The organism is Halorubrum sp. AD140 (assembly GCF_034497445.1).
Taxonomy (GTDB): domain Archaea; phylum Halobacteriota; class Halobacteria; order Halobacteriales; family Haloferacaceae; genus Halorubrum.
This window is the reverse complement of the sequence record NZ_JAXRUU010000028.1, coordinates 1-41,142: the sequence shown is the minus strand read 5'-3', so window position 1 is coordinate 41,142 and position 41,142 is coordinate 1. Positions and strand designations below refer to the sequence as shown.

Here is a 41,142-nt window from a genome sequence, read left to right as displayed (position 1 = left end):
GGATGACACCGAACTACCACGGCTCACATCAGATTCCCGCTTACGCCGGAGCGCAGGGATGGAATCCTCATATCGGTGGGCCGGACGAGCCGACCCTGCGAAACCGGGCCGAGTTGAACGGCCCGAATTCGCGGTGTGTTCTTCGCGTCTCATCCGAACGGACTTGTACACTTAAGCACGTCGGAACGCTTCGACCGGCCGCGGTGCGGCCGGCCGGCGTCCCCCGCGTCGGGGGACCTTCGCATTAGTCACGAATCCCGGGTCGTACTTAACCTCGTCGAACCATCGCCACCGCGTCATGCGATTTCATTGTGATCGACCCTCACGATCCTGTCGGTCGCGAGTGAGAGACGGATAGCCGTGAGGGGGGAGTTCTCGCAGCGCGAGTCCAACCGGTTCCGGAGGAGTTATCGAGACGTTGTCATCGGTTCTCGCGCCCGAGGTACGTGACCGCCTTCGGACGCGATCGATGTGGAAGGGGCTGAGCGGCGCCTGCTCCGTGGCGACGTGCGGCCGGCGTTTCACCCGCACTACGGCGGCGTTTCACCCGCCTCTGCGGAGCACACTACGTCACTGCAGAGAATACCAGCGTGACCACGCAGCGCGAGCGATCGTTTATACCACAGGCGTTTATAAGGGAGGGGGACACATATAAAAGCGAACGATGACGAATCCAGCTGATTCGATCGAGATCCAGAACGTAGTTGCATCGACCGGGATCGGCCAAGAGCTCGATTTGGAAGCGCTGGCAGAGGACCTGCCGGGCGCCGACTTCAACCCGGACAACTTTCCGGGGCTCGTGTACCGGACTCAGGAGCCGAAGGCGGCCGCACTCATCTTCCGGTCGGGAAAGATCGTCTGCACGGGCGCGAAGAGCATCGACGACGTTCACGAGGCCCTCGGGATCATCTTCGAGAAGCTTCGAGGGCTTCAAATTCCGGTCGAGGACGACCCCGAGATAACGGTCCAGAACATCGTCTCGAGCGCGGACCTGGGGCACAACCTCAACCTCAACGCGCTCGCGATCGGCCTCGGCTTAGAAGACGTGGAGTACGAGCCGGAGCAGTTCCCCGGACTCGTCTACCGGATGGACGAGCCGGAGGTCGTGATCCTGCTGTTCGGCAGCGGAAAGATCGTCATCACGGGCGGAAAGCGTACCGACGACGCCGAGGAGGCGGTGGAAGAGATCGTCGAGCGGATCGAAGGCCTCGGACTGCTCGGCTAGTTCGTCCGATCGGATCAGTTCCGTCGTAGCCGTCTGTGCGATCGATTCGGCACGCCGGTCGCAGTCGGTGTCTCGACGCTCGGACCGGTTTCAGTGCGAACGAGGCGACTAGGTGTGAACTGCGCGGGAACCGTCTGATAAGGCGAAAAGAAGTCGGATGAGACTGCCGTCGTCGATTCTGTCGTCCGCTTATCCGGCGCGGTCTTCGGTGAGCACCTCCTTGACCACGGTCGGGTCCTCCAGCAGTTGGTGTTTCGTGTAGCTTCCCTCCGCGCTCCCGCCGCTGTGTTTCGACTGTTCGATAATGTCGAGGAACGCGTGCTCTTTGAGGAGGTCTCGGACGCGACGGAGCGAGAGACTGTCCGACCCCTCCTGCCGACAGATGTTCTCGTAGATCTCGTACACCCTACTCGTTCGGAACCCGTCCTGACGTCCGCTCGAGAGCGAAAGCAGCGCGAGCGCCTGAAGGACGTACCGGGAGTGCGGCGTCGACCCGCGGATGAGCTCGCGGAACCGGTCCGTCTCGGCGCGTTCGCGCGCCTGCGTGACGAATTCTTCGCGCACCGTCGATTCGTCGTTTCCCTGGGCGATCTCGCCGGCGTACCTGAGAATGTCGATCGCCTTTCGCGCGTCCCCGTGCTCCCGTGCCGCGAGTGCAGCAGCGCGCGGGATCGTAGACGGGTCGAGAACGTCGTCGTGGAAGGCGTCCGCCCGCGCCTGCATAATCTCTCTGAGCTGGTTCGCGTCGTACGGTGGGAACACGAACTCGCGTTCACAGAGGCTCGACTTGACTCGCTCGTCCATCCGGTCTTTGTACTGGATCTTGTTGCTGATCCCGACGACGCCGAGCTTGCAGTCGGTGATCTTGCCGGCCTCGCCGGCGCGCGAGAGCTGCATCAAGATCGCGTCGTCGTCGAGCTTGTCGATCTCGTCGAGGATGATCAGGACGACGTCGTAGCGCTGGTCGAGGATTCGCCAGAGGCGCTTGTAGTACGTCGACGTCGAGAGTCCCTTGTCGGGAACGTTGATGCCGGTCGTGTCGGGGTCGTTCACGGCGTCGGCGATCGTCTGGACGGCCTGCGTCTCTGTCGTGTCCTGCGCGCAGTCGACGTACGCGAACGTCGCGTTGACGCCCTCTTCGCCGGCCGTCGAGACGAGCCGCTTGGAGACGTACTTCGCACAGAGCGACTTACCGGTTCCCGTCTTCCCGTAGATGAGCACGTTGCTCGGGCTCTGACCGAAGATCGCGGGATTGACCGCCGTCGCCAGGTCGGCGATCTCGTCGTCGCGACCGACGATCCGTCCCTCTCCGGGGAGGTGACTGATCTCGAGGAGTTCCTTATTCGCGAATATCGGGTCCTCCCGGGTGAAGAGGTCGTCCGCTGCGTTCATGGGATCGACACCGGGTTTCCGGTGAAATGCGTTCCGTTTCGAACGTGTCGTGAGAGGAAAGAATTGAGACACACACCGGGTTTCCGGTGAAATGGGGTTGATGGGGTGGTGGTTGGGGCAGGACAGGATGTGGTGGCTCAAGTAAGGATGTGGTGGCTCAAGTGAATTCACCGGAAACGAGGTGTCTTCCGTTCGAAGCAGGATTGTTTCCCGTCCGAAACAGGCTCTTCGAAACAGGTGCTTCCCCGTTCGGGGCTCGCTCGTCCTCTGTTCAGGACCGCCACCGCGACTCCGAGGTGAGAATGTGAACGCAGCCACGACAGTTGCGCGAGGAGTGGTAGCCACGTCTTGAGAGTTTCCGCTGAAACCTCTCAGCTACGAGAGAGAACTCTCAGCTAATTAGAGTCGATGGACTGTACTCAAAATTAGTTTATAATTCTTTATGAATGGAATCACGCGGTCGAGAATCGGATCACGCGGTGGTAACGCGAGACGACACGATATATCTACGGTCAACACGCCGAATCGGCGGCCACCAAACACACCTAAACCCCACAACCCCATTTCACCGGAAACCCGGTGTGTCACTACGATACGCCAATCGTTCCCGTTTCGAATCACAGACACGCCAGCGAAGGGGTCACCCCTTCGATGATCTACCGGAAGGCGACCGATCTTCCGAGAACTCAACTCCGAGAACACAGGATGTCCCCCGCGACGACGGTCGCCTACTCCTGAGCGTCGACGACGGCGACGCTCGCGAGGTTGACGATGTCTTTCACCTCGTCACCGCGCTGGAGGACGTGAACCGGCTGGTCCATCCCGACCAGCATCGGACCGATGGCCTCGGCCCCCCCGAGTCGCTGGAGCAGCTTGTATCCGATGTTCCCCGCCTCCAGATTGGGGAAGACGAGCACGTTCGCGGCCTCGTCCAGCTCCGAGAACTCGTAGGTTCCGTTGAGAATGTCGTCGACGACCGCAGTGTCCGCCTGCATCTCGCCGTCGACGGGGAAGTCGACCTCCTCGTCGTCGTGTAGAATCTCGACCGCTTCGCGGGGCTTCCGCGTTCCCTCGTTGTCGACGCTCCCGAAGTTGGAATACGAGAGCATCGCCGCGCGCGGCTCGACGTTGAACCGTCGAGCGAGATCCGCGGTGTGCCGCGTGACCTCGGCCAGCGTCTCCGCGTCCGGGTCCTGATTCACCGTGGTGTCGGCACAGAAGATGACCCGATTTTTGAACGTGAGCATGTACACGCCGGCGATGGTGTCGGTGTCGGCCGCCGAACCGATCACCTGTAGCGGCGGCCGCAGCGCCGACGGATAGTGGTGGGTCAACCCGGTGAGCATCGCGTCGACGTCGCCGGATTTCACCATAACGCTCCCGAGGTAGTTCGTGTCGCGCCGGACTAGCTCGTTCGCCTCGCGGCGGGTGATCCCCTTCCGCTTCCGGAGCTCGTGAAGCCGGTCTCCGTACACCGACACGTCGCGGGTCCCCGGATCGACGACCTCAGGCTGAAACGACAGCCCGAGCCTGTCGGCCGTTCGGGCGATCGCGTCGGCGTCGCCGAGCAGCACGGGCTCTGCGATGTCCTGCTCCGAGAGCTGGTAGGCCGCGCGGATCATCTTCTCGTCGGTTCCCTCCGCCAACGCGATGCGTTTCGGATCGCTTTTGGCCTTGTTCAGGACGACGCGCATCATCTCCCTGGATTTCCCCAGTCGCGCTTCGAGCCGCTCTCGATACCGATCGAGGTCGATCTCGGTTCGAGCGGAGCCGGACTCCATCGCGGCCTTCGCGACCGCGGGAGCGACGTCGAAGAGGACGCGGGGGTCGAGCGGCTTCGGAATCACGTAGTCGGGACCGAACTGAAGCGGTTCGTCGCTGTACGCCTTCACCACCGCGTCCGGGACGTCCTTGCGCGCCAGCTCCGCCAGCGCCTCGGCCGCGGCCCGCTTCATCTCCTCGTTGATCTCCGTCGCGCGTACGTCGAGCGCGCCGCGGAACAGGAAGGGGAACCCCAGCACGTTGTTCACCTGATTCGGGTAGTCGGACCGACCCGTCGCCATGATCACCGTGTCGTCGCGGGCCTCCTTGGCGTTCTCGTAGGTGATCTCCGGGTCCGGGTTCGCCATCGCGAAGATGATCGGATCGTCGTTCATCGACCGCACCATCTCCTGTGAGACGATCCCGCCGGCGGAGAGTCCGACGAACACGTCTGCGCCCGCGATCGCGTCCGCGAGGCCGCCGTCGACTCCCTCGCTGGCGAACTGGCTTTTGTACTCGTTGACGTCGTCGTTCGCGACGCGCTCCTCCGTGATGATTCCGGAGGAGTCACACATGGTGATGTTCTCCTTGCGCGCGCCGAGCGAGACGTAGAAGCGAGCGGTCGCGATCGCTGACGCCCCGGCACCCGAGAAGACGATCTCGATCTCGGAGAGGTCTTTCCCCGATATCTCGACCGCGTTCATCAGCGCCGCACCGGAAATGATCGCGGTGCCGTGCTGGTCGTCGTGGAACACGGGGACGTCCATCTCCTTCCGAAGACGAGTCTCTATCTCGAAGCACTCGGGAGCTTTGATGTCCTCGAGGTTGATCCCGCCGAACGTCGGCTCCATCGCGGCCACCGCCTCACAGAACGGGTCGATCGCGTCGATGTCGAGTTCGATGTCGAAGACGTCGATGTCGGCGAACCGCTTGAACAGCACCCCTTTCCCCTCCATGACGGGTTTGGACGCCAACCCACCGATGTTCCCGAGTCCGAGCACCGCCGACCCGTTCGAGACGACACCCACCAGGTTCCCCTTCGCCGTGTACTCGAAAACGGACTCCGGATTCGCGGCGATGTCGCGACAGGGCGCCGCGACGCCGGGCGAGTACGCCAACGAGAGGTCGCGCTGCGTGTTCGTCGGCTTCGTCGTCTCGATGGCGATCTTCCCCGGCGGATCCTGTCGATGATACTCCCGCGCGTCGTCGTCCAGTCCCATGTAGCTCACCACTCGCGAACGGTGCAAAAAGGTATGTGAATTCGTCGAACAGGTCGTTCGACGTTCGTCGTTTCACGAGACCGGTAGCGTACGACGACGGCCCGAACACAACCACGGACGACGATCCGGACACAACCACGGACGATGATCCGGACACAACCACGGACGACGGCCCGCCGAGCAGTGGATAGTCACCGCTCTGCGGCTCCGCCGCCGGCAGACGCCGCATCCTCGACCGAGATCGCGCCTGCGACCGAGTCGAGGTCGGGATGCAACAGCGTGAGCTCCGGGTCGATCCCGCCGAGCGTCGAGACCTCGTACGAGATCCGGTACGACCGCGTGAGGATCCACACCGGTAACGCGAACACGAGGAGGGTCAACACGCTCAGCGTCGCTACGACTGCGATCGCCACGAGACCGGCAGTCGTTCCGGCGAGCGCGCCGATCCCACCCAGCGCGGCCGCCACGAGGAGGAGCAGCGCCCCGGCGACCGCGACGACGAGGGACAACACGAGCACGGCGGCGACCCCCTCGACGACAAACAGACCGAGCGACACGAAAGCGTGAACGAGAAGGTAGACGATCACCTCGGTCCACGCCGCGCGAAGCGTCATCGAAAGCCGTCGCCAGCCGCCGAGGACGCCCGTCTCCTCGACGATCATCGTCGGCACGACGAACTCGTAGGTGAGCCTGAGCGCCAGGACCGCTACGGCGACGAACGCCGCTCCGGCGAGGCCCAGGAAAGCGACCGATCCGGTCGACAGCGACCCCAGTGCGACGACGAGCGGTTCGACAGGGACCACCCCGATCGGTCCCTGGTCGATCAGTTCTGGGTCTGTCGGCATTCCGTCGATCGAGACATCCCCGGCGAGAGCGACGAGCACCGCAACCACGGGCGGAGCCGTCGCCGCCGCACCGAGCGTCGCCGAGACCGCGAGCAGTCCGACCGACTGGCGAAGCCGCGACAGGAACGGCCGCCACAGCCACACGTCGTTCGTGCGGAGAGCGTCGTAGAAGACCAACCGAAACGACAGGGAAACCAGCGAGAGCGCGACCGCCGCGAGGACGACCAGAACACCTCCGTCGAACGCCCCGACGAGGTCGCCAGCGACGCCTCCCGGAGCCGCGTCGCCAGCGACGCCTCCCGGAGCCGAGCCGACATCGCCGGCGGCACCGTCCAGACCGATCCCCTGCAGGCGAGCGAACTCCGTCTCGATGACCGCCGACAGGGATACGGTCGCGCTCGCGCCGCTGCCGCCCATCACGAGCACGAGGAAGGCGAGCTTCGTCCAGCGAACGGGCCTGAACGGAAACAGGAACCGGCGCGTGGCCTCGACCGCATCGTCCACGGCGTCGACGGCGTCCCAACTCATGTCCGTCGGTTCTCAGGGGTCGCGTATATATTATGTTGCGATCCCGCTACACGTTCCGTTCCGGGCGCGCTCGACCGCCGACCCGGCTCGTCTCACACCGACCGCAGCCCTTTACGCCCGACGGTGTGAGACTCCAGTATGAAAGTTCGCGGCGAACGGGAGTGTCAGGAGTGCGGCTCGCGGTGGTCGTACTACGAGACGGGAAGCGTCGCGTGTCCGGACTGCGGAAGCCTCCAAAGCGTCGGCGTCGACGATCGAACCGCCCACACCGACGCCCAAACCTCGCTCGACCTGAGCTCTCACCGCGGCGGTTTCGGAGAGGCACGTGGGACGCTCCCCGCGGATGGCGTGGACGACCTCAAGTCGGACCTCCGGGAGTACGCGCGCAGGCGCGGATTCATCCGCGGCGGCGAGCTGCTCCCACTGGACGCGACGTACCTCGCGGCCCGCGAGCTGCTGGAGGCGGTCGACTGCTACGACCGGCTCCGAGACCCCACGGACGCGGAGCGCGAGTACCTCCTCGACCTGCTGGCCGGCGCCGACGATGGCGACCGGCCGGCGACCGAGCGCGTCCCCGACCGCCTCCGTGAAGCGCGCGGGATGGCGGCTGTCCGCGCGGTCGACGAGTACCGGAGCGACCTCCTCGCGTTCCTCGACGAACTCGCGGACTGGACGGATCAGGGACCCGGCGTCGACGCTCCCGACACCGACGCTGTCGACGCTCCCAACGCCGACGCGCCGACCGTTTCCGTCGACGGCGACCGCAACGCGGTCGGCTCCCGAATCGCGCCCGCCAGAGGGGTCCTCGAGCGTCTCCGCGACCGGACGAAGCGCGTCGAGGCACTCGGCGGCGACGTCGCAGCCGCCGACGCCGACGCGCTCGTCGACGCCGCGAACGCGCTGAGTGAGTACGTCAAGACGGGCGATCCGACGGCTCTCGACCGGGCGCGATCGAAGCTTCCGGACGATCCCGCCTGACGGCTTCCGACCCTCGCAGAGTGCGCTCGACCGCGCCGGATTCACCTCCGCGCCAAAATCACCCGTGATACTCACCGGGTCACGTTCAAATCCCGCCTCGCGGATCGCGATCCATGCCTCGGTTCGACGTCCACGACCACCGTCACGCGCTGAAACAGCTCAGGGACGCGGGAACGACGAGCCTCTGGGAGAACCGGAAGGAGATCCCGTGTCCGGTGTGTGACGCCCCGTTCACCCGACTGTTCACCACGCGCGAGCCGAGAACCACCTTCCCCGAAAACGATGGCGCCAGGTTCTGTCTCCTCCGCGACGAGGGGGCGATACACCTCTTTAGACACTAGTCGTCCGCGACCGGTTCCACGTCGGGCTCCGGATCGTCGATGTATCGCTCGGTCCACGTTCCCCGAGCGAACCACGCGACGCCGATCAGCGCGCCGAGGACGTTCCCGAGCGCCATCCCGACCCAGACCCCCGTTTCCCCCCAGCCGGCGACGAAGACCAGATACCCCACGCTGGCGACGCGGCCGACCCAGAGGGTGAGAATCGAGATCACCATCGCCGTCTTCGTGTTGCCGGCGCCCCGGAACGCCCCGAGAATTACCTGTGAGACGCCGATGAAGGCGAACTCGACGGAGCGAATCCGCACGTACTCGACCGCGTACGAGACGGTGGCGGCCGCGTCGGGCACGTCGCCGAGGAAGGCCCCGACGATCGGCTCCGTGAACGTCACGGCGACGACGGCGACGAGGAACATCACACCGGCGCCGGTCGTGGCGGCGATCTTGACCGACCGACCGGCCCGGTCCGCCCGGTTCGCGCCGAGGTTCTGTCCGACCATCGTGTCGATCGCGCGCCCGAGCCCCATCGCGGGAAGGAACACGAGCGAGATGAGCCGGTTTCCGAGGCCGTACGCCGCGACGATCGGCGGGGAGAACGTGACGACCATCGCCGTGAGCGTGATCATCGCGAGCGCGCTCGTCGTCTGCTCGACGCTGGAGGGGAGCCCCAGCCGGAAGATGTCCTCGATGAACCCGAAGTCAGGTCTGAGGTTCGCGAGGGTGACCGCCGGACCGAGACCCGTCCCGAACAGCACCCAGAGCCCGATCGCCGTGGCGACCCCCCGCGAGAAGATCGTCGCCATCGCGGCCCCCTCGATCCCGTACCCGGCGAACCCGGTGGCGGCGAACAGCGAGGCCTCCAGCGCGATCGGGTCGAGCGCGCCCACCACCGGGACCCCGACGAGCCACTCGAAAAGCGGGTTGTCGGCGAAGCCGAAGATGAGGAACGGGTCGAGGAGAACGTTCAGGAGGACGGAGACGACCATCACGGCCATCGGCGTCCGCGTGTCGCCGTAGCCGCGCATCAGCGCCGAGAAGACGAAGAACCCGAACATCAGCGGAATGCCGGCGAAGATGACCTCCATGTAGTCGGCCGCGAGCGGGATCACCGACGCCGCCGTGTCCGGGTCGCTCGGGCGGGACGCGTGTAGAAGTACCCGCCGACCCCGATGAACACCGAGAGCACCGCGACGCTGACGATCGTATGGCCCGCGACCATCCCCGCCGACCGGTCGCCGTCGGCGCCGGTGTACTGCGCGACGAGGATGGCTCCCGCGGTGGTGAACCCTCCGGCGACGGCGATGAGTAGGAAGATCAGCGGGAACGCGAGGCTGATAGCCCCGACCGCCTCCGCCGACAGCCGCCCGAGGTACAGCGTGTCGACGACGTTGTACGTCACCTGTAACAGCTGGATGACGACGATGGGCCACGCCAACTGGAAGAGGGGCCGGACCAAACTCCCCTCCGTGATGGATTCCCGGGAGATGCGCTCCGCATCACCGTCCGCTCCGCGCTCCGCGTCAGCTTCACCATCCGCTCCGCGCTCCGCGTCAGCTTCACCATCCGCTCCGCGCTCCGCGTCAGCTTCACCGTCCGCGCTCACTTCGCGGTTCGCGTCGTCGCTGACACCGCCGTCGACGTCGTCGTGAGAACCGGTTCCGTCGACCTCTGGCGGTGACTCCGACCGGTCCTCGGAGGGCTCATCACTCACTAATTTATAAGTGACGTGCTCGCTCAATCAGGGTTCCGGTTCCGGCCGTCGACGTGGTCGGCGTCGAGACGACCGTCACGAATGTCGCTGGCGGCGTCGGTGGTAGACGCTTCGTCGCCGGACGCCTCGTCGCCCGATGCCTCGCCGCCAGACGCCTCGTCGCCCGATGCCTCGCCGCCAGACGCCTCGGTACCGGACGCCTCCTCGCCAGACGCCTCGGTACCGGACGCCTCCTCGCCAGACGCCTCGGTATCGGACGTTCCCTCCGGTGAAGACTCGTCGTCCCGTCGTCCTCCCCCGCCGGGTTTGTCGCCGGCCCGTTCACCCGCCGGTCGCCCGTCTTCCGGTCCGCCGATCCGCGCGATCCCGGAGGTGTCGTCGAAGACGAGGTGCCGGTGGGGGTACGCCATCTCGACGTCGGCGTCCGCGAGCCGCTCGCGGACCCGCGTGTTCACGTCCGATTGGACCTTCGCAAGCTTGTACGGCTTCTTCACCCAGTACCGGAGCCGCAACAACACCCCGTCGTCGCCGAACTCGTGGAGCCGACAGTCCGGGCTAGCGGTGTACCGCGCGACCCCGATGCGGATGTCGGGGCCGCCGTCGATGACCGCGTCGCAGTCCCGGGCCGCGCGCTCGATGAGCCGACGAGCCTCCGAGATGTCGCTCTCGTAGGTGACGAGCACCTCGATCGTTCGCCGAGTGCGTTCGTCCTCCGCCGAGAAGTTGGTCACGTCGCGCTCGCGCATGGTCCCGTTGGGGACGACGAGGAAGGTGTTGTCGAGAGTGAATATCTTCGTGTACCGGATCGTGATGTCGTCGACGAACCCCGTGGTCCCGTTCTCCAGCTCGATCATGTCACCGATCTCGAACGGCTGATCCGCGAGGATGAACACCCCGTTGATGAAGTTCCCCACGAGCGGCGCGAGGATGATACCTATCACCGCGGAGAACACGGCGGTCCCCACGAGCAGGTCAGTGAACCGGAACCCGCCCGCCCGGAGCCCGATCAGCAGCGCGAAGAAGATCGTCCCGACTCGAACGCCGCGAACGATCGTCTGCGCGACGCTCTGGCGGGAAACGCGCCGAGCCACGGGCCGGCCGATGAGCCGTACGAGGAACTTCGAGACGACCGCTCCGACCGCGACCGACAGCAGGAGGAGCACGAGCCCCGACCCCGGGAGTTCCGACAGCCGCGAGAGCGCGCTCGTCACCGGAGCCAAGATCTGTCCCGAGATCGGCTCCACACCCTCCGACCGTGTCATAGCGAACCCGCCGTCGCCCACCCGAAAAAGCGTTTCTCCCTGACACGCAAACCCGCCGTCCCCCGACACGGGAGGTCGTGACAACGGTACAGTTGCTGTCCGCCCCTGTGGCGTCCCCTCACGACCGATCGTGTCGGCTCGTCTGCGGGATCCGAAAGTGAGGGGCAGCTACATGGAGTCGGATACCGAGCTTCATCGACGGTTCGGATGTCGCCTCTCGCTCTCGAAACCCCACCTCGATACAACCGCCATCGCGGTTGAGGCGGTCGAAACTGAGCATAGACCACTCGATCGTTTGACCGCTTCATTCTTCGACCTTATCTCAACTTCTCCGAAATCGCATTACGGGGGGCGCACCCACTTTCCGTACTTTACTACGGGTGAGTCCCGAATCGGTTGTTACGACCCACCGAGGTAGAACCAGTAATGAGACTGAAACCACTACAAAAAGAAACTCGCGTGTTCCTCTCAATGCACGAATTACAGACATATCTGGACTCGTGTCCTCGGAGAGTTCGCATCGCCGCGAGGATCGAAGCGAGGGCGTCACCGCGGATCGGTATCGTCGTTCAACTGAAGCGGAAGGACTTCTACGTCCCCGATCATCCCGACGTGAACATCGCGTTCGTGAGACTCCGCGGGACCAAGGACACGCGCAAAGAGGAGAGTGCCCACGGCGGTCAGTTCCGCATCTTCTGGGTTCCGTGGTCGCTGTACGAAGACAGCAACAGTACTGCGATGACAACGGTATCGGCCCCGACGACGAGATCATTGACATCGGCGAGAAACGGTTGGGAGACCTGATCAAGGAGGCCGCACGGAACACGGCGGTAAAGACCGGGAACGAGGATTACGAGCACGTTCGCTCGCACGACTTCCGAGCATTCTACGCGACTCACATGGTCCGCCGACTCGGGGTGGATAAGGAACTCGTGATGGGCGGCTGGGGGAGTCACGAAGCCATCGAACCGTACTTAGCGACGTCGCTTCCACGCGACCTGCAAAACGAACTCGCGCGGACCGGCGTGCTCGAACGGGACGTTCCGACTCCTTCGCGTCGAGACGACCTCGGGAAAATCCTCGACCGGCTTTCGAACATCAAGGCGGCCCTCGAACTGGACGCGGTCGTCGACGACGTCGGTTCGCTCTCGCTCAGCGACATCAACGAACTCAAAGACCTGGCGGACACGGCCGCCGCTGACGACACGAACGACGAGCCGGACGCGACGTCGCTCCGACGGTTCATGTCGGTGTTCGTCCCCGTTCCGGCGGGTCTTCTCGCCGCCGGGCGAGCGGTGTCACGAGCCTGGCGGCGCGGCCGCGTCGAACACCGAGCGATGGACCGATCGGGTACCGCCCCGTCGCCGGCGGCGGCCGCGGCCACCTACGTCGCGGCGCTCCTCCCGATGTTCCTCGCCGCCATGCTCCTCACCGAATCGATCGCATCGCTCGCGGTCGTCGGCCTCGCAGTCGGCGGAGTGCTCGGCGGGATCGGATTCGATTTCGACGCCCCCGACTCACGCCCTCATTGACATCCTCCCCGCGCTGAAGCGCGAGGCTTTCTCCTTGATTCTACGGAAGACCGCCGCTCAGCGTTCCGGTGGAAACACGAGCTCACTCGTCGCGCAAAATCACCCGCTTGCAAGTTACCGAGGGTGCACTTCAGCACCTAGCAACGCGTCGAACGCCGTGGATTGGCTGCAGTTGGGGGTCACTCATCGACCCTAACCGAAACGCAGAGAGGGCCGAAAAAGACACGCCGGCTGAGAGCAGTCGGTAGCGACTCTCAGTACGACCATATTGCCGAGGGCCGTACTCACGGCTGAATATCCTGATGTAAACTATATTGCCGTAACAAATTTAAGTGTTCGGACAATATAGTTTACAAAGATGCTCTCGGGCACGGCTCTCGAAATACTTGATGTCCTGTGTTCCCAGCGGGACGCGACTGCAAAGGAGCTCGCAGCAGAAACCGAGCACAGCCGGAAGCAGATCTACCGCGTCGTTGACGACTTACTCGAAGCAAACTTGGTAGACGAGGCTCGGCAGCATCATAATCAACGCGTCGTGCGTGCAACTGATGACGCCGTAGTCGAAGCGTATCGGCATCTCACATCGAAACTCAGCCACGTAGACTGGTCAGAACTCCTCTCACCAGCAACGATTCGTGTCTGCTGGTACCTAAATAAACCCCGCCGTATCACGGCAATCGCTGACCGGCTCGGAATCACGCGACAAGCCGTTCACAAGGCTTTGGGACCACTCAAGAACCGAGCGATGTTAGCTCCATCCGGGCCAGAATACGCCCTCTCCGACGATCTTCAGCCGTTACGTGACTTCGCTCAGGAGGTCGTCACACACGAACACCGAACCCGGGTTCGAACACTCGCTCCAAGTGCCACGATAGAGTGGTGCGACCCAACCCGCGCACTCGTCCGGGTGCAAACCGCAGACGACACTGACGCACTCAAGCGCGCTCCAGAGTGGGACATGACCGGGTTAGCAGCATTCCACACGTATGACCTGCAATTCTTCCTTGCAAGGGAGCCGGCATTCTGGTACGCGCCAGATGACCAACTCACTCCTGCAGATATCGTCTGTCACACACTCGTTCTTGAGGCGGGGTCACGGCGAGTGAGTTACGCGATGCTTCTCATCGAACAGGAACAGATCAGCGAAGCCGAGTTGATCGAGACCGCAATGTGGTACGGCATCGAGGAGGAAATTGAACGAATGTACCGGTTCATCAAAGGGGACTTCGACGCCACAGACGACGGGGAACCAAGTATTCCGAACAGTCGGGAATACTCCGCGTTGAAAGACCAGTACGGGGTCGCCTGACATGACCGTATTTACTGGCGGCGAAGCGATCACGGAGTTTCTCGCTGAGTTTGACGGATGGCTCTCAGAACCAGTTGCCGTGTACCTGTTGGTGGGTCTGCGATGACGGTTCACGGACTCAAAGACCAGACCGAAGACATTGACCTCGCGCTCGCCGTCACTACCGAATTCGAGCACGTTCATCAGACGCTTCAACAGCACGGCTTCGAGGTGATTGACGAACCAACCGAATCATTCGCCGGAGTCGGGAAAACAATCGAACTACGTCACCCGGATCGAGGCCTCCGGGTTGACTTGTTCGAACGGCAAGTCGTCGGAAAGGTGTGGATCACGACACGAATGCGTGAATGAGCAGATGAATTCTGAACCGGTGAGCACGTGACCGCGTACGTACTTGCTGACGAAGACATGTTCTTGCTGAAAGCGGTGTCCGGTGGTGACTTGGGAAGTGGAAGACGGCGAGATATCGAGGACATGCGAATGTACGCGCAACGCGGCCCGACGTACGAAGCAATCATCGAAGAGATAGAAGAACAACGCCCGTTCAACACGAGTTCGACTGAGGCACGCCACATCCGCGACCGATCCCACCCGTTGTTCGCTATCGAAACCGCAGTCCAGTCGCTCTCTGGTCTCCCGACATCGTTCACAACGCGTATCAGTTCGCTCGCAACCGAATTTGAGACTGAGTACTTCGTACTGGGAGCGATTGACGATGGCCTACACGATGACGCGTCTATTCGAGAGTCTGTGCTCTCGAATGTGCGGGCGCTTTCAGATGATGATCAGCAAGCTGTCTCAGAGGCAATTAACCGGCTCATTGAGAAACAAATCCTTGAACGAGGCAGTGACAGTGACTCTCCCAGTCTGAAACTCGCGGAGTAGGGTGGCAGTCACTCGCCGCGTTTCGTTCCAGTACGGAGGTTCTCCCGGTACTCTGCCCAGGCCTGGTACATCTCTGCTCGTTCTTTTTCAGTCATCGTGTCGTGTTCATCTGGATCGTAGAACGGGAGTTCGTCCTTCTCGGGTATTTCCATGACCTGCCCGAGCGGGTAGAGCTGCTCGTAGTAGTGCTCCAGCACCCAGTCTTCGCCGTGCTCGTCGACAGCTTGCTCGATGTACGGGGCGGCCTCCGGGTACTCGTAGGCGAATGTCTCAGTCATCGATAGTCGTGTACTGCTGGGTTTGTCCGCGTCTGTACATCGAAGAGTCGGAGATCAGGCGTCCGCGAATTCTGTGAGCGACCGGTTCGTACTGTCAGTGTTCCACTTCCCGATCTGAATGAGGTCAAACGAGTTCAGAGGATCGTCAAGCTCGTCGGCGAACTGGGTCTGAACCGTAGCGGGAAGATTGTCGACGGGGATTGCGGTGAGTGCGTGCTGGGTGAGGAAGTAACTGGTTGCGAGGTTCGTCGGGGCGACGACGATGACATTCGATCCATCGACATCGCCAAGCGCGAGCTGGGCGTCTCGATACTGGAGCACGGTTGCATCCAGTTCCTCGACCGGGAAGAGACAGCTAGCATCCCCGTATTCGATACTCGCCCCCACCGACTCAAAATGCTCTTTGAGCATAATTAAATACAAATATATGCTCAGAAAGCATTAATTTTGTGGTGGATGAGAGTTCGGTCCGCTACCCTACAAATCATGCTCCGCGGGTTGACTATCCGCCTAATGGTCAGACGAGAATCCTTGTGGGTGCGTCACTTCTCACGGATCATCAAACAGTCGGCGCGCGTACCGGTAGATCGGCGCGTCCAGCCAGTCTCGCCCAGCGGCAATCGTTTCGAACGCGGTTTCCGCGTCCTCAGAACTGAGCGCGTCACGCTTGACGAGCGCTCGGTGCACGATCGGTGACACTGCTACCTCCGCACCGACCAGTCCCTGTAGTTCGGGCAGCGCTCGATAATCGTCCGTCACAAGGAACGCGGCGTCAACATCGCGGGCTACGGCGACGCAACTCGCTTCTCCGGCATCGACACGACTCGTTACGAATGACGCGCCGTCAGCCTCCTGCACCGTCAGTGCGTCTGTCTGTCGGAGTACTGTGGTCGCCGTTGTGCCGTGCCGATCATTGTACTCAGCTGTCTCTTCGAGCTCCTCGATGACTGTGGGCGTCGTGACGATGTCGAACGCTGCCAGCGTCTGATCGATCACGTCACCAACAGCGAGTGAAATGAGCGCGCTCATATCGACGACGACAGTCACAGCTCTGCGAGATCGTCAGCGAGTTCCTCGCCCCGATCCAGCACGTGCTTTGACGCACGCACTGACTCGGCATCCTGCCGACCAATGACGTCCGCGAGTTTCTCAAACTCGATCTGATCGTCGAGATACAGTTCCACGACCGCCTCCCGGAAGCTTTCATCGGACTCCTTCTCTTCGAGATACTGCCGTAGCGCCTCGATCAGGATCTCGGTCCGGTTCTTGTGCGTCACTTCCGCAGCGACGTCCGCTTGAGCGATCAGTTCCTCCGGGAGCCGGAAGTTCACTCGCTTCGTGCTCATCGCTGTACATACGTTGTGCGTACAATCGTATAGATTTGTCGCTGCCCCGCCCCCGTAACATGCCACCAGTGACCCCTCGCTGACCGACCACGGGACGACCCGCGTCACGACCCCACTTTCAGCCGGCCCGCGTGGATGGCTCACCCCATCGAGTATCACGCGACGTCAGCGGGTACGACCGATCACGCGACGCCATCGAAAACGCCGACACCGAACTGCAAATCGCCCTTGACCTCGAACAATTCTTCGAACTCCGAGACGCACTCACCGACGCGTACGACCGCGGCGTCCACATCAAACTCGCACTTTCTCCGGGCGACAACGCCGACATCGACCCCGCCGATCTACCCGTCGACTTCAACGGACTCGCCACGGAAGTCCGGTACCGACGACTCCCGACACCGTTCATCGTCATCGCCGACCGCATGCACATCCGGTACGCCCCTGAACGCTCACTCCACCCCGCACACGAATACGGCGTCATGGTCAACGACTACTCACTCTCACGCGTGTTCGACCTGTTCTTCCAACTCGGACTCTGGGAAACCTGGGACACAATCCACGACGACCGCACCGAATCACTCCCCGCCGCGTACACGAACATTCGAGAATACATCGACCGACTCGCCGCCCTCACCGACGACGGTCATGACGTTGCCCTCCGCGTCATCGGCGTAGACCGAGCGTCCGGCGTCGAACGAGAACTCGTCGCACACGTCACCGACCTAGACTACGTCGATTCGCACAACGGACTCACCCCACTCGAACGCTTCATCGAACAAGCCACAATCACACTCGATGTCGACGGCGACACACTCACCATCGGCGGCTGGGGCGCTCTCGTCGAAGACATCGAAGGCAAACGATTCATCATCGAATCCACCGCGTAACACACCACCACCCACTCCAGCACGGTGAGATTGCACAGAGGCCGCTCCGTCACTACGCAATCAGTTTGACTGTATTGCGATCGAGGGGGGTGTCCGGCGTTCAAGTACACAGAGCGTAACATCAAACCGTGACTGACGATGCGTCTGCTCCCGAGAACTCCGGTGTCCCGACCGTCTCGTGTACTCGGTGTGACCGCGAGTGGGAGCTTGACCACGAACTTGACGATTTACACGCCGGGAACCGCGCGGTCGAACAATTCGCGCTCGATCACGAACGGCACACCGGCCACTACCCGGACGACGTAACCCCGTGGATCGTTCACTGCCAGCACTGTCCGGACGGAGAGCAATTCCTTTCAGAACGCCCGGCCCGGCGCTGGGCAACCACCCACGCACGCCACACACGCCATACCGTACACCTCGACGGGACAGACGAAACAGACGATCTCGTTTCGCCCGAGGCCAACGAGTCGCAGCCGTAGACACCAACGTCCGTATCGCTGGTGTGTCAGCCGCTTGCTCCGCAGACCGGGACTCACACCGCGCGCAAGAGTGTCAAATGCGCGGCGAGAGAGTGTCTCCGGTTATCCCGGGCCGAGCGCGGCGATGTCGGCTCCGACCGCGGCCCGAGCGTCGGCCGGATTCGGTTCGTGATCGGCGAGATGCGTCCACTCGCACGCCGACAGCGCGGACAGGTGCTCCAGGATCGCCGGACGATACGGAGCCGCAGCAGCGACACCGTCACCGTCCCGCCAGATGTCATCGATCACCGTCGTCGAATCGATACGGATCTCAACCGCACTCGGGTCACACCGCGAAACGAGCGCCTCCAAGCCGAGGTGAAGCGCGGCGTACTCCGCAGTGTTGTTCTCCGCTCTCGAACCGACCGGCCGCCCTAACTCCGCAAATGGCTCACCGTCAACTTGGGCGACAGCGCCCGCGCCAGCCGGCCCGGGATTCCCACACGAACTCCCATCAACATAGAGTACAACGTTGCTCCCGTCTGGATCACGACATCGTTTTCCCGCGGACGGCGGATCCCCCGCGAGTATCTTATCGACTGCCGTTCGAATCTCATCGTCAGTCGTCTCCGGAACAAATAACCCGCCGAATCCGGTGACGGCCGCATCGATGGCGTCGATCGCAGCCCGTATCTCGTAGTCGTAGACTGTGAACACCGCCTCGACCCGATTGGCAAGCGGCGACAGTGTCGCCGTCGGTAAGCGATCCATCTTACCTGTCGATCCACCTCCACTGATCTTGCCAGTCCATCCTTACACTCTCATTGGGCAGAACGGGCAAAAACACGCGGGTCCCGACCGTCCAATACCGGTGTTTGGAATACAATTACACCAACCCGATATGTGATTATGGCTCTGTTGAAATCCTTAAGAACTGATAGGATCGGCGTGCGAGATACAGAGGATCCATCTTGCAAGCTATTGAATACATGATTCTACAGGGAGCGATATAGTCAGCGAAAGGTGGTCGGGTAACTCAGCAACGAAGGTAGGTAAAAGTAACTAACGTTGGAATTCAACAGACGTTGTCACCACTTACTCGGCGGCGTACAAATAGATCGCACAGACAACGAGGACCGCCTCTGCGGCCTTTGTGATAACTGCAAACGGGTTGATGCTCCCTTGCATGTAGAACGCTTCGACACCCCACCCCTGCACCGGGAAGAGTGCTATAATTGTTACAAGCGAATACAGTGCTGCCACGAAAAACAGTTCTTTTTTCCAGTATTTACTCAGATATAACACTGTACCAGCAAGAAAACCAAGTCCGTTAAGCACAAATAGAATGCCCAGCACCTGACTGAACTGAATCGCGTTCGTCGAAGCGACGAGGTGTAAAATCCCAGTTATGAGTGCCATCACGATTGCGATGTAACCGACAGGGTTGTCGGGTCTATTGAACCTCGACTGCGTACCAGTTGTGGATGTTGTACCCATATTTGCATTCTTCTACCGGCGACTCGAAAGAGATAGTGGTACGACTGTCGAACGGAACAAAATCGCTAAGTCGTGCCTGAACCAGTTGATTCCTGTCGATTTATACGGATGGGGCGAGCCTGTGAAGGTAATTTCGGCTCGTCATACATTCTCTCAGAGCACAATCCTAACATCTGCCTGCTGTACACGCGCTGTGAGTTCAGCACTCACTGAACGAACTGCCGGACTACTGTTAGAAACGACGTGACCGACTCAGAGGATGGAGTCAGCAGAGCAACTACGTTATTTTCTCCAAAGTAGGTCCTGATTCATCCAAGAGAATGCCCCCTGCGAATCGATTACTGAGTTTTAACCAGAAATGGCTGATCTCCGTCTGTAAATCGATGATAAATAGCGACCCACGGTATACGGTGATAGGTGAGAATAATCAGACGGCCACTCCCTTCTTTGTGGCCGTTGTTTCGTATCTACTGTGTATTCGTCATCCCGCCGTCAACGACAAGCGATTCACCGTTCACGTAGTCTGAGAGATCACTTGCGAGATACAGCGCTGCATCCGCGACATCTTCAGGCTGGCCCGCACGCCGCGACGGGATTGCCTGTAAGAACTCTTCTTCAGCATCTGTACCCATAATCGGGTAGTCATCAGTCGTCATCGTCGTCTCGATCAGCCCCGGATGGATAGCGTTCACTCGAACGCCATCGGGCCCCAGCTTCGCCGCCATCGAGTACGTAAGTAGTCGCACGGCGCCTTTCGTCCCACAGTATGTGATGAACTCGCCCGAGCCCTCGAGTCCAGCCACCGACGAGAGGTTGATGATCCGCCCGCCTCCGGCTTCGATCATTCGCTTTGCGGCCGCCTGTGCGCCGAAATAGACACCTTTGACGTTGATGTCCATCATCCGATCGAACGCATCTTCGTCGACTTCTAGGAACTCCTCGCCGTGGAAGATTCCCGCGTTGTTCACCATCACGGTGATACCACCGAACTCCTCGGCGGCCTCAACCGCCGCCTCGAGATCATCGACGTTCGTGACGTCACACTCGACGAACGTCGCCCTCGCCTCCGTTTCGGCCTCGATTAGTTCGTGCGTTGAGTCCCCGCCCTCGCGAGGCGACTCCTGAATATCCGCGATAACGATGTCGGCCCCTTCCGAAGCGAACCGACGGGCAATTGCGCGTCCATTTCCGCTGGAGCCACCGGTAACAACCGCCACGTTGTCTTTGAGTAATGTGGACATTGCACGCAATCTAGGTCGGGAGAAGAAATAACTGTATCTCAACTGTGTCCTGTTGAATCCGCATAACGCCGCGGCCTAAAACTGTACTCATGATTGAGAAATACGAGGACTATGTTGATCGATCCAACATAGATCGAATCAAGAGATACTTCTGTGCGAGATACGCGCGCTGTATTCAGCACAGCTCCAAAAACATATCACCTGCTGAGGATTTCAACGGAGCCGCATAGGTGGATTTGCGTATTCAGTGGTCCTGATCGGTGAGGTCTTAATTGGAGCGGGGTTCACGCTTTCAGCGCTTGTTGTCGCGGCATTGGTGTACTACGACAATGCTGAACGTCACACACTCACTCGCGCTACGATTGTTGTCACGGTTGTCTATGGGGTTTTTACTGGTCAGCTGCCGGTGGCTGTCATCGCCGCCTGTGTTGTCTACCTCTCTGCGTGGCTCACCGGACCTGACAGCCCGGTCAACTCGCCTGACACAGAGATATTCCCGGTTACACAAACGACTACCGATGAGTCGGGAGACACTGATTGATAGCCTTGGTCTCTTGTATTGACCAGTCCGGTGATGTTCTGTATTGACCGCGACTACGTCGAAATATATCACTTACTGAGGGTTAACAGAACCGTTGGTTTTGGCCTGAGCGTGTGCAATGGACATGATCGCCGTGCTGAACTCATTCTCTGTATCTCGTACGCATCTGCTAGTAGAAAATCCGTATTTTACGAGCCTTCTACTGAACACAGAACGCGAATACAGCAGGGCAGTTTTATTCAGTTACAATTGCAACAAACTAAAATCGTAGCCCCTCCATAGTATACCATTTCTTCCAATTTTTCTCCACAGATGCTACAACTCTCCCCTCGTTGACCAACAAAAGTGCTGTCGGTCGTTTTAGACCCACACTCACAATTTACCCCGACGATATCTTGCATATCGGGAACATTAGAATGCATCACGCATAAGAATCAGTCAGACGCTAGGATCCTCGTATTAAACCTCTTTTCTGTATCCATCAACCAATCTCTGAGATTTCAACAGAGCCAGATCAGACTGTATTCATTGCTGGTGGTATCCAAAGTTCATACTAACCATACCAGTACTATACTGTGAGAGAGAACTGGCACAATGTGGATTCACACATTTCCATGTTTCCGAGCCAGCATTCTGCTGAGCGTTAAAATCCCTGAGTCGGGGTGTACAATGTTCTGGAATCGGAGGTAGTCGTGAATTCGGAGAGAGCTTCCTCTGCTATCGCAGTAATATCGACATCGCTTGTGGTCACATCGTACGTGTTCTTGACGAAGGTTTCGAACTCACGCCCGATTGATTTCGCTGTGTCGAGGAAAGTGAGTGGATTGATGTCCTTGACCTTCTGGATAAACTCGACAGTCTGCATCACCATGGAGCTGAGATACGTGGCGAACGCTTCAGGATCCCGTAGCGCTGCCGGGGCGATACCGCGGATTGCGTAATAGACTTCGCTCAACAGCAGTTTGTACAGGCCGTTGTGTACGGTCCTGAGTCGTAGAGCACCAGGTTATTGAATGCCCGTGTTCCTCTCCAAGCGGTCTTGAAATTCAATGGGGTCGTGAAGAGCATCCCTTCTGCGATGAAAATCGACAGTGATCGATAAAAATCGAAGAACCGTGGCGTCTCAATAGCAGAAATTGAACCAGCTTCTTCGTGGGCGGTATCGAGTGCAGTGGCGGAGAGCAGAAGACTGTGACCCGCAAGAGCAAATGAGCCCATGGAGGTGAATGTCGAAGCGATGCGCGTTGAGTGTGGTGCTGGACTCTGGGTGGGTTTGGTGTGCTGTGCGATAGGCTGAAGATATTCTCCTTCGAATACGAGTGTATGCCGAAGGTCAGCGTCGAGATTCCCCAAGAACTGCTTGATGATCTTGATGAGCACGTTGGTGACAAGGGAAAGTTCGTCAATCGAAGCGACGCGATTCGCGCATCGATTCGGAAGACACTGGATACGCTCGACGAGATTGATGAGCGGCATGGACGAGTCGACCTGAAGGAGACTGATTGAATTTTAATCAACAAGCGGTGAGACCAGTTCTACTGTTGGTTAACTTGTCAGCCGCGATAGCCGATTGCTATCTCGCCAGCACTGCCCGACATTGGTCACTGTCAATCCAATATTGAAGAATCAGCAATGGACTCTAACTTGTTGGTGAAAAATCAGTAGCGTTCTCGAATTGGTCATTCTTTTCGAGCGGATCTCGTGGTGACGGCAGTCAGTCGTTGCTGCGCGCCGGTTCGTCGACGGTCATCGTGAATCCCGTCTCGCGGAGCCGTTCGACGAGCGGGAGTCCGATCCCCGACGCCGGCGTCACTACGCCTCCGTCGAGTGGCGAGTCGACGTCGTCGCGGAGGAGACACACCGCCGCCTCGCCGATCATGCGCGCTGTGGCACCGTACCCGGGCCCCAGCCCGGCGCTGACCTCCGCTTCGACAGTGAACGATCCGTCGCCCGCGATCCCGCGCCCGAGGAGCCGGACGGTGAACGAGCCCCGCTCGGTCTCCGAGCGGGTCGGCCCCTCACCCGGCTTCGGGAAGACGTACCGACGGAGGAACGACCGCGCCGGCCCCACAGACATCGCGGTTTTGAACAGGCCGAGACCGCCGGCGATCGCTCCCGCGCCGACGGCTCCGGTGAGTCCGTGGCCGGTCGGGACGACCTCTGTACACCGGAACTCGCGTCCCCAGGGGTACCCGAGGAGCGCGTTGCTCCGCCGGACCACGCGCTCGTTCACTGGGGCCATCGGTGACGGGGCGGTCCACGCCGAGCGCAGCGTGTCCCGCCGCGGGTACCGCTGTTCGCCCGGGTCGGTCCCGCTCCGCTCGCCCCTCGGGGCCAGCGAGTACGGGTTCCGGAGCGTCCGCCGGGCGAGCGGGTCGGTCGACGCGGCCTCGAACACCTCGCCGAAGCTGGCCAGCGTCCCGCCGCTGACGCCGCCGCTGCCCGCTTCGAGGTAGATACGAACCGTTTCGCACGGCACGCCGAACCGTTCCGCCGCGAACGACTGCACCAGCAGGGTTCCGAGGTCGGCGGGCACGGAGTCGAAGCCGCAGCCGTGGACGATCCTGGTCTCCGCGTCGACCGCGGCCTCGTGGTACCGGTCGATCATCTTCCGCATCCACGTCACCTCGCCGGTCAGGTCGCAGTAGTCGGTCCCCGTCTCCACGCACGCCTCGACCAGCGGCGTCCCGTATGTCGTGTACGGCCCCACTGTCGTGCAGACGACGCGCGTCTCCCGCGTCATTTCGCGGAGGCTCTCGCCGTCGGTCGCGTCGCCCACGACGAGGGGGACCGCCTCCCAGTCGTCGTGGCGCCGGGCGAGGTCGTCGGCCACCCCGCCGAGCCTGTCGGCGCTCCGACCGCCGAGCACCAGCGCCAGCTCGTCCGGACCGTACCGCCCCGCGAGGTAGTCGGCGACGAGCCGCCCGACGACGCCCGTGGCGCCCCACACGACGATGTCGTGCGTCCGATCGGTGTCTGCCGTTTCCATACTCTCCTTTTCGGCGGCGGCGTGGTAAACCGGCGGGTCGCTCACGCCATGCTCCGCCCGGGCGAAGACGAGCCGTAGAACTGGCCGTGGAAGCCGTACGGGAGCCGGTGCGGGAGGTGCGCTCGCCCCAGCTCGCGCAGCGTCCCGGCGTCCAGACAGACGAGCGCGGAGCGGTCCGCGTCGGGCGTCAGCACGACTGAGAGCAGGACGCCGTCGTCCTCGCCGGTCGGATTCGGCGCCGGCACGAACAGGGGCTCTCCGGGGTAGGTGTTCGACTCGCCCCACCGACGGACTGTGCCGGCCTCGACGTCGACCTTGGCGACGGCCGTGGGTAGGCTCGACCCGCCGTTGGTCTCCGCGAGGTAGACGTATCGGTGCCGTTCGCCGTTCACCGCCCGGTAGTTGATCGTCGGGAACTCGACGGGACCGCGGTGGAGGCGCTCGCGGTCGGCGTCGCCGCCGGACAGCGGCAGTCGGTACCGGCGGAGGTCGCCGCTCGGGAGGTCCGGGTCGTCGCTCCGGAGGTTCGACAGCGTGAGTCCGGTGACCGCGCGCTCGTCGTCGAAGGCGACGAGGTAGACGACGAGCTCGCCGTCGGCCTCGTAGGCGTTCGCGTGGTGGTAGACGAATGCTGGCGGCGCCGTCACCGTCGCCTCGTGCTTGCCGGTCGTCCGGTTGAGGACGACGAACCGCAGCGGCGCGTCGAGCGGCCGGAACGCGTCAAGGAACGTCTCTCTCGTCACCGCGCCTCGGAGGAGCCGGAGCGCGTCCAGCCCGAACGCGTTCACGGTGACGACGGCGTACCGCTCGGTCAGCGCGAACGAGTGGACGTAGGGCGCCTCGTTGAAGCGGAGCCGCGTCAGCGCCGTCGGCGTGCCGCCGTCGGCCGGCCGGCGGAACAGCGTGTAGGTCGTCTCGCGGCCGTACGAGACGCCGAGGTTGTAGAAGGCGTCCTCCTCGGGGGCGTGGTGGACGTGCGCGAGCGTGAGGTCGCTGTCGAGCCCCGCGGTGAGGTCGATCTGCCCCGTCGTCTCAAGTGTGTCCGGGTCGAACGTCAGCGCCGTCGGCGACTCCGTTACCGCCGCGAGCTCCTCGCCGAACCGCTGGACGCCGATGACCGGGTTGTCCGGGAACGTTCCGGAGAGGACCTGCCGGACCCGCGTCCATATCGGGCGGTCCGGCGGCGTCCCGGGGAAAGGCGTGCGGACGCCACCGCCGCGCTCCGCGAACGCGTAGTCGCGGCTCTCGACGAACCGGTTCGCGTACGTCACCGTTCCGTCCTCGATCCGGAACCGGCGCAGCAGCGCGAACGGGTCGAACCAGTGTCGAAGCCGCGTGTCGCCGGCCTCGAACTGCCCCGGACCGTTGCCGATCAGGTCCCCGACCAGCCAGTCCGGAAACGACCCGTCGACGGGGAGCCGCTCGTTCTCGATCTCCTCGCGCTGCGTGCGGAACCCGGCGCGGTGATCGCTCGGTGTGGTCACACATCACAGTACGGGCGGATGCGCCTATTACCATCGGTCTCTGAGCGGACGCCGACCGAGGGGGGTCCAAACCGACGATCAAGGCGATCGACACCGGGTCACGCGAGGCCAGGGCCCGTACCGCGCGTCACTCGACCGAGCAGCGATCGATTCCGAGCGCGCGGTACAGCAGGCACCGTCTGGTCGCCCCCTCCACGATCAGCACCGCGCCGGCGACGCCGAGTCCGGCCGCGGAGACCACCGGAACGGTGAGCGTCCCGTTCGCGGCGAGGAGCGCGAGCGCCACGATGACGACGCCGCCCGCGATCCGAGCGAGCGCGTCGATCCGGCCGACGTTCCGTTTCACGAGCCACGCTTACGGCTGAACGGACTAAAAGGGTCGTTCCCGACGCCCGTCCGTACATCTCGCGTGCGGTCCGACGGTCCTCCACCGGGATTTATTTCCCCCGAAACGGATCAATCGGCATGCCCGAAGGCGCGCGGGTCGGGACGCCGAACGCGACAACGCCATCGAGGCGCACGACGCGTCAAAGCACCGGTCAACCACAATCGTCTCCGAACGGGATTCTCAACGTCAGATTGATGCCTTATGTAAATCTGCGCTAACCGGGTGGTACTTTCTTCAGGAGGGGATGAGATTTTGGTTCATCAGTCGCTATTGCAAGCTACGGCATAGCTATGAACGTCGATCAAAAAACGGTTGTAATCACTGGTGCCGCACGCGGAATCGGCAAAGGGATCGCCAAGACGTTTGTCAACCACGACGCACGCGTCGTCCTCGTCGATATTGATGAGGAGGCAGTTCGACAGGCGGCCACCGACATCGAAGGTGGGACTGTTGAGGCGTATGCCGGCGATGTAACTAGCCTCGAAGATATGGAAGCAGTCACCAAGGCAGTCGCAGAACAGTACGGTGGCGTCGATGTCGTGTGTGCAAATGCCGGTATTTACCCATCGGCTTCGCTTGACGAGATGACGGAGGACGACTGGGAACGAGTCTTAGACGTGAACTTGAAAGGCACGTTCACGACCGTGAAAGCCAGTCTCCCGTACCTGAAAGACGGGGAATCCGGACGAGTCCTGCTGACGTCGTCAATAACCGGTCCAATAACTGGGTACCCCGGGTGGAGCCATTACGGTGCGACGAAGGCCGGGATGCTCGGGTTCATGCGAACGGCGGCACTCGAATTAGCGAGCCACGACGTTACTGTCAACGCCGTTCTTCCCGGGAACATCCGTACTGAATCGTTAGACGATTTGGGCGAGGAGTACATCGAACAGATGACAACAAGCGTTCCGCTCGGAACGTTAGGGGAACCCGAAGATATCGGACACGCTATGGTCTTCTTAGCATCTGACGAGGCGAAGTTCATCACTGGACAGACGCTCGTCGTAGACGGGGGACAAACGCTTCCGGAATCGATAATGGCGCTTGAGGGCGAAGAATAGCAACGTCATGATCTTTTTTGAAACTACCCCCGCGTGATCGGTTCCGCTGCTCTGGACGAATAGTCTTGAATGGACTGAAAGCTACACGCGTTACGTCGGGGGATTCCGCAGATGTCGCACATCGCCTGCGGTTGATTCTACTCGATAGTCCATAGACTCGTTACGGTCTAGATGCTGCAGATGCACAGGAGCAGGCGATACGAGATCCATCCGCGAATCCGAACGGACGAGAGATGGGTTTTTCTCGATGTCGCTTGACCTTCTATCCACGTATGTCCGAGACGGAGACCTGCGAGCGTCACGCCTGGGCGTCCGTCGGCGTCGTGACTCGGGACGGCTCAGTTCACCGGATCTGGGAGTGCGAGAATTGTCCGGCGTGGACCGCTGAACAGTTTGACTCCGACCACGAACGACCGTGGGACGAGACGTGGCTGGCTGAGCGGTAATATGCCGGTTTCGGGCGAGCTACTGACGCTGGTGTCCGTCGGTGCCGTAGCACTCTACACCCTCGTGACGGCGGCGAGTCGTGCTATCGATCGCTTGCTTGCAATCGCGGAGTTCTACGACGTCTCCGAGGTACTCGTCGGTATGACCATCCTCGCAGTGGGGACGAGCTTGCCGGAGCTCAGCTCTCATCTCATCGCGTCGCTGGGCATCCTTTCAGGCGTCTTGGACTATCAGACTACCTCTGCTGTCGTCATCGGCGGCAATACCGGTTCGTCGACCGTCCAGCAACTCCTGCTCGTCGGTGTCCTCCTCATCGGATACGGGAATCTCGATCTCTCTCGGACGTTCGTTCGTGAGAGCTACCTTCCGATGCTTGGCGTGTTCGTCGTGACGATGGCCCTCGCTTGGGACGGAAGGATCAGCCGGCTTGACGGGGTTCTGCTGTTGGCTCTCTACGTCGTGTATGTTGGGATCGTAGTTACCCGTCGGGAACGAACGCAGACACTTCGAGAGCCACCGAGCACCAACCCTCGACGGGATGCCGTCGTCGCGACAGGCCTGCTCGTGTTAGTGCTGCTCTCCGCATCGCTCATGCTTTCGGTCATCGAGGTGGTCATCGGTTTGCTAGATCTCGGCGGATCGATGATCGGAATCGTAACCATCGGCGTGGCAGCCGCATTACCCGAATTGACGGCCGTTATGGACGCGATCCGTCGACGATCTCCGAACGTCGCACTCGGGACCCTCATCGGGAGCAACATCGTCAATCCCCTCGTCGGTATCGGCATGGGTGGTGCCATCTCCACCTACTACGTCCCTCCGGCTGTCGTCCTCTGGGACCTCCCGTTCAAGCTCGTCACCGGTGCTGGGTTGCTCGGGTGGACGCTGTACGTGAACGACGGAAAACTCACCCGAACCGAGGGCGGCTACCTGTTGGGCCTGTATTTCGTGTTCGTAGCCGGTCGTCTTCTCTTGTTCCCGGGCCAGTAAACGGCTGAACACCGCTGTAACTCACTGTGCTGTCCACCCGCCGTCAACCGGAATATTCGCGCCCGTTATGTAGGAGGCCTCATCAGAGGCGAGGAACATCGCAAGCCCCGCGATTTCCTCCGGTTGGGCGACCCGCCCCATCGGTGTTTGTCCATGGACGTACTCGTAGAATTCCTCTTCACCAAAGGCGGGATCAGTCATCGGTGTTTCGACGAAGCCCGGGCAGATGCTGTTGACTCGTACGTTCTGTTTGGCGTAATCGACGGCGACTGACCGTGTGAAGTTGACAATTGCGCCTTTCGCCGCCGCGTATGCAGTCGCACTCGGGCCCGCGACGAGCCCGTAGATCGACGCGATGTTGACGATACTTCCCTCGGACTCCTTCAGGTGTGGTAACGCCGCGCGCGTCCCGTGCATGACGCCGTTCAGATTGATCCGCATCACGTCGTGCCAATCATCGAGTGCCATCTCCTCGACTGTCCCGACACGACCGATTCCAGCATTATTCACCATTGCATCCAATCGACCGTAGTCCTCCACAGTCGCCTCGACGAGTGCTTTCACCTGATCGTAGTCGGCGACGTCACACTGGACGAAGTCACAGCCGAGTTCCTTTGCTGTCGCTTGGCCGGTCTCGCTCGACCGGTTCGCAATGACGACGTCGGCTCCGTATTCGAGGTACTTCACCGCAGATGCCCGTCCGATACCTGTCGAACCGCCAGTGATGACTGCGACCTTTCCATCGAGCATAGCACCTCCTATATTCTGCGGGTGATTAAGTATTCACCCGAGCGACATCTCCCCATCCTGATCAGAATCGACGGATGAGATGTCGTGTTTGTGTGTATATTACGGGCCTACGTGACATACAGCAGTTTTCCAGGAGAATACTACACCGAGTATCGCTCCTCTGATGAATCCTCTCGTATTGGAGTCTCCAGCCGTAGTCATGGCGCTACTGACCGTATCTCTATTTGATTCCCGAAGAAATACTATTCGAAATCGAGGAACCCCGTGCGCGGGCAGAGATCGCCGAAACACTCGTTGCAGCTACTGAAGAAATCAAAAACGGCGATGGTCACCGAGAGAGTTCGACTGACGAACAGGAGATCGGAATTGGACCGAGCATACTTTGCTCATATAGACGAGTCACTCGAAGATGGCCCACCTGCAAACGCCCCGAATACACCGATTTCTGCTCTCTCCGTTCGCCACAGTCTTCGACAATCGACTTTTTCGGCGAGTGAAGTTACAATCGCTGCCGACAGAGTTCGCCGTCGCACGAGCTCGTGCGACTGCCGATCGAACGGACGACGTACCTGACTTCTGCCGTCAACTTGATCTACCGATTCCAGGGGGATGGCGCCGCCGACACCTACGGCGAAAACTCGACGCACATACCCAACGGCGCAGGCGATACGAACGAACAAAGGCGGCCTGGGACGCGGCGTTCTGGACGGAGTCACCTCCGCCGATGGAAGAACGGGTTACGCTTGAGAAACGACGGCGAGAGCTGTCGGAGTCGTATCGCAAACCGACACTTGCGTTCGGACGATTGGCCCGTAACATCGCTCCCATCGAGTTTGATGTCCCCGCTCCGGACGACGTGTTTGACCAGTGGGCCAACGAACTCGAAGATCCGTCATTATTGTACGGTGAACCCGAGTCGGCTTCCATCGAGACCTCTGCTGCGGTGGCTGGACCCGGAACTCGGGAGTACATCGTTCGCTTCCAGTCTCCATCAGAACACGTGGACCCGACAGCGTATGCCCGCGTCTACGAACCGGTCGCCGGTGATGAGGCTCTTCCAACGATGATCTTCCACAGCGGCCTTGGCATGATGAACGATTCGCTTCCCTACTGGCCCGAGGAAGAGTATATTGGCCGGAACCTCGCACCACAGGGAATTCGGGTGATCCTCCCCGAATCACCCTGGAGCGGACGGAGGGAACTTCCCGGATCGTACTCTGGTGAACCATATCTGGCTCACGCTCCAGTGGGGTTGTTTCAATCCTACGGTGCAGCGGTTCAGGAAACCGCGATCCTCACTGCGTGGGCACGGCAGCGAGGTGCACCGCGCGTGGGACTCGGTGGGATGAGCCTCGGTGGTATCGTGACCGCCTTTGTCATCGGCCACGCAGGGAGGTGGTCAGAGGAACTGCGACCCGATGCCGCGTTTCCGGTCGCGTTCTCGACGGAGATTGTTCGGCTCCTCCAAGAGAGTACGATAACTGAACTGCTCAACGTCACCAGTGCGGTGCGAGACGCGGGGTGGAACGGGAACACGCTATCTACGCTCACACCGCTTCTCCGACCACCTTCCACTCCTGGAATAGCGCCGGGTGACATCTATCCGTTCGCTGGGATCAACGACGACGCGACACTATACAAGCACGCCGAATCGACACTTGACGAATGGGACGTCCCCGACGCAAACCGGACGATATGGCCAACCGACCATTTCGGCGTGTACTTTCACGCGCTTCGTGGTGACGAGATTCAACGTCGCATGATTCGAGAAATGACTGGACAAGCGAGTGACGGTACGAAGTAAGATCCGTTCTCGTGCCGCGCCAGACTGGCCGGATAGCTGTACGCGAGTCCCAGATGCACATCACTCCGCTCAACCGGTGAACGAACGTAATAGCGTCCCCGTTCGACCAATAATCACCTCGCAGTTGGGCGGTTATCGAGACGCAAACCTGTGGCGGGTGGACGAGTTGGCGTTAATCTGTATTTGGAATCACTCCCGGACTACGGCACGTTGGGATACCCGTGTCCGGACTTTTCCTAAGGAAAGAGAGGGAACCGCCCTATGGTTCGCACGACTTCTCAGCCTACCCAGCGAATGCGAACGCGATTGGCAGCCACAGGTACGTGAGTACGATGATGGCGACGATGCCGAGCAGGTTCAACCATAGGCCGACACGCGACATCTTGTGAATCGTTACGTAGCCGCTGCCGAAGACGACGGCATTCGGGGGCGTCGCCACCGGAAGCATAAACGCCATCGAGGCCGCGATTGCAGTGGTCGCCATCAGCGTGAGCGGCGACACTCCGAGGGTCATGCCGAGGCCGATCATGATCGGCATAAAGACCGTCGCCGTCGCCGTGTTCGACGTTACCTCCGTCAAGAAGACGACGGTCGTAGCGACCACAAGGACGAGAAGAACGACGGGAACGCCCGGAATACCGGCCAAACCCTGTGCGATAACCGTGTCTAGTCCGCTCTCCTGGAACCCATTTGCCAGTGAAAAACCCGCTCCGAGGAGTAAGAGAACGCCCCACGGCACGCGTGTCGCATCACTCCAGTCGAGAAGGAACTCACGTTTTTCGTAGTCGACAGGAACGACAAACAGGAGCACCCCGCCAACGATGGCAACGACCGTGTCTGTGACTGCAGGGAACAGCGGTTGCAGGACAAACGGTCGGAGGAGCCATCCAGCTGCAACGAGTACGAAGATTACCAGCACCCGTCGCTCACCACGCGTGATCGCTCCGAGTTCCTCCCGCTGTGTCCGAATCATGGTATCAACGGCCTGATCGTCGGGAATCTCCGGTCGAAGGAGTTTCACCAGCAGTAGCCATGTGACGAACAGAAACACGACGGAAAGCGGCCCGGCGAAGACAAGCCAGTCGAGAAAGCTGACCTGTACGTCCAGTCGGGATTCTGCCACGCCTGCAAAGACGGCATTCGGAGGACTGCCGATCAGGGTCGCCACACCACCAATTGATGCGCTATACGCGATCCCAAGCATCAGTGCGAGTCCAAAGTCACTAGCAGGACGTTCGTCTGGATCGGTACGAACACCTGCGACGATATCGTCGTCCTCGTTACCCGCAGCCATCTCTTGTTCTTGTTCGTCAACAGCCCCAACCGAGACGACGACTGCGGTCCCAATTGGCACCATCAGCATTGCCGTCGCGGAATTCGATATCCACATCGAGAGGAAGGCAGTTGCCAGCATAAACCCGAGCAGAAGCCGATCAGACCGCGTACCCACGAGACTCATGATACTGAGTGCGATTCGCCTGTGAAGACCCCACCGCTCAATGCCAAGTGCGAGCAGAAATCCTCCGAGTAGCAGAAACACCACCGGGTCGGCATACGGTGCCGTAGCCGCCGGAGCATCAACGACGCCAGTCAGGGGAAAGAGTACGATAGGAAGGAGGCTCGTCGCTGGAATCGGAATGGCTTCTGTCACCCACCAGGCTGCAATCCAGAGAGTGCTTGCGAGCGCTGCATTCGCGGACGAGGGGATGTCGAACGGTGAAAACAGGAGAACGCTGACGAACAGTGAGGGTCCCAAAACTAACCCGATCTGCTGTCGGGTGACAAACTTAGAGAGACGACTATGAGATACCATACGTGTATGTTGAGCCAGTGTTCGAGAGAGTGCGAATTACTACAATGTACGTATCAGTGAAGGTTCTGGTGCGAGAACGATTGTGGCTGGTGGAGCACTCCTGAGCATCCTGTTTTACCCCCCGTTTCTTTGCTCCTCGACACGTAGCTTGATGTGATGTGTAATCGGATTTCGCGCTCACAGATGGGCGTGATAATCCGCAGCGCGCGACGCGCCACGCTCTCGACTTGGCTCAGCAGTACGGAGCCGAACTTCACGCAGTCTACGTTATCGAAACCAGAACTACTGTTGGGGTTGTGACCGAATGTGGTGATATGGTTAAACACTCCGCTGCTCGAATCATCTCGGTATTCATGTTGTGTTCGCTTGGTCAACCGATGACGGCTCACACTACTCGTAGAACTACCTTCCGTTGAGGCGTTTGAATTCTCGAAGTGACCGCTGTTCTGATCGTCGAAGACCGCCTGGCGTAACACTGCCAGTGAGCGCGGAGTCCAGGGTCTCCAAGAGTGCACCTGCTGCGAGATCATCGGGAACCATCACGTATTCCGCGCCCGCTTCGTAGAGACTCTCTGCCTCGTCACTCGTTCTCGCCCGCACGAATACGTCAGAGGTGCTATCGAGAGCAAGCAGGTACTCTGTCACTCGCCGATCCGGGGTCGTAGAGATGAGTACCTGGGCCCGATCCACACGAGCGAATTCACGTGTGATATCGGACATTACGTCACCAAAAACGTAGTTATCGCACTCGTATCGAACTGCATCGAACTCCTCGGGATTGTGATCCACGACGACATACGACTGTCCGAGCTGCTCGCACGTCCGGACAACCTGTCGCCCAAGCTGACCATAGCCGATAACGACGACATGCTCGGCGATATCCGGATCGACCGCGCTCCGATTCCGTGTCCGTTCGTGGGCAGATTCATACGGTAGCCAACCGTCCAGCCACCGGAAGAATCGCTCGTCGTGCTGCTGAGTTACTGTGGACGTGATCATCGTTGCCGCTGCTGCGAGCACGATGGCATCGAAGACGCCGGGATCGATCCGGTCCAGAATCAGCGCCTGAATTGCGATGATGAGAGCAAACTCGCTTACTTGATCGAGTCGCAAACTGGTCAGCGTTGCTGTCCGAACTTCGTATCCTCGCCGGACGAGTGCGGTAATCGTCACGAGGGGCTTCACCACAACAACAAATATTGTCAAACTGGCTGCAAGTAGTGCAGTATGGATCGTCGGTAGCGCAACGAGACTCCCGAGCGTCACGAAAAAGATCGCAGTGAAGAAACTCTCCAGCGAATCGAGAGCGTTGAGTAAAGCCAGGTTCCCCTCGAAGCGGAGCTTGATCGCCGCTCCGGCGGCAAAGGCACCGACGACGATTGAAACACCGAGCAACTCGGCTCCCGCGACGAAAACGACGAGAAGCGCGATACCCGTGAGTGCGATCACTTCCTCGGAACCGGTAGACAACCGTACGAGTTGAGTAAAGACGTAGACTCGCACGAACAGCGCTGCGACCAGAACCATAACGCCGTACCCGAGTTCCACCGCAATCGCATCCAACTCGAAGGCTGTGGCACTCAACAGGAGAACGAACAGGACGGCAAAGAGATCCTGGACGAAGTGAATCGACTGGGTGAGCCGTCCGTACACGAGGTCGAGGTGGATGTTTTCGCCCAGTAGCTCACGGCCGACGAGCGACGAGCTGAGCGAAGTCGCGATGCCGATATAGATCGCATCCAGCGGCCGTAGTCCGAACAGCAGGGCGCCGGCAACTGCGACACCACCGATGAGGAGGAACTGGATTGCTGCGATATGTTCGCTATCCGTGGCGACTAGCCGGAGGCGTTCTGGCTCCACGTAGACGCCGAATACGAAGACGAGAAACGCGATTCCAAACTGAGCCAGCACCAGCGTCTCTCCGCGCCCAATAAGAGGAGCAATCAGTATGCCAACGACGATATATACCGGAACAGACGGGATTCCAACGTACTTTGCCGCGAGCAAGAACACTGCCGAGACAACGAAAATCGTCGCCAATGGCGTCAGCAATTCAGTCATCGGTCCCACCACCGAGCGTCGTCCTTTCGCGGGTCACCTCTCGGTGGAACTCCTCGGGATCGACGAGATACGATTCGACCGTGTCCGCGAGTCGGCCTGCCGTGAGCGCTGTGCTACTGATTACGTACGTCGCGCCTCGTCGGTAGAGTTCAATCGCGTCGTTTTTTGACTCGGCCTCGACGAAGACGAGCGCGTCCTCGTCGGCTTCCCGTAGTGCCGTCCAGTTGACGTCCTGCTCCACTGACGAGCTGAGGACGAACGCGGCTCGTCCAATCCCGGCGGCTTTCCGAAGCTCTCCGTGTTTGAAATCGCCGTAAATATACTCGTACGGGGAGTTCCGGAGAAATTCCAGATGTCTCGGGTTGCGGTCGATTACGACGACGTCTCCGTACGCCTCTTTCAGGCGTGGAAGAACCCGCTTCGTAACGTCGTCGTAGCCGATCACGACGGCGTGGTCGCGGTACGTCAGGAGTTCGACGTCGTGCTTGTCCGGACTCTCGAAACGGGCGAAGTAGGGCTCGACGCGCTCCCAAATTTGGTAGTTGTAGTTGATAACGTACGTCGAAAGACCCATCGTGACGATAGCCATCAGGCTGAGAAACCCGAGGATATCAGGGCCGACGAATCCCTGTGACACGGCAATCGCTCCGACGACGAGAGAGAACTCACTGACCTGAATCAGGTTGATTGACCCGATGAACGACGTTTCAGGCGTGAAATCTTCGTAGTTGATGAGGCCGAACATGATTAGGAAATTACCTATCATCATGAGTGCGGATGCGATGAGCGCTTCTTCCCAATACGCGAATAGCTGGTCGGCAGCCAGTCTGAGCCCGATACTTGAGAAGAACACGACCATGAAAAAGTCCGTTAACGGGCGGACGCGCTCGGTGAGTTCACTCGTGTAGGAGACCTGGGCGAGACTGAGTCCGGCCAGGAACGCACCAACCTCGATCGAGAGGTCGAGTTGATCTGCCACGACGATGAACAGAAACGCCCACGCGATCCCGACGACGAAGAAGGTTTCCTGATCGTCAGCGGCGAGCTCGAACAACCGTGGCAGCACGTACTTCGAAGCGACGTACGAGAACGCACCGATACCGGCCATCAGTGCAAAGATAGTCCCGATACTGAGGGCAACCTCGCTCGTTGACCCGAGGGACTCAGCGCTCAGCAGTGCGAGGAGAACGACGAGGTAGATGTCCTGAATGATGAGGACGCCGACGTCGATTCGCCCCGGAAGCGTCGAAAGTTCGTCCTTGTCCGTGAGCAGTTTCACGATGATCGGCGTCGCCCCGAAAACCGTTGCGAGTGCGATGATGACGGTTTCGACAAGCGCGAATCCGAGCAGCCACGCGACAGCGAAGGCCAACGCCGTTTGCAGGACCGTCTGCCAGACCGCGATGTTGATGATCGGGCGAAGAATCTCGCGGATGTCGTCGATACGCATCTTCATTCCGAGGAGAAAGAGCAAGAAGCCCAACCCGAGTTCCGCCATCAGATCCACAACGACGGTTTCGGAGACGACGTTCAGGAATACCGGTCCGAGAACGATTCCGGTGAAGATGTAGGCAATGATCGTCGGTTGGCCGGTTCGTTGTGCGACGTAGCTCAATGCGACTGCCGTGAGGATAATCAACGAGAAGTCAGCTGTGAGCGAGACAGTCTCTGCTTGCATCAGAATACGTACTCTACCTGGTTCTTGATTCGGCGTTGACCTATACATTGCTCTCCGATGAGTTATGATGAGGGGCTGTTTTCCGCTCTGGGGCAGAACACCGATATGGTGGGCGGAAAAGCGATACGGTATGAAAGTGCGCGAGACGCAACTCCCCGGCGTGGGGACGCGATACCAGGTTTCGTTTGCGGACAGTGGGGTTTTCACGATCCTCCTGTACAGCGACGGGACCGCGAGGCCTTCTGGACCGAAGACGAAGACAGCGACGGTAAGCGCCTGTTCAAAACGACGTAGTCGCAGGCTCGGAAGCTGGCGGAGATTTTCGATGGGACGTATTTCGAACCGGTACCTGAAGATCTGGAGAATGTGTTTCGGGATGCCAGGATTCGCTGGATAGCAACCCCAGTGGATTCACCGCTTGCTGGAAAGACGATTCGAGAGGAGGAAGTCCGGACGCAAACGAACGCTTCGATTATCGGCATTCAGCGCGAGACAAATACGATATCGAACCCGTCACCCGATACTCGGATTCAGGCCAATGACGTGTTGGTAGTTGTTGGTTCGGATGACGACATTCAGGTCAGGAATCCGTTAGTGCCCGGGACACTGGTCCCCCTGTTTTGGCGCTTTGACCACAGTCTGTCTCTCCTCCCCCAGGAATTTCGAAGAAGCTCTCACCAGCTCTGCTGCATTCGCGCTGAGTATTCAGCACGCTGTTACTATCAATTGCTACGGATTTCAACGGAGCAGAAAATCCACTATTTGAAGCCGAACTCGAACGACTCACGGATTCTGAAACGGGAGAAGAACGGTACGAACTCGAGTACGAAATTAGATGGAGAAAGTGACGCCATGTTGTTCCGAAGGTATCCTCCGTCCTCTGTACGTGACAGTCTTCGTTCACACCTGTAGAGATCCGGTAAGGTCACCGGTTCGGATTCGCCTGCCAAGGGTTGCAACGGTCTCTCAGCAACGGCACGGCTCACAAGCCACCTACACGACTGTTTTTCGTCCGAGGACAGTCTCTATCTGGAGTTCATACAGAGAGAACTCGACGTTTTCCACTGTTTCGTCGAACAGGCGAAACGGCTGAAACCATTTGTTTAGTGTAGATTCGTCGACATTTTTTGACCACTCTTCGATTGGACCACGAACGTGAATACTCCACGACTCGTCCGTTGACGCTTCGTAGCACACGAACGTCGCAGTGTCTGTCGTTCTGAGGAATCGTCCTTTCTCGCTCTCGTGATCGTGCTGGCTCACTCGAAGGAGGAGTCGCTCGCCGTCGTAGTGATAACTCAACGGGATCGCGTACGCATCGTCGTCGTCCGCTAATCCGAGAACACCGTGCTCGCCGGCTTGCAGGTAGTCGTTGACCTCGGACTCAGTCATCCCCGTTGTATACACGTATTCGACGTGATCCATAGATAACTTCACGTGACGGAGGCTCATATAGGCTCCTTGGCATCGAGGTCCGATCCGCGATTAGGCCCAACACTCACCGAACACGCAGATAGTCGTTCAGTCTTCCCCTCGCCCCTCGGCAGCAATCTCTTCACGCTGGCAGGACGCGTATTCACCGTCAGTGAAGCGGGTGACGCGGCCTGTCTCTCCACTGAGAGTGATCGTTGTTACCACGTCGTCTCGGAGAGATGTTTCGAGAGCACTCATGTGACGGGCACCCATCCAGTCGGCATACGCGATCGCCCTTCCCCTGCTGGCGGCGTCGTGGTCTTCGGGAATGTCTTTGAGTCGAACCATCTGCTCGTGAATAGTGCCGTCGACCGTGATGATGACCGCTCCATCGCGGTTGAGGGCGACCGTTCGAGCAGTCTCGAAAAACGACTCGTGATCCACCACTGTACACTCCTCCACGGGCCATCGATTCGAACCTATCGGATCGGCGTATTCATCGATCGACGTTCCGGCGACGAGTACGATGTACAGTCCCGGCCCCTGTACGTACGTCGTTTCCCACTGGTCGAACTCGAGGCTCACGCTCTCTACGCAGTCCGTGACAGTCCGGATGAGTTCTTCGACAGGAGGGTGATTCGCGTACCGGAACGTGAGCGAATCCTCGCACATCTCGTACGTAATTCATCGCGGGATTATAAAAGATATCTCACGGTGGAATACCGTCACGATGAGGTTCAGCGCCCGCGGACCCGTTCAGTCGGCTGACGACGGTTCCAACAGAGCGGTCTCGTCCAATCCACCCGAGCAGCTATCGTGACCGGGGAAAGGTCACTTGGTCGTAGCTACGCACAATTATCAATAGGTATGGGAGGGTTAGTAATCCGTAGTGATCGAAGAGCCGCACAGTCAGCCGGCCGAAGCTGTCCTCTCGGCTCACGAAACGACTGCCGAGGGAGTATCCGCCGAGGAAGCCCAGCAGCGGCTCGCAGAACACGGCGAAAACGAAGTCGTCCAGGTGAGCGAGCGCACACCACTGACCATTCTCGTGGCGCAGTTCGACAGCGTCCTCATCTGGGTACTGGTGGCTGCGGCCCTGCTCTCGGTCTGGGCCGGCCATGCCCTCGATGCCGTTCTCATCGTCGCCCTCGTCGTCGCCAACGGGATTTTCGGCTTCATCCAGGATTATCGCGCCGAACAGAGTCTCGAAGCGCTTCGGGAACTAACGGCACCGACGGCAACCGTTCGGCGGGATGGGACCACCGTAGAGATCGACGCGACGGAACTTGTCTCCGGTGACGTCATCGAACTGGAAAGCGGGGATGTCGTCCCCGCAGACGGACGGCTCCTCGAAGAGGCGGATATCGAGGTGGACGAGGCGGCCCTCACGGGCGAAAGCGCGCCGGTCTCGAAGTCCCCGGAGCCGGTCGACCCCGATGCACCGCTCGCGGAGCGCAGCAGTATGGTGTACAAGGGGACGAACATCACCCGGGGGCGTGGCGCCGTCGTCGTCTCCGCGACCGGCATGGACACCGAGGTCGGCGCGATCGCACAGGGGCTCTCGTCGACCGAGGAGCGACGAACCCCGCTCCAGAACGAACTGGACCGACTCGGCCGTCGCCTCGGGTTCGGCGTGCTCGTGCTGGCCTCTCTGGTCGTTCCACTCTTGGTGCTTCGCGAGACGCCCCCGATCCAGGCCGGTCTCACCGCAGTATCTCTCGCGGTCGCCGCGGTCCCGGAGGGGCTCCCGGCCGTCGTGACGTTGACGCTCGCGCTCGGGGTGCGAACCATGGCAGACGAGAACGCACTCGTTCGTCGACTGTCGGCCGTCGAGGCGCTGGGTGCCGTCGATGTCATCTGTACCGACAAGACGGGGACACTCACCGAGGGACGGATGAGTGTCAGCAAAGTGTGGGTGAACGACGCCGTCGTCGACCTTGACGACACCGGAGACAGAGTGGAGGAGAACCGACTGTCGCTGCTGTTTCGCGCCGGGGCACTCTGCAACGATGCAACCCACGAGGAAGGTGATCCAAGCGAGCAGGCACTGGTCAACGCAGCTGAAGACTACGGAATCAATGTCGAGGCAGTTCGCGACGACCACCCTCGAACTGACGAAATTTCATTCTCTTCCGAGACGAAGTGGATGGGTACGATTCACGACGATGTTGCGTACGTCAAGGGAGCACCGGAGGTTGTCCTCTCGAAGTCCTCGCGTGTACTGACGGCAGACGGACCGACAGCTCTTACTTCGGAAGCGGCCGACCGCATCCGAGAGCAGGTTCGGACGTTCGCGGACGACGCACTCCGCGTGCTGGCCATCGCCCACGCTGAGGACCCAGACGACGTCGCCGAGGATCTCGTGTTCGTTGGACTGGTCGGGATGATCGATCCCCCACGGGAGGAAGTCGCCGACGCCCTCGCGGCGACGAAGCGCGCCGGCATTGACGTGAAAATGGTAACCGGCGACAACGTCCGGACTGCTGCCGCGATCGCGGGGTCACTCGGAATGGGGCAGGAGGTTATGGAGGGGCGTGACCTCGAAGGCATCGACGACGAAACACTTCGCGAGCGCGTCGAGACGGTCGACGTGTTCGCGCGCACGTCCCCCGAGCACAAGGTGCGCATCCTGCGTGCGCTCCAGGCAAACGACCGTGTCGTCGCGATGACCGGCGACGGAGTCAACGACGCACCGGCGTTGAAAACCGCCGATATCGGCGTCGCGATGGGCGTCCGGGGGACCGACGTGGCCAAACACGCGAGCGACGTGGTCCTGCTGGACGACAACTACGCGACGATCGAGCGAGCAGTCGAACGCGGGCGCGCTATCTTCGACAACGTCTGGAAGTTCGTCGCCTACCTGCTCAGTGCGAATATCGCCGAGGTCGCGATCGTGTTTCTCGCCTCGCTGTTCGGTTACCTCGTGTTACCGGCGGTGCAGCTTCTGTGGATCAACTTGCTCACAGACGGACTGCCCGCGCTGGCGTTGGGTGCGGATCCACAGAGCGACGACGTGATGGAGCG

Annotated in this window: 38 protein-coding genes and 3 pseudogenes; 18 read left to right on the top strand and 23 right to left on the bottom strand. The window is 60.4% G+C overall.

Going from position 1 to position 41,142, the window contains the following annotated elements; genetic code table 11:
* Positions 1-664: 664 nt before the first annotated feature.
* Complete coding sequence (locus tag U4E84_RS09070; RefSeq protein WP_004046033.1) at positions 665-1,225, top strand: TATA-box-binding protein; 561 nt, start codon at positions 665-667, stop codon at positions 1,223-1,225.
* 189 nt (positions 1,226-1,414) lie between these two features.
* Here the strand turns inward: U4E84_RS09070 and U4E84_RS09065 are convergent, their stop codons facing one another.
* The 3 genes from U4E84_RS09065 to U4E84_RS09055 form a co-directional block, all read right to left on the bottom strand.
* On the bottom strand, positions 1,415-2,617 hold the full coding sequence (locus tag U4E84_RS09065; protein WP_322531775.1) for an orc1/cdc6 family replication initiation protein: 1,203 nt from the start codon (positions 2,615-2,617) through the stop codon (positions 1,415-1,417).
* 728 nt (positions 2,618-3,345) lie between these two features.
* Positions 3,346-5,598, bottom strand: a complete 2,253-nt coding sequence (locus U4E84_RS09060) for an NADP-dependent malic enzyme (RefSeq protein WP_322531774.1) — start codon at positions 5,596-5,598, stop codon at positions 3,346-3,348.
* 191 nt (positions 5,599-5,789) lie between these two features.
* Complete coding sequence (locus tag U4E84_RS09055; RefSeq protein WP_322531773.1) at positions 5,790-6,971, bottom strand: hypothetical protein; 1,182 nt, start codon at positions 6,969-6,971, stop codon at positions 5,790-5,792.
* Between the two features lie 138 nt (positions 6,972-7,109).
* Here U4E84_RS09055 and U4E84_RS09050 point away from each other — a divergent pair, with 138 nt between their 5' ends.
* Positions 7,110-7,949, top strand: coding sequence for a hypothetical protein (locus U4E84_RS09050; protein WP_322531772.1), 840 nt, complete (start codon positions 7,110-7,112; stop codon positions 7,947-7,949).
* Between the two features lie 113 nt (positions 7,950-8,062).
* Entirely contained in the window at positions 8,063-8,290 is a 228-nt protein-coding gene (locus tag U4E84_RS09045; protein WP_322531771.1) for a flagella cluster protein, read from the top strand.
* On the opposite strand, the pseudogene U4E84_RS09040 reads toward U4E84_RS09045, so the two are convergent.
* From U4E84_RS09040 to U4E84_RS09030, 3 genes and pseudogenes are all read right to left on the bottom strand, one after another.
* Positions 8,287-9,890, bottom strand: a pseudogene (locus tag U4E84_RS09040) (MATE family efflux transporter). The gene U4E84_RS09045 and the pseudogene U4E84_RS09040 overlap by 4 nt on opposite strands.
* A 131-nt stretch (positions 9,891-10,021) precedes the next feature.
* The gene (locus U4E84_RS09035; RefSeq protein WP_322531770.1) at positions 10,022-11,260 is read right to left on the bottom strand and encodes a mechanosensitive ion channel domain-containing protein; all 1,239 of its coding nucleotides are present in this window, start codon (positions 11,258-11,260) and stop codon (positions 10,022-10,024) included.
* Between the two features lie 166 nt (positions 11,261-11,426).
* Positions 11,427-11,540 (bottom strand): annotated as a pseudogene (locus U4E84_RS09030) (IS6 family transposase); the annotation flags it as partial.
* Between the two features lie 146 nt (positions 11,541-11,686).
* On the opposite strand from U4E84_RS09030, the gene U4E84_RS09025 reads away from it, so the two are divergent.
* The 5 genes from U4E84_RS09025 (at position 11,687) to U4E84_RS09005 (ending at position 14,986) form a co-directional block, all read left to right on the top strand.
* Positions 11,687-12,064: a hypothetical protein gene (locus tag U4E84_RS09025; RefSeq protein ID WP_322531769.1), complete on the top strand. Its 378-nt coding sequence runs from the start codon at positions 11,687-11,689 to the stop codon at positions 12,062-12,064.
* On the top strand, positions 12,052-12,792 hold the full coding sequence (locus tag U4E84_RS09020; protein WP_322531768.1) for a hypothetical protein: 741 nt from the start codon (positions 12,052-12,054) through the stop codon (positions 12,790-12,792). Before U4E84_RS09025 ends, U4E84_RS09020 begins: the two co-directional genes overlap by 13 nt.
* A gap of 358 nt (positions 12,793-13,150) precedes the next feature.
* A complete protein-coding gene (locus U4E84_RS09015) occupies positions 13,151-14,101 on the top strand; it encodes a winged helix-turn-helix domain-containing protein (protein ID WP_322531767.1) in 951 nt (316 codons plus the stop codon).
* Positions 14,102-14,203: 102 nt separating this feature from the next.
* A complete protein-coding gene (locus U4E84_RS09010) occupies positions 14,204-14,452 on the top strand; it encodes a hypothetical protein (protein WP_322531766.1) in 249 nt (82 codons plus the stop codon).
* Between the two features lie 27 nt (positions 14,453-14,479).
* Entirely contained in the window at positions 14,480-14,986 is a 507-nt protein-coding gene (locus U4E84_RS09005; protein WP_322531765.1) for a hypothetical protein, read from the top strand.
* Between the two features lie 8 nt (positions 14,987-14,994).
* Here U4E84_RS09005 and U4E84_RS09000 read toward each other — a convergent pair whose 3' ends face one another.
* The 4 genes from U4E84_RS09000 to U4E84_RS08985 form a co-directional block, all read right to left on the bottom strand.
* The gene (locus tag U4E84_RS09000) at positions 14,995-15,264 is read right to left on the bottom strand and encodes a hypothetical protein (protein WP_322531764.1); all 270 of its coding nucleotides are present in this window, start codon (positions 15,262-15,264) and stop codon (positions 14,995-14,997) included.
* 54 nt (positions 15,265-15,318) lie between these two features.
* A complete protein-coding gene (locus U4E84_RS08995; RefSeq protein WP_322531763.1) occupies positions 15,319-15,675 on the bottom strand; it encodes a hypothetical protein in 357 nt (118 codons plus the stop codon).
* A 138-nt stretch (positions 15,676-15,813) separates the two neighbouring features.
* Entirely contained in the window at positions 15,814-16,293 is a 480-nt protein-coding gene (locus tag U4E84_RS08990; RefSeq protein ID WP_322531762.1) for a hypothetical protein, read from the bottom strand.
* Positions 16,294-16,307: 14 nt separating this feature from the next.
* Complete coding sequence (locus tag U4E84_RS08985; protein ID WP_322531761.1) at positions 16,308-16,610, bottom strand: ribbon-helix-helix protein, CopG family; 303 nt, start codon at positions 16,608-16,610, stop codon at positions 16,308-16,310.
* A gap of 131 nt (positions 16,611-16,741) precedes the next feature.
* Here U4E84_RS08985 and U4E84_RS08980 point away from each other — a divergent pair, with 131 nt between their 5' ends.
* Complete coding sequence (locus tag U4E84_RS08980) at positions 16,742-17,500, top strand: TrmB family transcriptional regulator sugar-binding domain-containing protein (RefSeq protein ID WP_322531760.1); 759 nt, start codon at positions 16,742-16,744, stop codon at positions 17,498-17,500.
* A gap of 128 nt (positions 17,501-17,628) precedes the next feature.
* Positions 17,629-17,982: a hypothetical protein gene (locus U4E84_RS08975; RefSeq protein WP_322531759.1), complete on the top strand. Its 354-nt coding sequence runs from the start codon at positions 17,629-17,631 to the stop codon at positions 17,980-17,982.
* Between the two features lie 102 nt (positions 17,983-18,084).
* Here the strand turns inward: U4E84_RS08975 and U4E84_RS08970 are convergent, their stop codons facing one another.
* The 3 genes from U4E84_RS08970 to U4E84_RS08960 form a co-directional block, all read right to left on the bottom strand.
* Positions 18,085-18,732, bottom strand: coding sequence for a ribonuclease HI family protein (locus tag U4E84_RS08970; RefSeq protein WP_322531758.1), 648 nt, complete (start codon positions 18,730-18,732; stop codon positions 18,085-18,087).
* Positions 18,733-19,056: 324 nt separating this feature from the next.
* Positions 19,057-19,458 carry a hypothetical protein gene (locus U4E84_RS08965; protein ID WP_322531757.1) on the bottom strand — a complete coding sequence of 134 codons (402 nt, stop codon included), beginning with the start codon at positions 19,456-19,458 and terminating at the stop codon, positions 19,057-19,059.
* A 467-nt stretch (positions 19,459-19,925) separates the two neighbouring features.
* Positions 19,926-20,699, bottom strand: coding sequence for an SDR family oxidoreductase (locus tag U4E84_RS08960; RefSeq protein ID WP_322531756.1), 774 nt, complete (start codon positions 20,697-20,699; stop codon positions 19,926-19,928).
* A gap of 247 nt (positions 20,700-20,946) precedes the next feature.
* On the opposite strand from U4E84_RS08960, the gene U4E84_RS08955 reads away from it, so the two are divergent.
* The gene (locus U4E84_RS08955; protein WP_322531755.1) at positions 20,947-21,240 is read left to right on the top strand and encodes a hypothetical protein; all 294 of its coding nucleotides are present in this window, start codon (positions 20,947-20,949) and stop codon (positions 21,238-21,240) included.
* Between the two features lie 643 nt (positions 21,241-21,883).
* Here the strand turns inward: U4E84_RS08955 and U4E84_RS08950 are convergent.
* Complete coding sequence (locus U4E84_RS08950; protein ID WP_322531754.1) at positions 21,884-22,195, bottom strand: hypothetical protein; 312 nt, start codon at positions 22,193-22,195, stop codon at positions 21,884-21,886.
* A gap of 368 nt (positions 22,196-22,563) precedes the next feature.
* On the opposite strand from U4E84_RS08950, the gene U4E84_RS08945 reads away from it, so the two are divergent.
* Entirely contained in the window at positions 22,564-22,746 is a 183-nt protein-coding gene (locus U4E84_RS08945; RefSeq protein ID WP_322531753.1) for a ribbon-helix-helix domain-containing protein, read from the top strand.
* 208 nt (positions 22,747-22,954) lie between these two features.
* On the opposite strand, the gene U4E84_RS08940 is transcribed toward U4E84_RS08945, so the two are convergent.
* The 3 genes from U4E84_RS08940 to U4E84_RS08930 form a co-directional block, all read right to left on the bottom strand.
* Positions 22,955-24,229, bottom strand: coding sequence for a saccharopine dehydrogenase NADP-binding domain-containing protein (locus U4E84_RS08940; RefSeq protein ID WP_322531752.1), 1,275 nt, complete (start codon positions 24,227-24,229; stop codon positions 22,955-22,957).
* Positions 24,230-24,270: 41 nt separating this feature from the next.
* Entirely contained in the window at positions 24,271-25,713 is a 1,443-nt protein-coding gene (locus tag U4E84_RS08935; protein ID WP_322531751.1) for a carotenoid oxygenase family protein, read from the bottom strand.
* A 127-nt stretch (positions 25,714-25,840) separates the two neighbouring features.
* Positions 25,841-26,059, bottom strand: a complete 219-nt coding sequence (locus tag U4E84_RS08930) for a DUF2892 domain-containing protein (protein WP_322531750.1) — start codon at positions 26,057-26,059, stop codon at positions 25,841-25,843.
* A gap of 332 nt (positions 26,060-26,391) precedes the next feature.
* Here U4E84_RS08930 and fabG point away from each other — a divergent pair, with 332 nt between their 5' ends.
* Together fabG and U4E84_RS08920 are read left to right on the top strand one after the other, a co-directional pair.
* Positions 26,392-27,162, top strand: a complete 771-nt coding sequence (gene fabG, locus U4E84_RS08925) for a 3-oxoacyl-ACP reductase FabG (protein WP_322531749.1) — start codon at positions 26,392-26,394, stop codon at positions 27,160-27,162.
* Positions 27,163-27,609: 447 nt separating this feature from the next.
* Positions 27,610-28,599 (top strand): sodium:calcium antiporter, encoded by a 990-nt coding sequence (locus U4E84_RS08920; protein ID WP_322531748.1) that lies wholly within the window; start codon positions 27,610-27,612, stop codon positions 28,597-28,599.
* A gap of 21 nt (positions 28,600-28,620) precedes the next feature.
* Here the strand turns inward: U4E84_RS08920 and U4E84_RS08915 are convergent, their stop codons facing one another.
* Positions 28,621-29,349, bottom strand: coding sequence for an SDR family NAD(P)-dependent oxidoreductase (locus U4E84_RS08915; RefSeq protein ID WP_322531747.1), 729 nt, complete (start codon positions 29,347-29,349; stop codon positions 28,621-28,623).
* Positions 29,350-30,073: 724 nt separating this feature from the next.
* Between U4E84_RS08915 and U4E84_RS08910 the strand changes: the two genes are divergently transcribed.
* Complete coding sequence (locus U4E84_RS08910; protein WP_322531746.1) at positions 30,074-31,153, top strand: alpha/beta hydrolase; 1,080 nt, start codon at positions 30,074-30,076, stop codon at positions 31,151-31,153.
* Positions 31,154-31,436: 283 nt separating this feature from the next.
* Here U4E84_RS08910 and U4E84_RS08905 read toward each other — a convergent pair whose 3' ends face one another.
* Positions 31,437-32,909 (bottom strand): DASS family sodium-coupled anion symporter, encoded by a 1,473-nt coding sequence (locus U4E84_RS08905; RefSeq protein ID WP_322531745.1) that lies wholly within the window; start codon positions 32,907-32,909, stop codon positions 31,437-31,439.
* A 248-nt stretch (positions 32,910-33,157) separates the two neighbouring features.
* Here U4E84_RS08905 and U4E84_RS08900 point away from each other — a divergent pair.
* Positions 33,158-33,382 (top strand): annotated as a pseudogene (locus tag U4E84_RS08900) (universal stress protein); the annotation flags it as partial.
* Here U4E84_RS08900 and U4E84_RS08895 read toward each other — a convergent pair.
* Both U4E84_RS08895 and U4E84_RS08890 read right to left on the bottom strand, forming a co-directional pair.
* Positions 33,369-35,027 (bottom strand): cation:proton antiporter, encoded by a 1,659-nt coding sequence (locus U4E84_RS08895; protein WP_322531744.1) that lies wholly within the window; start codon positions 35,025-35,027, stop codon positions 33,369-33,371. The pseudogene U4E84_RS08900 and the gene U4E84_RS08895 sit on opposite strands and share 14 nt — an antisense overlap.
* The gene (locus U4E84_RS08890) at positions 35,020-36,705 is read right to left on the bottom strand and encodes a cation:proton antiporter (RefSeq protein ID WP_322531743.1); all 1,686 of its coding nucleotides are present in this window, start codon (positions 36,703-36,705) and stop codon (positions 35,020-35,022) included. The genes U4E84_RS08895 and U4E84_RS08890 overlap by 8 nt, the downstream gene beginning before the upstream one ends.
* Before the next feature lie 366 nt (positions 36,706-37,071).
* Here U4E84_RS08890 and U4E84_RS19030 point away from each other — a divergent pair, with 366 nt between their 5' ends.
* A complete protein-coding gene (locus tag U4E84_RS19030) occupies positions 37,072-37,617 on the top strand; it encodes a cation:proton antiporter regulatory subunit (protein WP_369698425.1) in 546 nt (181 codons plus the stop codon).
* An 81-nt stretch (positions 37,618-37,698) separates the two neighbouring features.
* Here the strand turns inward: U4E84_RS19030 and U4E84_RS08885 are convergent, their stop codons facing one another.
* A complete protein-coding gene (locus U4E84_RS08885; RefSeq protein ID WP_322531742.1) occupies positions 37,699-38,130 on the bottom strand; it encodes a pyridoxamine 5'-phosphate oxidase family protein in 432 nt (143 codons plus the stop codon).
* A gap of 96 nt (positions 38,131-38,226) precedes the next feature.
* On the bottom strand, positions 38,227-38,790 hold the full coding sequence (locus U4E84_RS08880; protein WP_322531741.1) for a diadenylate cyclase: 564 nt from the start codon (positions 38,788-38,790) through the stop codon (positions 38,227-38,229).
* 217 nt (positions 38,791-39,007) lie between these two features.
* On the opposite strand from U4E84_RS08880, the gene U4E84_RS08875 reads away from it, so the two are divergent.
* A partial coding sequence (locus U4E84_RS08875) for an HAD-IC family P-type ATPase (RefSeq protein ID WP_322531740.1) occupies positions 39,008-41,142 on the top strand: 2,135 nt, incomplete at its 3' end.

What these genes read in the sequence shown, in the direction of transcription:
- U4E84_RS08880 (WP_322531741.1), bottom strand. Translation starts at nt 38,790, where the DNA reads ATGTGCGAGGATTCGCTCACGTTCCGGTACGCGAATCACCCTCCTGTC.
- U4E84_RS08920 (WP_322531748.1), top strand. Translation starts at nt 27,610, where the DNA reads ATGCCGGTTTCGGGCGAGCTACTGACGCTGGTGTCCGTCGGTGCCGTA.
- U4E84_RS09055 (WP_322531773.1), bottom strand. Translation starts at nt 6,971, where the DNA reads ATGAGTTGGGACGCCGTCGACGCCGTGGACGATGCGGTCGAGGCCACG.
- U4E84_RS09035 (WP_322531770.1), bottom strand. Translation starts at nt 11,260, where the DNA reads ATGACACGGTCGGAGGGTGTGGAGCCGATCTCGGGACAGATCTTGGCT.
- U4E84_RS08990 (WP_322531762.1), bottom strand. Translation starts at nt 16,293, where the DNA reads ATGAGCGCGCTCATTTCACTCGCTGTTGGTGACGTGATCGATCAGACG.
- U4E84_RS09010 (WP_322531766.1), top strand. Translation starts at nt 14,204, where the DNA reads ATGACGGTTCACGGACTCAAAGACCAGACCGAAGACATTGACCTCGCG.
- U4E84_RS08910 (WP_322531746.1), top strand. Translation starts at nt 30,074, where the DNA reads ATGGAAGAACGGGTTACGCTTGAGAAACGACGGCGAGAGCTGTCGGAG.
- U4E84_RS08915 (WP_322531747.1), bottom strand. Translation starts at nt 29,349, where the DNA reads ATGCTCGATGGAAAGGTCGCAGTCATCACTGGCGGTTCGACAGGTATC.
- U4E84_RS08945 (WP_322531753.1), top strand. Translation starts at nt 22,564, where the DNA reads ATGCCGAAGGTCAGCGTCGAGATTCCCCAAGAACTGCTTGATGATCTT.
- U4E84_RS09045 (WP_322531771.1), top strand. Translation starts at nt 8,063, where the DNA reads ATGCCTCGGTTCGACGTCCACGACCACCGTCACGCGCTGAAACAGCTC.
- U4E84_RS08885 (WP_322531742.1), bottom strand. Translation starts at nt 38,130, where the DNA reads ATGGATCACGTCGAATACGTGTATACAACGGGGATGACTGAGTCCGAG.
- U4E84_RS09065 (WP_322531775.1), bottom strand. Translation starts at nt 2,617, where the DNA reads ATGAACGCAGCGGACGACCTCTTCACCCGGGAGGACCCGATATTCGCG.
- U4E84_RS08895 (WP_322531744.1), bottom strand. Translation starts at nt 35,027, where the DNA reads ATGACTGAATTGCTGACGCCATTGGCGACGATTTTCGTTGTCTCGGCA.
- U4E84_RS08940 (WP_322531752.1), bottom strand. Translation starts at nt 24,229, where the DNA reads ATGGAAACGGCAGACACCGATCGGACGCACGACATCGTCGTGTGGGGC.
- U4E84_RS08985 (WP_322531761.1), bottom strand. Translation starts at nt 16,610, where the DNA reads ATGAGCACGAAGCGAGTGAACTTCCGGCTCCCGGAGGAACTGATCGCT.
- U4E84_RS09025 (WP_322531769.1), top strand. Translation starts at nt 11,687, where the DNA reads ATGAGACTGAAACCACTACAAAAAGAAACTCGCGTGTTCCTCTCAATG.
- U4E84_RS09070 (WP_004046033.1), top strand. Translation starts at nt 665, where the DNA reads ATGACGAATCCAGCTGATTCGATCGAGATCCAGAACGTAGTTGCATCG.
- U4E84_RS08960 (WP_322531756.1), bottom strand. Translation starts at nt 20,699, where the DNA reads ATGTCCACATTACTCAAAGACAACGTGGCGGTTGTTACCGGTGGCTCC.
- U4E84_RS09060 (WP_322531774.1), bottom strand. Translation starts at nt 5,598, where the DNA reads ATGGGACTGGACGACGACGCGCGGGAGTATCATCGACAGGATCCGCCG.
- U4E84_RS08965 (WP_322531757.1), bottom strand. Translation starts at nt 19,458, where the DNA reads ATGGGTACAACATCCACAACTGGTACGCAGTCGAGGTTCAATAGACCC.
- U4E84_RS08970 (WP_322531758.1), bottom strand. Translation starts at nt 18,732, where the DNA reads ATGGATCGCTTACCGACGGCGACACTGTCGCCGCTTGCCAATCGGGTC.
- U4E84_RS08890 (WP_322531743.1), bottom strand. Translation starts at nt 36,705, where the DNA reads ATGCAAGCAGAGACTGTCTCGCTCACAGCTGACTTCTCGTTGATTATC.
- U4E84_RS08995 (WP_322531763.1), bottom strand. Translation starts at nt 15,675, where the DNA reads ATGCTCAAAGAGCATTTTGAGTCGGTGGGGGCGAGTATCGAATACGGG.
- U4E84_RS09050 (WP_322531772.1), top strand. Translation starts at nt 7,110, where the DNA reads ATGAAAGTTCGCGGCGAACGGGAGTGTCAGGAGTGCGGCTCGCGGTGG.
- U4E84_RS09000 (WP_322531764.1), bottom strand. Translation starts at nt 15,264, where the DNA reads ATGACTGAGACATTCGCCTACGAGTACCCGGAGGCCGCCCCGTACATC.
- U4E84_RS09015 (WP_322531767.1), top strand. Translation starts at nt 13,151, where the DNA reads ATGCTCTCGGGCACGGCTCTCGAAATACTTGATGTCCTGTGTTCCCAG.
- fabG (WP_322531749.1), top strand. Translation starts at nt 26,392, where the DNA reads ATGAACGTCGATCAAAAAACGGTTGTAATCACTGGTGCCGCACGCGGA.